General features: G+C 71.7%; 52 protein-coding genes and 3 pseudogenes (2 of these 55 running past the window's edge). 33 read left to right on the top strand and 22 right to left on the bottom strand.

From position 1 onward, the window contains the following. Positions 1 to 236: the end of an FAD-binding oxidoreductase gene (locus tag AMYTH_RS0130210; RefSeq protein ID WP_027933384.1), read on the top strand. Its footprint begins 1,156 nt before the window's first position; 236 of the gene's 1,392 nt are visible here — the last part of the coding sequence; its start codon lies off the left edge, out of view; the stop codon is at positions 234 to 236. 211 nt (positions 237 to 447) lie between these two features. On the opposite strand, the gene AMYTH_RS0130205 is transcribed toward AMYTH_RS0130210, so the two are convergent. Both AMYTH_RS0130205 and AMYTH_RS0130200 read right to left on the bottom strand, forming a co-directional pair. Continuing rightward, on the bottom strand, positions 448 to 1,161 hold the full coding sequence (locus AMYTH_RS0130205) for a DedA family protein (protein ID WP_017985696.1): 714 nt from the start codon (positions 1,159 to 1,161) through the stop codon (positions 448 to 450). A 43-nt stretch (positions 1,162 to 1,204) separates the two neighbouring features. Next, positions 1,205 to 1,510 (bottom strand): hypothetical protein, encoded by a 306-nt coding sequence (locus AMYTH_RS0130200; RefSeq protein WP_027933383.1) that lies wholly within the window; start codon positions 1,508 to 1,510, stop codon positions 1,205 to 1,207. A 115-nt stretch (positions 1,511 to 1,625) separates the two neighbouring features. Here AMYTH_RS0130200 and AMYTH_RS0130195 point away from each other — a divergent pair, with 115 nt between their 5' ends. Then, entirely contained in the window at positions 1,626 to 2,303 is a 678-nt protein-coding gene (locus AMYTH_RS0130195) for an SAVMC3_10250 family protein (protein ID WP_027933382.1), read from the top strand. On the opposite strand, the gene nagA is transcribed toward AMYTH_RS0130195, so the two are convergent. Together nagA and AMYTH_RS0130185 are read right to left on the bottom strand one after the other, a co-directional pair. Beyond that, positions 2,304 to 3,428 carry an N-acetylglucosamine-6-phosphate deacetylase gene (nagA, locus tag AMYTH_RS0130190; RefSeq protein WP_027933381.1) on the bottom strand — a complete coding sequence of 375 codons (1,125 nt, stop codon included), beginning with the start codon at positions 3,426 to 3,428 and terminating at the stop codon, positions 2,304 to 2,306. Between the two features lie 40 nt (positions 3,429 to 3,468). Next, positions 3,469 to 4,035, bottom strand: coding sequence for a SigE family RNA polymerase sigma factor (locus tag AMYTH_RS0130185; RefSeq protein WP_026153625.1), 567 nt, complete (start codon positions 4,033 to 4,035; stop codon positions 3,469 to 3,471). A gap of 119 nt (positions 4,036 to 4,154) precedes the next feature. On the opposite strand from AMYTH_RS0130185, the gene AMYTH_RS0130180 reads away from it, so the two are divergent. Next, positions 4,155 to 4,430, top strand: coding sequence for a YciI family protein (locus tag AMYTH_RS0130180; RefSeq protein WP_027933380.1), 276 nt, complete (start codon positions 4,155 to 4,157; stop codon positions 4,428 to 4,430). Here the strand turns inward: AMYTH_RS0130180 and AMYTH_RS0130175 are convergent. The 3 genes from AMYTH_RS0130175 to AMYTH_RS0130165 form a co-directional block, all read right to left on the bottom strand. Beyond that, positions 4,424 to 4,876, bottom strand: coding sequence for a pyridoxamine 5'-phosphate oxidase family protein (locus AMYTH_RS0130175; RefSeq protein ID WP_027933379.1), 453 nt, complete (start codon positions 4,874 to 4,876; stop codon positions 4,424 to 4,426). The two genes, AMYTH_RS0130180 and AMYTH_RS0130175, sit on opposite strands and share 7 nt — an antisense overlap. An 11-nt stretch (positions 4,877 to 4,887) precedes the next feature. Continuing rightward, the gene (locus AMYTH_RS0130170) at positions 4,888 to 5,766 is read right to left on the bottom strand and encodes an SDR family oxidoreductase (protein ID WP_027933378.1); all 879 of its coding nucleotides are present in this window, start codon (positions 5,764 to 5,766) and stop codon (positions 4,888 to 4,890) included. Between the two features lie 1,198 nt (positions 5,767 to 6,964). After that, on the bottom strand, positions 6,965 to 7,888 hold the full coding sequence (locus tag AMYTH_RS0130165) for an aldo/keto reductase (protein ID WP_027933377.1): 924 nt from the start codon (positions 7,886 to 7,888) through the stop codon (positions 6,965 to 6,967). 50 nt (positions 7,889 to 7,938) lie between these two features. On the opposite strand from AMYTH_RS0130165, the gene AMYTH_RS0130160 reads away from it, so the two are divergent. After that, a complete protein-coding gene (locus AMYTH_RS0130160) occupies positions 7,939 to 8,766 on the top strand; it encodes an LLM class F420-dependent oxidoreductase (protein WP_027933376.1) in 828 nt (275 codons plus the stop codon). Between the two features lie 164 nt (positions 8,767 to 8,930). Beyond that, on the top strand, positions 8,931 to 9,962 hold the full coding sequence (fbaA, locus tag AMYTH_RS0130155) for a class II fructose-bisphosphate aldolase (protein ID WP_017985705.1): 1,032 nt from the start codon (positions 8,931 to 8,933) through the stop codon (positions 9,960 to 9,962). On the opposite strand, the gene AMYTH_RS0130150 is transcribed toward fbaA, so the two are convergent. Then, the gene (locus AMYTH_RS0130150) at positions 9,955 to 11,133 is read right to left on the bottom strand and encodes a hypothetical protein (RefSeq protein ID WP_027933375.1); all 1,179 of its coding nucleotides are present in this window, start codon (positions 11,131 to 11,133) and stop codon (positions 9,955 to 9,957) included. The genes fbaA and AMYTH_RS0130150 overlap by 8 nt on opposite strands. A gap of 310 nt (positions 11,134 to 11,443) precedes the next feature. On the opposite strand from AMYTH_RS0130150, the gene AMYTH_RS0130140 reads away from it, so the two are divergent. Next, positions 11,444 to 11,851 (top strand): DUF3151 domain-containing protein, encoded by a 408-nt coding sequence (locus tag AMYTH_RS0130140; RefSeq protein ID WP_027933374.1) that lies wholly within the window; start codon positions 11,444 to 11,446, stop codon positions 11,849 to 11,851. Positions 11,852 to 11,862: 11 nt separating this feature from the next. Here AMYTH_RS0130140 and AMYTH_RS0130135 read toward each other — a convergent pair whose 3' ends face one another. Further along, positions 11,863 to 13,080 carry a lipase family protein gene (locus AMYTH_RS0130135; protein WP_027933373.1) on the bottom strand — a complete coding sequence of 406 codons (1,218 nt, stop codon included), beginning with the start codon at positions 13,078 to 13,080 and terminating at the stop codon, positions 11,863 to 11,865. Positions 13,081 to 13,146: 66 nt separating this feature from the next. On the opposite strand from AMYTH_RS0130135, the gene AMYTH_RS0130130 reads away from it, so the two are divergent. Further along, complete coding sequence (locus tag AMYTH_RS0130130; RefSeq protein ID WP_037322782.1) at positions 13,147 to 13,797, top strand: TetR/AcrR family transcriptional regulator; 651 nt, start codon at positions 13,147 to 13,149, stop codon at positions 13,795 to 13,797. 58 nt (positions 13,798 to 13,855) lie between these two features. Next, on the top strand, positions 13,856 to 15,694 hold the full coding sequence (locus AMYTH_RS0130125) for an FAD/NAD(P)-binding protein (RefSeq protein WP_027933371.1): 1,839 nt from the start codon (positions 13,856 to 13,858) through the stop codon (positions 15,692 to 15,694). A 372-nt stretch (positions 15,695 to 16,066) separates the two neighbouring features. On the opposite strand, the gene AMYTH_RS0130120 is transcribed toward AMYTH_RS0130125, so the two are convergent. Together AMYTH_RS0130120 and AMYTH_RS0130115 are read right to left on the bottom strand one after the other, a co-directional pair. Then, entirely contained in the window at positions 16,067 to 16,699 is a 633-nt protein-coding gene (locus tag AMYTH_RS0130120) for an HNH endonuclease family protein (RefSeq protein ID WP_017985711.1), read from the bottom strand. Positions 16,700 to 16,795: 96 nt separating this feature from the next. Further along, positions 16,796 to 17,464: a hypothetical protein gene (locus AMYTH_RS0130115; RefSeq protein ID WP_037322781.1), complete on the bottom strand. Its 669-nt coding sequence runs from the start codon at positions 17,462 to 17,464 to the stop codon at positions 16,796 to 16,798. A 54-nt stretch (positions 17,465 to 17,518) separates the two neighbouring features. Here AMYTH_RS0130115 and AMYTH_RS0130110 point away from each other — a divergent pair, with 54 nt between their 5' ends. Then, positions 17,519 to 18,805, top strand: coding sequence for an adenylosuccinate synthase (locus AMYTH_RS0130110; RefSeq protein ID WP_020423309.1), 1,287 nt, complete (start codon positions 17,519 to 17,521; stop codon positions 18,803 to 18,805). Here AMYTH_RS0130110 and AMYTH_RS0130105 read toward each other — a convergent pair. Next, positions 18,802 to 19,290: an OsmC family protein gene (locus AMYTH_RS0130105; protein WP_027933369.1), complete on the bottom strand. Its 489-nt coding sequence runs from the start codon at positions 19,288 to 19,290 to the stop codon at positions 18,802 to 18,804. The genes AMYTH_RS0130110 and AMYTH_RS0130105 overlap by 4 nt on opposite strands. Positions 19,291 to 19,386: 96 nt before the next feature. Between AMYTH_RS0130105 and AMYTH_RS0130100 the strand changes: the two genes are divergently transcribed. From AMYTH_RS0130100 to AMYTH_RS0130085, 4 genes are read left to right on the top strand one after another with little or no spacing between them, the layout of a single operon-like run. Then, the gene (locus AMYTH_RS0130100) at positions 19,387 to 20,298 is read left to right on the top strand and encodes an LLM class F420-dependent oxidoreductase (RefSeq protein WP_027933368.1); all 912 of its coding nucleotides are present in this window, start codon (positions 19,387 to 19,389) and stop codon (positions 20,296 to 20,298) included. A gap of 40 nt (positions 20,299 to 20,338) precedes the next feature. Then, positions 20,339 to 20,815 carry a (2Fe-2S)-binding protein gene (locus AMYTH_RS0130095; RefSeq protein WP_027933367.1) on the top strand — a complete coding sequence of 159 codons (477 nt, stop codon included), beginning with the start codon at positions 20,339 to 20,341 and terminating at the stop codon, positions 20,813 to 20,815. Further along, a complete protein-coding gene (locus AMYTH_RS0130090; RefSeq protein ID WP_027933366.1) occupies positions 20,812 to 21,756 on the top strand; it encodes an FAD binding domain-containing protein in 945 nt (314 codons plus the stop codon). The genes AMYTH_RS0130095 and AMYTH_RS0130090 overlap by 4 nt, the downstream gene beginning before the upstream one ends. Beyond that, positions 21,753 to 23,843: a xanthine dehydrogenase family protein molybdopterin-binding subunit gene (locus AMYTH_RS0130085; RefSeq protein WP_027933365.1), complete on the top strand. Its 2,091-nt coding sequence runs from the start codon at positions 21,753 to 21,755 to the stop codon at positions 23,841 to 23,843. Before AMYTH_RS0130090 ends, AMYTH_RS0130085 begins: the two co-directional genes overlap by 4 nt. Positions 23,844 to 23,852: 9 nt before the next feature. Here the strand turns inward: AMYTH_RS0130085 and AMYTH_RS0130080 are convergent, their stop codons facing one another. The 3 genes from AMYTH_RS0130080 to AMYTH_RS0130070 all read right to left on the bottom strand — a co-directional run bounded on the left by AMYTH_RS0130080 (position 23,853) and on the right by AMYTH_RS0130070 (position 28,682). Continuing rightward, on the bottom strand, positions 23,853 to 25,505 hold the full coding sequence (locus AMYTH_RS0130080; RefSeq protein ID WP_027933364.1) for a Na+/H+ antiporter: 1,653 nt from the start codon (positions 25,503 to 25,505) through the stop codon (positions 23,853 to 23,855). A 376-nt stretch (positions 25,506 to 25,881) separates the two neighbouring features. Further along, positions 25,882 to 27,414: a DHA2 family efflux MFS transporter permease subunit gene (locus AMYTH_RS0130075; protein ID WP_027933363.1), complete on the bottom strand. Its 1,533-nt coding sequence runs from the start codon at positions 27,412 to 27,414 to the stop codon at positions 25,882 to 25,884. 200 nt (positions 27,415 to 27,614) lie between these two features. After that, positions 27,615 to 28,682 carry a glycerophosphodiester phosphodiesterase gene (locus tag AMYTH_RS0130070; RefSeq protein WP_027933362.1) on the bottom strand — a complete coding sequence of 356 codons (1,068 nt, stop codon included), beginning with the start codon at positions 28,680 to 28,682 and terminating at the stop codon, positions 27,615 to 27,617. A 167-nt stretch (positions 28,683 to 28,849) separates the two neighbouring features. Between AMYTH_RS0130070 and purD the strand changes: the two are divergent. The 10 genes and pseudogenes from purD (at position 28,850) to AMYTH_RS0130025 (ending at position 38,063) form a co-directional block, all read left to right on the top strand. Then, positions 28,850 to 30,135: pseudogene (gene purD / locus AMYTH_RS45950) on the top strand (phosphoribosylamine--glycine ligase). A gap of 64 nt (positions 30,136 to 30,199) precedes the next feature. Then, on the top strand, positions 30,200 to 30,610 hold the full coding sequence (locus AMYTH_RS0130060) for a type VII secretion target (protein ID WP_027933361.1): 411 nt from the start codon (positions 30,200 to 30,202) through the stop codon (positions 30,608 to 30,610). Next, positions 30,594 to 31,175 carry a DUF3558 domain-containing protein gene (locus tag AMYTH_RS0130055; RefSeq protein ID WP_027933360.1) on the top strand — a complete coding sequence of 194 codons (582 nt, stop codon included), beginning with the start codon at positions 30,594 to 30,596 and terminating at the stop codon, positions 31,173 to 31,175. Before AMYTH_RS0130060 ends, AMYTH_RS0130055 begins: the two co-directional genes overlap by 17 nt. Before the next feature lie 8 nt (positions 31,176 to 31,183). After that, positions 31,184 to 32,740: a PPE domain-containing protein gene (locus AMYTH_RS0130050; RefSeq protein ID WP_051362857.1), complete on the top strand. Its 1,557-nt coding sequence runs from the start codon at positions 31,184 to 31,186 to the stop codon at positions 32,738 to 32,740. Then, the gene (locus AMYTH_RS0130045; RefSeq protein ID WP_027933358.1) at positions 32,737 to 33,468 is read left to right on the top strand and encodes an ESX secretion-associated protein EspG; all 732 of its coding nucleotides are present in this window, start codon (positions 32,737 to 32,739) and stop codon (positions 33,466 to 33,468) included. Before AMYTH_RS0130050 ends, AMYTH_RS0130045 begins: the two co-directional genes overlap by 4 nt. Positions 33,469 to 33,535: 67 nt before the next feature. Beyond that, positions 33,536 to 33,880, top strand: a complete 345-nt coding sequence (locus AMYTH_RS45945; protein ID WP_063630515.1) for a hypothetical protein — start codon at positions 33,536 to 33,538, stop codon at positions 33,878 to 33,880. Position 33,881: 1 nt separating this feature from the next. Further along, positions 33,882 to 34,181: pseudogene (locus tag AMYTH_RS50585) on the top strand (WXG100 family type VII secretion target); the annotation flags it as partial. Between the two features lie 1,671 nt (positions 34,182 to 35,852). Beyond that, positions 35,853 to 36,068, top strand: a pseudogene (locus AMYTH_RS48160) (transglycosylase SLT domain-containing protein); the annotation flags it as partial. A gap of 525 nt (positions 36,069 to 36,593) precedes the next feature. After that, the gene (locus tag AMYTH_RS0130030) at positions 36,594 to 37,781 is read left to right on the top strand and encodes a pyridoxal phosphate-dependent aminotransferase (RefSeq protein WP_027933356.1); all 1,188 of its coding nucleotides are present in this window, start codon (positions 36,594 to 36,596) and stop codon (positions 37,779 to 37,781) included. A 96-nt stretch (positions 37,782 to 37,877) separates the two neighbouring features. Next, the gene (locus tag AMYTH_RS0130025) at positions 37,878 to 38,063 is read left to right on the top strand and encodes a hypothetical protein (protein ID WP_027933355.1); all 186 of its coding nucleotides are present in this window, start codon (positions 37,878 to 37,880) and stop codon (positions 38,061 to 38,063) included. Here AMYTH_RS0130025 and AMYTH_RS0130020 read toward each other — a convergent pair. Beyond that, complete coding sequence (locus AMYTH_RS0130020; RefSeq protein ID WP_027933354.1) at positions 38,060 to 38,638, bottom strand: HAD family hydrolase; 579 nt, start codon at positions 38,636 to 38,638, stop codon at positions 38,060 to 38,062. The two genes, AMYTH_RS0130025 and AMYTH_RS0130020, sit on opposite strands and share 4 nt — an antisense overlap. Beyond that, positions 38,635 to 39,648 carry a threonine aldolase family protein gene (locus AMYTH_RS0130015; RefSeq protein WP_157360809.1) on the bottom strand — a complete coding sequence of 338 codons (1,014 nt, stop codon included), beginning with the start codon at positions 39,646 to 39,648 and terminating at the stop codon, positions 38,635 to 38,637. Before AMYTH_RS0130015 ends, AMYTH_RS0130020 begins: the two co-directional genes overlap by 4 nt. A 126-nt stretch (positions 39,649 to 39,774) precedes the next feature. Between AMYTH_RS0130015 and AMYTH_RS0130010 the strand changes: the two genes are divergently transcribed. From AMYTH_RS0130010 to AMYTH_RS0129990, 5 genes are all read left to right on the top strand, one after another. Continuing rightward, positions 39,775 to 40,284 carry a SigE family RNA polymerase sigma factor gene (locus tag AMYTH_RS0130010; protein ID WP_027933352.1) on the top strand — a complete coding sequence of 170 codons (510 nt, stop codon included), beginning with the start codon at positions 39,775 to 39,777 and terminating at the stop codon, positions 40,282 to 40,284. Beyond that, the gene (locus AMYTH_RS0130005) at positions 40,277 to 40,963 is read left to right on the top strand and encodes a hypothetical protein (protein ID WP_027933351.1); all 687 of its coding nucleotides are present in this window, start codon (positions 40,277 to 40,279) and stop codon (positions 40,961 to 40,963) included. The genes AMYTH_RS0130010 and AMYTH_RS0130005 overlap by 8 nt, the downstream gene beginning before the upstream one ends. Before the next feature lie 18 nt (positions 40,964 to 40,981). Beyond that, complete coding sequence (locus AMYTH_RS0130000; protein ID WP_027933350.1) at positions 40,982 to 41,572, top strand: TetR/AcrR family transcriptional regulator; 591 nt, start codon at positions 40,982 to 40,984, stop codon at positions 41,570 to 41,572. Further along, entirely contained in the window at positions 41,569 to 42,993 is a 1,425-nt protein-coding gene (gene purB / locus AMYTH_RS0129995) for an adenylosuccinate lyase (protein ID WP_027933349.1), read from the top strand. The genes AMYTH_RS0130000 and purB overlap by 4 nt, the downstream gene beginning before the upstream one ends. A 786-nt stretch (positions 42,994 to 43,779) precedes the next feature. Then, the gene (locus AMYTH_RS0129990) at positions 43,780 to 44,745 is read left to right on the top strand and encodes a helix-turn-helix transcriptional regulator (protein ID WP_027933348.1); all 966 of its coding nucleotides are present in this window, start codon (positions 43,780 to 43,782) and stop codon (positions 44,743 to 44,745) included. Here AMYTH_RS0129990 and AMYTH_RS0129985 read toward each other — a convergent pair. After that, the gene (locus tag AMYTH_RS0129985) at positions 44,736 to 45,653 is read right to left on the bottom strand and encodes an SDR family oxidoreductase (protein ID WP_027933347.1); all 918 of its coding nucleotides are present in this window, start codon (positions 45,651 to 45,653) and stop codon (positions 44,736 to 44,738) included. The genes AMYTH_RS0129990 and AMYTH_RS0129985 overlap by 10 nt on opposite strands. Before the next feature lie 96 nt (positions 45,654 to 45,749). Between AMYTH_RS0129985 and AMYTH_RS0129980 the strand changes: the two genes are divergently transcribed. Continuing rightward, positions 45,750 to 46,496 carry a DUF2334 domain-containing protein gene (locus AMYTH_RS0129980; RefSeq protein ID WP_027933346.1) on the top strand — a complete coding sequence of 249 codons (747 nt, stop codon included), beginning with the start codon at positions 45,750 to 45,752 and terminating at the stop codon, positions 46,494 to 46,496. On the opposite strand, the gene AMYTH_RS0129975 is transcribed toward AMYTH_RS0129980, so the two are convergent. Continuing rightward, positions 46,415 to 47,053 (bottom strand): MBL fold metallo-hydrolase, encoded by a 639-nt coding sequence (locus tag AMYTH_RS0129975; RefSeq protein ID WP_027933345.1) that lies wholly within the window; start codon positions 47,051 to 47,053, stop codon positions 46,415 to 46,417. The two genes, AMYTH_RS0129980 and AMYTH_RS0129975, sit on opposite strands and share 82 nt — an antisense overlap. A 21-nt stretch (positions 47,054 to 47,074) precedes the next feature. Further along, on the bottom strand, positions 47,075 to 48,010 hold the full coding sequence (locus AMYTH_RS0129970) for an ArsR/SmtB family transcription factor (protein WP_027933344.1): 936 nt from the start codon (positions 48,008 to 48,010) through the stop codon (positions 47,075 to 47,077). A 496-nt stretch (positions 48,011 to 48,506) separates the two neighbouring features. On the opposite strand from AMYTH_RS0129970, the gene AMYTH_RS0129965 reads away from it, so the two are divergent. From AMYTH_RS0129965 to AMYTH_RS0129945, 4 genes are all read left to right on the top strand, one after another. Further along, on the top strand, positions 48,507 to 49,604 hold the full coding sequence (locus tag AMYTH_RS0129965; protein ID WP_027933343.1) for an MFS transporter: 1,098 nt from the start codon (positions 48,507 to 48,509) through the stop codon (positions 49,602 to 49,604). A gap of 10 nt (positions 49,605 to 49,614) precedes the next feature. Further along, complete coding sequence (locus AMYTH_RS0129960; RefSeq protein ID WP_027933342.1) at positions 49,615 to 51,099, top strand: aldehyde dehydrogenase family protein; 1,485 nt, start codon at positions 49,615 to 49,617, stop codon at positions 51,097 to 51,099. A 743-nt stretch (positions 51,100 to 51,842) separates the two neighbouring features. Next, a complete protein-coding gene (locus AMYTH_RS0129950) occupies positions 51,843 to 52,274 on the top strand; it encodes a L,D-transpeptidase (protein WP_027933341.1) in 432 nt (143 codons plus the stop codon). 37 nt (positions 52,275 to 52,311) lie between these two features. Continuing rightward, positions 52,312 to 53,124 carry an IclR family transcriptional regulator gene (locus AMYTH_RS0129945; RefSeq protein WP_051362856.1) on the top strand — a complete coding sequence of 271 codons (813 nt, stop codon included), beginning with the start codon at positions 52,312 to 52,314 and terminating at the stop codon, positions 53,122 to 53,124. Between the two features lie 117 nt (positions 53,125 to 53,241). On the opposite strand, the gene AMYTH_RS0129940 is transcribed toward AMYTH_RS0129945, so the two are convergent. Next, a complete protein-coding gene (locus tag AMYTH_RS0129940; RefSeq protein WP_027933339.1) occupies positions 53,242 to 54,564 on the bottom strand; it encodes an aldehyde dehydrogenase (NADP(+)) in 1,323 nt (440 codons plus the stop codon). Further along, a protein-coding gene (locus AMYTH_RS0129935) for a U32 family peptidase (RefSeq protein ID WP_027933338.1) crosses the window boundary here: on the bottom strand, positions 54,561 to 55,416 show its 3' portion. The gene runs 92 nt beyond the window's last position; only the last 856 of its 948 coding nucleotides appear in the window; its start codon lies off the right edge, out of view; it ends in the stop codon at positions 54,561 to 54,563. The genes AMYTH_RS0129940 and AMYTH_RS0129935 overlap by 4 nt, the downstream gene beginning before the upstream one ends.

Genomic DNA, 55,416 nt, shown 5'->3' with positions numbered 1-55,416 from the left:
ACCAGCCGGACGACGAGGACGAGTTCGCCAGGGCGCGGCGCGCGTTCGACGAGATCCTCGACGTGGGGCTGAAGCTGGGCGGCACGGTGACCGGCGAGCACGGCGTCGGCAAGATCAAGAAGGAGTGGCTGGAGCGCGAGATCGGTCCGGTGGGCATGCGCGTGCACCGGCAGATCAAGCAGGCGCTGGACCCGGAGGACCTGTTCAACCCGGGCTCGATGTTCTCGATGACCTGAGATGCTGCCAATCCAGGCTGATGTACGACGCCTTCGTTCCACCTGGCGACGGCGCAGGCGATCTTCGGCAGGCACCTGACCGCGTTCGTCACCTACGACAAGCGCTTCCTCGAATGCGCCCGGTCGATGGGACTGCCGGCGATCGCGCCCACCTGAGACGCGAAAAGGCCGCCGCACCCGAGCAGGATGCGGCGGCCTTCGTGCGTCTACGTCAGCGCTCGATGCGCGGGATCCGCTGCGTGACCTCGGCATCGGACTCGGCGGGGGTCTCGGCGGCGGCCAGCTTCTTCTCGCGGCGGGCCTTCGCCCACTCGATGATGATCGGCACCACCGAGACCAGCACGATCAGGATGAAGATGGCCTCGATGTTGTTCTTGATGAACGAGATGTTGCCGAGCAGGTGCCCCAGCGCCGTGATGCCACCGGCCCACAGGATGCCGCCGATCACCGTGTAGGTGAAGTACTTCTTCGGGTCCATGCGGCCGATGCCCGCGATCCAGGTGATGAACGTCCGGACGAACGGCACGAACCGCGCCAGCACGACCGCCTTCGGGCCGTGCTTCTCCAGGAAGGCGTGCGTCTTGTCGACGTACTCCTGCTTGAAGAACCTCGAATCCGGGCGCCGGAACAGCGCCGGACCCGCCTTCCAGCCGATCGCGTAGCCGAGGACGTTGCCGAGCAGCGCCGCGACCGTCACCAGCGTGCAGACCAGCCACAGCGGCGCGTGGATCGAACCCTGCGCGACGAACAGGCCCGCGGTGAACAGCAGCGAGTCACCGGGGAGCACGGGAAAGACGCTGCTCTCGATGAAGATGATCAGGCACAGCCCGAGGATCACGTACGCGCCGAACTCGGTCAGCAGGTACTCCGGGTTGAACCACTTCGGCATGAGAGCGAGCGTGGTCGCGGTCTCGGCGAGAATCACAGCACAAAACGGTACAGGGTGACCCTGTGTGCAGTATGTGGGCTCACAGGAGAGTGATGAGACCGATGACCGCGCCGGTCGCGAGACCGAGGAGCGCGGCGAGGCCGAGGACCCAGTAGGCGGGCAGGTGGCGGACCGGGGGAACGTTCCGGCGCGGCGCCCGCGGGGCGGTCCGGTCGGCCGGGTTTTCCAGTGCGGCGCGCTCGCGTTCCAGCGAGCTGGCGTCCGCGCCGGACAGCAGGCCGAACTGCGGCCACCCGCCCGGCGGCGGGCCGGGGTGCGGCGCGCTGCGGGCCTGCGCCTGCAGCGCCTCGGCCAGCAGCCGTTCCGGGTCCTTCGGCTCGCTCACCCTGCACAGCGTAATCAACCGTGGCCGGCCGCTGAAGCCGGAACTCACACCCGCGAACGCGGAACTCGCGCCTGGGAACGTGGGACTCGCGGGGGAGGTCGGGCAGGATGTCGGGATGCGTGAGCTGATCTACGTCTCGGCGTCGAAGCTCCGGCAGCTCGTCCCCGACCTGCCTGCGCGGGGCGGCGCCCTGCGGGACGTGGAGGCCGAGGTGACCACCCCGGTCGGCGGTTTCAAGGTCGGCAAGGCGGCGCGGGAGGCCGAGCCGGGGCTCGCGGGCGCGGTCGCGCGGCTGGAGGCCTCGGAGCGGGCCCCGAAGTGGTTCGCCGACCCGGACGTGCGGCCGGGGCAGTGGGTGCACTTCGAGGCGCCGATGAGCTACGGCGTGGTGGTCGGCGCGGCGACCTTCCTGGACGTCGGCGAGCCCGTCGACGGCTACCCGTCCGGCGGGGACCTGCGCCTGCTGCTGCACGGGTCGAGCGCCCACCTGCTCGGGGCCGGGCACCCGGAGCACCCGACCGGGCGGGAGGTGACGTTCTCGCTGTGGCTGCACTTCACCCATGCGCTGCGCGAAGCGACCGTCGAGAACGGCCGGAGCGACCTCGACGACAACCAGCTGTTCGCGGGGTGGCTGAGGCGGGTCCTGAACTGGCTGGACCGGGAGTTCCAGCCGCGCTTCACGGCCGCCTGGCTGGCTGGCTACGCGCGCGTCACCGCGCGGATCCCCACGCCGTCGGGCACGGTGCTGGCCGCGACGCCGCTCTACGTCGAGCACGTCGAGCCGCCCGCCTGATCAGGCGATCCAGGCGCCCTGCCGCAGCACCCGCTGTGGCCGGAGGTCGGCGTCCAGCACCACCAGGTCGGCGGCGAGGCCGGTGCGCAGCGACCCGAGCCGGTCGGCGAGGCCCAGTAGTTCGGCCGGGCGTCCCGAGGTCGCGCGGACCGCGTCGGGGATGGTCAGGCCGGCGCCCTTGACCAGGTTGCGGAACGCGGCGTCCATGGTCAGCGTGCTGCCGGCGAGCGAACCGGTGTCGGCGAGCGTCGCCACGCCGTCCCGGACGTCGACCTCCAGACGGCCCAGGTGGTAGCGGCCGTCAGCGGCGTCGGTGGCCGACATGGCGTCCGTGATGAGGATCGTGCGGCCGCGGCCGGCGTAACGGGCCGCCATCCGCAGCACCGTCGGGTGCACGTGGACGAGGTCGCAGATCAGCTCGACGGTGACGCGCTCGTCGTCGAGGAGGACGCCGATCGGGCCGGGCTCGCGGTGGTGCAGCGGGCGCATGCCGTTGAACAGGTGCGTCGCGACGGTCGCGCCCGCGTCGATGGCCGGGCGGATCTGCTCCTCGGTGCCGTCGGTGTGCCCGATCGCGGCGATCACGCCGGACTCGGCCAGCTGGCGGACCGCGCGGACACCGCCGTTCAGCTCGGGCGCGAGCGTCACCATCCGGACCGCGCCGCGGCCCGCGCGCAGCAGGGCGTCGACGGTCGCCGCGTCGGGTTCGCGCAGCACCGCGGGGTCGTGGGCGCCGCAGCGGGCCGAGGCGATGAACGGGCCCTCCAGGTGGATGCCGGCCAGCTCGCCGTCCTCGACGAGCTCCCGCAGCACGGCCATCTGGTCCACCAGCGTGCGCACCGGATCGGACACCAGGCTCGCCAGCATGGTCGTGGTGCCGTGCCTGCGGTGGGCCTTGATCGCGGTGACGATCTCCTTCGCGTCGCCGCTGGAGAACGACCCGCCCCCGCCGCCGTGGCAGTGCGCGTCGACGAACCCGGGCACCACGTAGCACCCGCCGACGTCCACCTGCTCGCCCGGCGGTGGCGTCCCGGTGCCGATGCCCGCGATCGCCCCGCCGGACACCGCGAGCCACCCGTCGTCCACCAGTCCTTCGGGGAGGGCGAGCCTGCCACCCGTCAGCACGAAACCCGTCACAGGCTCCAGCATATTGGTCTAAACCAGCTTAGGCACTCATGGCCTTCTGGAGAGCCTCCAGGGCCCGGCTCGCCGTGGACTTCACGGTGCCCTTCGAAATGCCCGCGACCTCGGAGATCTCCGCTTCGGAGAGCCCGCCGTAGTAGCGCAGGACGAGGACCTCGCGTTGCCGCGGCGGCAGCTTCGACAGCGCGTTCACCACCGACTGGTGTTCGCTGGACAGCATCGCGAGGCTCTCCGCGGACCGGGCGTTGACCACGTGCGGCGGCACGTACTCGCGGGCCGTCTTGCGGCGGCGCAGCACGCTGCGTGAGCCGTTGACCACCGCGGTGCGCAGGTAGGCGACCGCGGACGCGGCGTCGCGCAGCTTGCCCCAGTTGCGGTAGAGCCCCGTGAACGCCTCCTGCACGACGTCTTCGGCCGTGGCCGGTTCGTCGACGAGCAGGATCGCGAGGCGGACCAGGCGCATCCGGTGGATCTTGTACAGATCCTCCAGGGTCAGCGGACCCGCAGGCTGGGCCGGCGCGACCCCGTCCATGGTGCGCAAGTGCCCGAGCGTGCGTTCGACGCTCCGCTCCGCGCTGCCGTCCGGCATGTACTCCCGCCTGTCCTCGGCCCGACCGTTGTCCACGTGCTGTACACGCGGGAACCAGCGTATCGGTTGATTCACTTCACCCGGTAGCGTGCGGAGCAGGTACGCAGACGGAGGTGCGCATGGCCTGGTTCCTGGTGCAGACGGTTTACGACCAGGGGAAGTACGGGGAGGTCCGGCCCCGGCACCGCGAGTACCTCGCCAAGCTCGCCGCGGAGGGCACGGTCGCGGTGGCCGGCCCGTTCGCCGACGACTCGGGTGGTGCGTTCCTGATCCAGGCCGAGGACGCGGACGCACTCCAGGCCGTCCTCGACGCCGATCCGTACGTCGTCGAAGGCGCCCTGGAGAGCTTCACGGTGCGGGAGTTCAAGCCGACGCTGGGCGCCTGGGTTCAGTAGACGCCGCCGAGCTTGGTGTGGTCCCAGCTGACGACCTTCGTCGGCGTGAACACCAGCCCGACGCGCTTGGCCGCCTGGGCGGCGACCACCTCGGCGGCGAGTGAGCCGCCCCCGTAGCGCTCCGCCATGGCCGAGCCGATCTCCGCGACGGACGGCGTGTCCTCGACGATCTCGACGTCGGCCTCGAACTGGACGCCGCGCAGCTTGTCGTAGGTGTCGCCGGTCTCGACGAGCACGGTGGCCTGCGGCAGCCGCCGCAGGTTGGCGACCTTCTGCGATTTGCGGTAGGTCCAGGTCGCGACCCCGTCGCCGCGGGGCACGTACCAGAGCGGCGCCAGGTGCGGGCGGCCGTTGGGGTTGATCGTGGCGACGTTGATGACCCGTTGCTCGGCGAGGAACGCGAGGACCTCGTCGGGGGACATCTTGATCAGGTCACGGCGGGACATGCGGGGCCTCCTCAGTGGATCGCTGCCCGTCCACCATGCCCGGTGATGGCGGCTTCGCGTGCGCCGCGTGCCTTGATGTCCTCCAGCGCGGCCTTGTCCGCGGCGGGAACGCGGGTGCGCGCCCCGAGCTCGACGATCGGCGGGAGGAACGAGCGGAAGGCCTTGAGCACGCCGACCCACTTGGGCACGTGGATGACGCGGGCGCGCTTGAGGACGCCCGCCTCGATGAGGTCGAGGGCGACGTTGAGGGGGTAGGTCTTGCCGAGCAAGCCGGGCATGCCAGCACGGAGCTTGCCGAAGACCGGGTGCGCGTCGGCGCTGTCGACCAGGTCGGTCTTGATCCAGGTCGGGTGGGCGACGCCGACCTTGACGCCCAGGTGGGCGACCTCGGCGCGGAGGCTGTTGCAGAACGCCTCGACGCCGGCCTTCGCGGCGGCGTAGTTGGCCATCCCGGGGGCGTGGGTGATCGCCGCGAGGGAGGAGATCGCCAGCAGGTACCCGCGGCGCTCGATGACGTGGGGCAGCGTGACGCGGAAGGTGCGCCACACGCCGAGCAGGTCGACCTCGATGACCTTTTCGAATGCCGCGGGGTCGACGGAGCGGACGAAGCCCGTGGTGGCGATACCCGCGTTGGCGATGACGATGTCGATGCCGCCGAAGTGCTCGACCACGCCCGCGGTGGCCTTTTCGAGGGCGGCCCAGTCGGTCACGTCGGCTTCCCAGGCCTTGGCGGAGTCCCCGATGCGTTCCGCGACCTTGCGCTGTTCGTCCGCTTCGAGCCCGACGAGGGCAACCTTGGCCCCCCGAGCCGCGAGACGCTCCGCGAGCCCGGCGCCAATGCCGCGCGCAGCTCCGGTGATGAGCACGACCTTGCCTTTTACGTTCGCCATGGACGGACCATATACCAACCTACCGGGAGTAAGCTACTCCTCAGTAGGGTGTTCTTGGCCGGCGGTCGGGTTTGGGCTCGGGGTTGCGCTGGGTTCGGGCTGAGGTTGGCGCTGGGTTGGGGTTGGCGCCGGGGCTGGGTTTGAGGTTGGCGCCGGGGCTGGGTTTGAGGTTCGCGCTGGGGCCCGGGGCTGCGGTTTGCGCCGAGGCTGAGCGGGGGCGCCAGGCCTGCGGCTGGCGCCTGGGCTGAGGGGGCGCCACGGCTGCGGCTGGGGCCTGGCGCTGCGGTTGGCGCCGGGGCTGCGGTTGGCGCTGGGTCGGGTTTCGGGGCGCCGCGCGGGTGGGCACCTCACGGCAGCACCGGTGGACACTCCACGGCCCCACGAGTGGGCACCTCGCTCACGGCCCCACGAGTGGACGCCTCGTGGGCGCGTGAGTGGGCATCTCGAAGCCGCACCACTGGATACCTCATGCAGGCGGGCACCAGTGGCCACCTCGCGCCCCCCGAACGAGCACCTCGTGCACCCGCCGAAGGACACCTCACGACCGCGCGAGTGGGCACCTCGCAGTCCCACGAGCCGGGCACCTCGCAGGCACGCCAGTGGGCATCTCGCAGCCGCACCCCTGGGCACCTCGTGCCTGCGGGTGCCAGTGGGCACCTCGTAGCGGCACGAATGAGCATCTCGTGAACCCGCCGGTGGGCACCTCGTGGCGGGCGAGTGGCCCATTCGCGCGGTCACGAGGTGCCCACTTGCGCATCGGGCGAGGTGTCCGGTGGTGCGCCCACGAGGTGCCCACTCGCGTCATAACGAGATGTCCACTGGTCCCCGGGCAAGGTGTCCACTCGCGCGCTCACACGAGAAGGCCAGCCGCGCCGCCCCAAATTGCATCAGCCGAATCGGGCACCACCGCGACCCCAAACCAACCCAATCGAGCCAGCCCAGCCCAGCCGAACCGCCGCCACTACCGCCATGCCGGCCCAGTCAAATCGGCCACCGTCGCGAGCCCAGCCCAGCCCAGCCCGAGCGAACCAACCCAGCCCAACCAAACCAGCCACCATCGCCAGCCCAGCCCAGCCCAGCCCAGCCCGAGCGAACCAACCCAGCCCAACCAAACCAGCCACCATCGCGAGCTCAACGCAACCCAGCCCGAGCGAGCCAGCCACCGCCGACCCAAGCCCAACCCAACCGAGCCACTCACCTACTGCGAAGCATCATCCAAAACAGCCAGCTCCTCCGCCCCCAGCCGCAACTCCACCGAGGCCAGCAAATCCGTCAACTGCTCCACATTCCGGGCACTGGCGATGGGCGCCACCACAGTCGGCTGCGCGGCCAGCCACGCCAGCGCCACCGCGGCCGGAGAAGTCCCGTGCGCGGCCGAGATCGCGTCCAGCGCCTCCAGCACCCGCTCGCCCCGGTGGTCCAGGTACTCCACCGCCTTCTCGGCGCGTGGGCTGCCGCTCGCCTCGCGGCTGCGGTACTTGCCGGTCAGGAAGCCGCGCGCCAGGCCGAAGTAGGGCAGCGTCGCCAGGCCCTCCTGCGCCACCAGCGGGGCCAGCTCCTGCTCGTAACCGCGCTCCACCAGGTTGTAGTGCGGCTGCACCGCGACGTACCGGGCGAACCCCTCCCGGTCCGAAATGGACAGCGCCTCCGCCAGGCGCTCGGCGCTGTAGTTCGACGCCCCCAGGTGCCGCACCTTCCCGGCTCGCACCAGCTCGTCGAACGCGCCCAGCGTCTCCTCCAGCGGCACGTCCGCCACATCGCGGTGGGCGTAGTACAGGTCCAGGTAATCAGTCTGCAACCGGCGCAGCGAATCCTCCGCCGCCTCGCGGATGTTCTTCGCGCTCACCCCCGGCCGCGCCGCCCAGCTGCCCACCTTCGTCGCGATCACCACGTCATCCCGGCGGCCACGGCGCTTCAGCCACCTGCCGATGATCGTCTCGGACTCGCCGCCCGAATTGCCCGGGATGCGGGCCATGTACACGTCCGCCGTGTCGATGAAGTTGCCACCGGCTGCCGCGTAAGCGTCCAGCACGGCGAAGGACTGCGCCTCGTCGGCCGTCCAGCCGAACACGTTGCCCCCGAGGTTCAGCGGGAACACCTCGAGATCACCGATTTTCACCATGATTCCAACGTAGAGGAATGCACCGGCCACCCGCCGGAGTTGAGACGGTCATGGCTATCGAACTCGGCAAGATCGGTATCTGGCGCGGCTGGCACCAGCTGAACGCGGACCTGGCGCGCGAAGCCGAACGCCTCGGCTTCGGCGCGATCTGGATCGGCGGCTCCCCCGACGGGCAGCTGACCATCGTCGACGAGCTGCTGGACGCGACCGAGAACATCAAGGTCGCCACGGGCATCGTCAACATGTGGAAGGACGACGCGGCCACGGTCGGCGCGTCCTGGCACCGCATCGAGGCCAAGCACCCCGGCCGCTTCCTGCTTGGCGTCGGCATCGGCCACCCGGAGGCGACGCAGGAGTACCAGAAGCCCTACGACAAGATCGTCGACTACCTCGACGGCCTGGACGAGGCCGGCGTACCGGTCGCCGCCCGGGCGCTGGCCGCGCTCGGCCCGAAGGTCCTCAAGCTCTCCGCCGAGCGCACCGCGGGCGCGCACCCGTACCTGACCACGCCGGAGCACACCCGGGAGGCCCGTCGCGTCCTCGGCGACGGCGTGCTGCTGGCCCCCGAGCAGAAGATCGTTTTCGAGGCCGACCCGGAGAAGGCCCGCGCCATCGCCCGCCCGACCATCGAGAACCCCTACCTCCACCTCGTCAACTACCGCAGCAACCTGCTCCGCCACGGCTGGACCGAGGCCGACCTCGACAACGGCGGCAGCGACGCGCTGATCGACGCACTCGCCCTGCACGGCGACATCGACTCGATCGCCGCCGGCATCACCGCCCACCTCGACGCAGGCGCCGACCACGTCTGCGTCCAGGTCCTCGGCGACGACCCGCTGCCCGGCTACCGCGCCATCAGCGAAGCCCTGCTGTCCTGACCCGCCCCAGACCGCCGAAGCCGCTCCGCCCGCACCAGGGTGGAGCGGCTTTTCTCACTTGATCGTTCCCGACCTCCGCGGCAGAGAGCCAGCACACTGTCCTCCCACCGCCGACCTCGTACGATTCGGGCAAGGAAGGCGAACCACAGCTAGGAGGACCAACGATGCCCATCGCCACCCCCGAGGTCTACGCGGAGATGCTGGACCGGGCCAAGGCGGGCGAGTTCGCGTACCCGGCGATCAACGTGACCTCGTCGGAGACCCTCAACGCCGCCCTGCGCGGGTTCGCCGACGCGGAGAGCGACGGGATCATCCAGATCTCGACCGGTGGCGCCGAGTTCGCCTCTGGCACCCGGGTCAAGGACATGGTGACCGGCGCGACCGCGCTCGCCGAGTTCGCGCACGTCGTCGCCGAGAAGTACCCGGTCAACATCGCCCTGCACACCGACCACTGCCCCAAGGACAAGCTGGACGGCTTCGTCCGCCCGCTGATCGCCCTGTCCCAGGAGCGCGTGAACAAGGGCCAGAACCCGCTGTTCCAGTCGCACATGTGGGACGGCTCGGCCATCGACCTGGACGAGAACCTGGAGATCGCCACCGAGCTGCTCGCCAAGGCGGCCGCCGCGAAGATCATCCTCGAGGTGGAGATCGGCGTCGTCGGCGGTGAAGAGGACGGCGTCTCGAACGACATCAACGAGAAGCTCTACACCGCCGAGGGCGACTTCGTGAAGACCGTCGACGCGCTGGGCACCGGCGAGAAGGGCCGCTACCTGCTCGCCGCGACGTTCGGCAACGTGCACGGCGCCTACAAGCCCGGCGCGGTCAAGCTGCGCCCGGAGGTGCTCAAGCGCGGCCAGCAGGTCGCGGCCGAGAAGCTGGGCCTCGCCGAGGGCAGCAAGCCGTTCGAGCTCGTCTTCCACGGCGGCTCCGGCTCGCTGCTGTCCGAGATCCACGAGGCGGTGTCCTACGGCGTGGTGAAGATGAACATCGACACCGACACCCAGTACGCCTTCTCCCGCCCGATCGCCGACCACTTCTTCAAGAACTACGACGGCGTCCTGAAGATCGACGGCGAGGTCGGCAACAAGAAGACCTACGACCCGCGCAGCTACCTCAAGCAGGCCGAGGCCGCCATGGCCAAGCGCATCGTCGAGGCCGCCGAGCACCTCAAGTCGGCGGGCCAGAAGCTCAGCTGACCGCGACCTCCCGGTGGGTCCTCACCCGGGTGAGGGCCCACCAGAGGACGGGCAGGCCGGCCAGCACCACGAGGGCGGGCCAGTAGGCGAACGGCGGCGCGGACTCGGTGTGCGCGTCGCCGAGCAGCCACGGCCGCAGCTGCGCCTGCAGCCACAACGCGCCGTACCCGAACGCGGTCACCAGCAGCCCGCCGGCCAGCGGCGTCAGCACCCGCTGCGACCGCCCGATCCGGAACGCGACGTCCACCGCGAGCCCGACGGCGAGCAGGTAGAACGGGATCGCCGAGGCCGGGAACGTGCCCACGACCAGCAGCGGCCAGATGATCGCGCGATAGGCCACGTACGCGGCGGCCACCGCGGTCGCCGCCCACGCGCGGCCGATCGTGTGCCGCGCCAGCGCTAGCACCAGCGCGGAGACCCCGATGCCCCACAGCGGGTAGACCCAGTCGGCGATCGGCATCGCGAAGTGCAGCACCGCGACCCGGTCGACCGGGTGCCCGATCTGCTCGGCGGCGAAGCTCAGCAGCGACGGCTCGGCCTCCGGCGCCCCGCGCTCCCACGCCCGCAGGCTGATGATGCCGTACTCCTGCTGCCCGTTCGGGAAGAACGTGTTCTCCAGGAAGAACACCCACAACCCGGTCAGCACCAGCGTGCGGAACCGGCCCGGCGGCGCGGACTTCAGCCAGCCGTCGATGACACCGGCGAGCATCACGCCGGTGCCGATGTAGAGCAGCATGTGCGTGGGGCTCCACGCGGTCAGGTCGAGGCCGCTGACCCGGTGGTTGATGACGTCCAGCGGCGCGGCGATCAGGAACATCACCAGCCCGGCCTGCATCAGCCGCAGCGACCGGCGGTCGCAGCCGAGCCCGGTGTAGCTGTGGATCGCGACGAGGACGATGACGATCCCGGTGCCGACCGTGTTGATCAGGTGCGGCGGGGCGAAGTCGTCGCGGATGAACTTGAAGTGCCACGACATGTCCCAGGACGAGCCGAGCACCTTGAAGGTGAACGCGACCAGCCACATGCCGTAGGCGAACCGCAGCACCCACTCGGGCGTCGGCTGCCCCGGCACCCCGCGCACCCAGTGGGTGGCGAAGAAAAGCTTGGTCTTGCCGATGGGTCCGCGCGGCACGGCGACACCCTCGGCGGCCCCCTCGAGCGCCTTCGTCATGCGGACATCATCCACGGTCGGCGGGGCTGGGCGGAGCGAGATGCCGGAATTTCAGGGTTCACCCTGAGGCGTGACACGCTTGCGTCCACACGCGGCGGCGGGCATCGTGTCCGCCCGTGATGCCGAAACGTCTCGTCGCCACGGTGCTGATCGCCGCTCTCGTCCTCCTCGGCAGCGGGGTCCTCGCAAGCCTGTTCGTCTGAAAACCTGGTCGTGTCCCCGGCCTGGGTGCCGGTGCCGGTCGCCTGCACGGCGGCAGCGGCCGACGCCGCTTACAAGCACCCAGTCGCCGCCGCCGATACTGGGCAGCATGACGAACCTGCTGGAACCCGACCCCACCCGGCTGCCCGAGCGCGTGGACGCGCAGGCCGCGATGGACGCCGGCACCGACCCGTCCGACGTGGCCGCCGAGCACCCCGACTTCAGCGAGGCCTGGGCGGCGCTGGCCGAGCGGGCGCTGGAGGCGGGCGAGTTCGTCCCCGCCTACGCCTTCGCCCGCACCGGCTACCACCGCGGCCTGGATCAGCTGCGCCGCGCCGGGTGGAAGGGCTTCGGCCCGATCCCCTGGGACCACCGCCCGAACCAGGGCTTCCTGCGTGCCCTCGCCGCCCTCGCCAAGGCGGCCCAGCGCCTCGGTGAGACCGAGGAGTACGAGCGGTGCCGGAAGTTCATCGCCGACTCCGACCCGGCGGCCGCCGCGGCGACCGGCCTCCAGTAGATCCGCACCATCTAGAACTCCCCGCAGTTGTCAGGTGCCGCCTTGCCCGCGAACCGGCCTTCCAGCCAGGCGAAGGCGGCCGGGTAGCCGGCGACGGCGCCACCGACGTGGGTCGGCACCGCGAGGGTGTCGAACTGCACGGTGGCGCCCTCGTCGCACCAGTTCCGGGCCATGGTCCGGCCCTGCTCGTAGGGCACGATGTCGTCCAGCGCGCTGTGCACGACGTACATCGGCACCTCCGGTTCGAGCGTCCCGATCCGCTGCTCCTCGACGACCGACGCGTATGGCTCCTCGGCCAGGTACTCGCCGATCGAGCGGCCGTCGACGGTCAGGTCGGTGGTGCGGGTGAAGGCGTGGTTCACGATCGACTCGGCGGTGCACTCGTCCTCGACCTGCGCTTCGAGGGCCTTGCCCCGGTCGTTGAGGACGTCGGTGATGCGCAGCTCGGGGTAGGCGTAGTTGACGCTCGCGACCGCGAACATCAGGAAGCCGACGGCGTAGGCGCCGTCCAGGCTGCGGCCGACCGCGGCGAGGTCCGCCGGGACCGCGCCCGCGTAGGCGCCCTTGAGGTCCAGCTCCGGCGCGTAGGACGGCTGCAGCTCGGCGGCCGCGGCGGATGCGCCACCGCCCTGCGAGTAGCCGGCGATCGCGACCGGCCCGTCTGCGGGCACGCCCGGTAGCTGCTGCGCCGCGCGGATCGAGTCGAGGACAGCGTGGCCCTCGGCCTTGCGGTTGACGTAGGTGTGCACGCCGGGGGTGCCAAGGCCCTCGTAGTCGGTGACGACCACCGCGTAGCCGCGCGCGAGCAGGCCGGCGATGAACGGGCCCTCGTACTCCCCGCCCGCGGCCAGCGCCTTCGACGGCGCGCACTGGTCGCCGAGGCCCTGCGTGCCGGGCGCGTAGGCGATGAGCGGCCGGTCGCCCGCGCCGTACCACGGCGTCTTCGGCGTCAGCACGGTTCCGGTGACCGCGACGGCGTCACCGTGCGTGTCCGTGCTGCGGTACATGATCCGCTCGACGTCGGCGGGAGCGCGGAGCAGTTTCACCGGGTCGAGGAAGAACTCGCTCGGCGCGTGACGGATGATGGCGCCGTTGTCACTCGGCAGGGTGGCCGGCGGATCGTAGAAGTCAGCAGAGGAGGTCACGGCGCCGGCGGGCGTGGTCGTCAACGACAGCGCGGCGACCGCCGCGGTCACGATCGCCACGAGCCGGCGATTCGAAAGGCGCATGAACGCTCCCCGGTGAGCTATTTTCCGACAGCTATGTCGGAAAAGGATTGTGGTGAGGTGGCAGGCATGTCAATGCCCCGAAAGCGTGGCCCCGGCAGGCCCCGGAAGCTGCCGGTCGCCGAACAGCGCGCGCTCGTGCTCGCCGCGGCGGGGCACGTGTTCGCCACGAGCGGCCTGCAGGGCGCCACGATCGAACAGATCGCCCGCGAGGCCGGTCTGACCCGGCAGGCGGTCTACGAGCTCTACGGCGACAAGAACGCGTTGTTCGCCGCCGTGGTCGAACAGGCGGAGGAACAGGCCTACGCGGCGATCGCCGCCGCCGGCGCGAGCGACGCCGATCTGGATCTGAAGAGCTGGGCGCGCAAGAACTACGCGAACCTGTTCGACTTCGTCGCCGGGCACCCGGACGCGCTGCCGCTGTTCCAGGAAGCCGAGCGCACCGGCAATTTCGCGTTGTCCCGGCTGCGGAAGCGGCTGGCCCTGGTCTACACCGAGGCGAGCGGGCAGCGGTGGGCGGAGTTCGGCGTCGAACCGGGCCGCGCGGACACCGCGCTGGTCACGATGTACTTCGCGATGGTCGAATCGCTGGTGCGGCTCAACTGGAACGGCGACGCGCCGGACCGCGACGCGTTGATCGACCTGCTGACCGAGTTCACGATCGGCGGCGTGCTGCGGCTGTACAGCCAGGCGCCGGAGGTCATCGCGCGCGTCCGGTAGGTGTCCAGGATGCGGGAACCGGGGCCGGGGCGGGAGTTCTTTCCGTAGCGTCGAAGGCATGGCGCCGTCTCAGCTCGCGATCGTGGGGGCGGGGCCGCGTGGCGTCGGCGTGCTGGAGCGGCTGTCGGCGAACGCGGCCGAGTTGCTCGGGCCCGCGGGGCTGGTGGTGCACCTGATCGACCCGTTTCCGCCTGGCGCGGGCCGGATCTGGCGGTACGAGCAGTCGCCGTTGCTGCGGATGAACTCGATGGCCGAGGACGTCACGATGTTCACCGACGACACGGTGGCGATGGACGGGCCGGTCCGGACGGGGCCGTCGCTGTGGCAGTGGGCGCAGGAGGTGCGCGCGGGGCGGATCCGCTACGACGTGCCCGAGGACCTGCGGGACGAGCTCGCGGCGTTGCGCGGCACGTCCTTTCCGACGCGGCGGCTGGCGAGCGCCTACCTGGACTGGGTGTACCGGCACGTGCTGGCCGGGCTGGCGCCGGGCATCGAGGTGGTGGAGCACCGCACGCGCGCGACGCGGATCGACGACACCCGCGTGTGGCTGGACGGTGTGGACGAGCCGCTGGACGTGGACGTCGTCGTGCTGGCGGTCGGGCACCTGGACGCCGAACCGGGTTCGGGTGAGCGGGAACTGGCCGAGTTCGCGGACGCGCACGGGCTGGCGTACTACCCGGCGGGGTACACGGCGGATGTCGACTACCAGCACGTCGCGCCGGGCGAGCCGGTGCTGGTGCGCGGGTTCGGGCTGGCGTTCGTCGACCTGATGCTGTTGCTCACCGAGGGCCGCGGCGGGCGGTTCGAGGAGCGGTCGGGCGGGCTGGTCTACCGCCCGAGCGGGGCGGAACCGGTGCTGCACATCGGTTCCCGGCGCGGGGTGCCGTATCACGCGAAGCCCGGTTACCGGTTGCAGGGATCGGCGCTGCGCCTGCCGCGGTTCTTCGGCCCGGAGCGGGTTGCGGAGCTGCTGGCGCGGGACCGGCACCTCGACTTCCGCGCCGACGTGTGGCCGCACGTCGCCAAGGAGCTGGCGTGGGGGTACTACAGCGAGCTGTTCACCGGTCATCCGTCGCGGGTGCTGATGTCGTTCGAGGATTTTTCCCGCTGCTTCGCGGATTTCGCGTGGGACAGCGCGGAGATGCGGGCGCTGGTGCGGCGGGCGGTGCCTGCCGAGGAGGACCGGCTCGACCTGGAGCGGCTGGACCGGCCGTTGGCGGGCCTGCGGTTCGAGACGGCGGAGGAGTTCGGGAAGCACCTGAGGTCCTATGTGGAGGCGGACCTGGCGCGGCGGGCGGACCCGGCGTATTCGGCGGATCTGGGTGCGTTCATGGCTTTGTTGTCGGCGTACCAGCAGATGCCGGCGCTGACCGCGTCCGGCGCGCTGAACGTGTCCGATGTGGATGGCTGGTGGCACGGGTTCTTCTCGTACTACGCGAGCGGCCCCCCGCCGCGGCGGTTGCACGAGTTGCTGGCGTTGCACCAGGCCGGGGTGGTGTCGTTCCTGGGGGCGGACGTCTCGATTTCCCTGTCGCCGGAGGGGTTCGTGGCGTCGTCGGGCAGCTTCCCGGGATCGGTGACGGCCCGGACGCTGATCGAGGCGCGGCTGCCGGCGCCCAGTGTCTCGCGGGCGTCGGACGGGTTGCTGGCGCAGTTGCGGGGCGCGGGCGAGCTGGCGGAGGAGCACGTGCGGGACCTGCCGTCGGGCCGCATCTCGACGCGGGTGTCGGACGGGCGGCTGCTGGACGCGGCGGGCCGCCCGCAGCCCCGGCGGTTCGCGCTGGGGCCGCACACGAGCGCCCGCTCGGCGGCGGCGTTCACCCGCCCACGCACGAACGGCCCGTCGTTCCGGCAGAACGACGCGGCGGCACGGGAGATCCTGCGGCTGGTGGGGTGATTCGTGAGCCGCGGCCGGGCGCGGGCCGGAGTGGCTGGCGCAGCAGATGCGATGCGCAAGGCAGCGGCAGCTGCGGCGGGGCGGGGCGGGGCGAGTTCTCGGGCCTGTGCTCGCGGACAGCGCGGGCCCCGGGGGTGCGGCAGGCCGCCGCCCGGGTACCAGCGGGCGGCGGCCTGCCACCGGCCCCGGGCGTGAACGTCCCGGTTGCAGTTCCGGGGCCGGCTCGACCAGCATTCACCACCGGCGGACCGGCCCGTGCGCGGGACGCTGCCCACCGCGGTACTGACGCACCGCCCCACCCCTGGCGCGGTGGGCCGCGATCTTCGGCCACACGGCCTGGATCAACGAGAAACCGAATGCGAATCCCGTGGCTCAGCAGCGGTCCAGCATCTCCGTCAACGCCGCCTTCTCCGCGCTGTCGATCGTCAGCTGCCACTCGTACTTCACGTCGATCCACATCTTCGCGTAGGTGCACCAGTAGCCGGTGAGCGGAGGCTTCCACTCGTCGGGCGACTTGTCGCCCTTGGCCTGGTTGACGTTGTCGGTGACGGCGATCAGCTGCGGGTTGGTCAGGTCGTTGGCGAACGCCTCGCGCTTAGCGGTGGTCCAGGCCGACGCGCCGGTCCGCCACGCGGCGGCGAGCGGCACGACGTGGTCGATGTCGACGTCGGAAGCGGCGGTCCAGGTGGCGCCGTCGTACGGGCTCTTCCACGTGCCCGACGTGGCGGCGCAGCTGGAGTCGGTGACGACGTTCGTGCCGTCCCGCTTCAGCACGACCTCGCGGGTGTTGCAGCTGCCGCCCTGGTCGTCCCAGTGCGGGAACTTGTCGCGCGAGTAACCGGTGGACGTGCCGTCCGCCTGGACGGTCAGCGCCGCCAGCTCGGAGCGGGCGGTGGTCTCGGACGGGATGTTCGGCGGCTCCGCCACCGCGGTGCCGGTCGCGAGGCCGGTGGTGAACAGGGCCGAGAGGCCCAGGACGATCAGCGAGTTTCGGGCGATGCGCATAGGTGCCGCCTTCGGGTGATCGGTGAGGACCCTCCGAAGGTCGAACATGAAGATGGCGAAAGCAATACCTGTGGGTGATTTACCGACGACAGTAGGTTAACTATCAGTGATCGCCAGCAGGTTCTCGGTGTGCCGATACCAGGTCCAGCGGGTCACCGGCCGCGGGTGCGGCACTCCGTTCTGCACCACTTCCGCCGGGTGGCAGCCCAGCTGGCAAGCCCGCCCGGACACCTCGGTGACCCGCCGGAACAGCCCCCGGGTCACCCGCACGTCGACGCCCTCCGCGCCGGGCCGGACCACGAACGACCGCGCCGAGCCACGGAACGCGACCGTGTCGTCACAGTAAGCCTCGCCGGTGACCGGACCTACCGCCGCTTCACCCACCAGGACTCCGCCGCTGTCGTCCCGCACGAGCACCCGCGGCCGCGGCTCACCCTTCCGGGCTAGTGCGAGCGCCTCCGACGGGTCCGACGGCAGCCCCCACAGCCGCGCCGCCGGCGAGCCCGGATCGGTCGGCACGTATCCCACCGGCGTGTCCCCCAACCGGTTCTTCCGCATGATCCGCACCACGACCGCGGCGAGGTCCGCATCCGTGCCGACGACGATCAACGGCTCCCCGGAAGTGCCCTCTAGCAGGGGATCCACGTCGTTCCGGCCGGGGCGCGCGGGCACTTCCCGCACTCCCGGCTCGTTGCGAAGGAGTGACGAACCAGACCCGCAAGCCAGCACCGTTCCCCGCGCCACCGGGTCCTCCGTTACGCTCATGCACCGGCATTTGCCTGCGCTGAATTTCCTGTTGCCGAATACCTGGAGTGTCACATGCCGGCCATCGTGCTCATCGGTGCCCAGTGGGGCGACGAAGGCAAGGGCAAGGCCACCGACCTGCTCGGCGACCGCGTCCAGTGGGTCGTCCGCTACCAGGGCGGCAACAACGCCGGTCACACGGTCGTGCTCCCCAACGGGGAGAACTTCGCCCTGCACCTCATCCCGTCCGGGATCCTCACGCCGGGCGTGACGAACGTGATCGGCAACGGCGTGGTCGTCGACCCCGGCGTGCTGCTCGACGAGCTGGACGGCCTGGAGAAGCGCGGCGTGGACACCAGCCGCCTGCTGCTCTCCGCCGACGCGCACCTGATCATGCCGTACCACGTGGCGATCGATAAGGTCACCGAGCGTTACCTCGGCAGCCGCAAGATCGGCACCACCGGCCGCGGCATCGGCCCGTGCTACCAGGACAAGATCGCCCGCGTCGGCGTCCGCGTGCAGGACCTGCTCGACGAGAAGATCTTCCGCCAGAAGGTCGAGGCGGCCCTCGAGTTCAAGAACCAGGTGCTGGTCAAGGTCTACAACCGCAAGGCGCTCGACGCCGACCAGGTGGCCGACGAGGTGCTGGCCGCGGGCGAGAAGTTCGCGCACCGCATCGCCGACACGCGGCTGCAGCTGAACAAGGCCCTGGAGAAGGGCGAGACGGTGTTGCTGGAGGGGTCGCAGGGCACGCTGCTCGACGTCGACCACGGCACCTACCCGTTCGTCACGTCGTCGAACCCGACCGCGGGTGGCGCGAGCGCCGGGTCGGGCATCGGGCCGGGCCGCATCGGCACCGTGCTCGGCATCCTCAAGGCCTACACCACGCGCGTCGGGTCGGGCCCGTTCCCGACCGAGCTGAACGACGCGATGGGCGAGCACCTGCGCAAGGCGGGCGGCGAGTTCGGCGTCACCACCGGGCGGTCGCGCCGCACCGGCTGGTTCGACGCGGTGATCGCCCGGTACGCCACGCGGGTCAACGGGATCACCGACTACTTCCTCACCAAGCTCGACGTGTTGTCCGGCCTGGAGCGGGTGCCGATCTGCGTCGGGTACGAGGTGGACGGCTTCCGCACCGAGGACATGCCGATGACGCAGACCGACGTGCACCACGCCGTGCCGATCTACGAGGAGCTGCCCGGCTGGTGGGAGGACATCTCGCACTGCCGGACGTTCGAGGAGCTGCCGGCGAACGCGCGGGCGTACGTGGAGCGGATCGAGGAGCTGTCGCAGGCCCGGGTCTCGGCCATCGGCGTCGGCCCGGGCCGCGAACAGACCATCGTCCGCCACGAATTCCTCTAGGCCAGGGCGGTCTTCGTCGGGGTCGGGTTGCGGAACAGGTCGAGCACCGGGCAGTGCTCGTCGACCTGGCGTTTGAGGTCCTCGTAGGCCTCGCGGGTCGCCGGGCCGTCCAGGTCGACCGTCACCCGCACGTCGGTGAAGCCGGGGCGGGTCTCGTTGAAGCCGAAGAAGCCGTGCAGGTCGAGATCGCCCTCGACGGTGACCTTCACCGAGGTCAGCGGCACGCCCAGCTTGGCGGCCCAGAACTGGTACGTGATCACCTGGCACGAGCCGAGCGCGGCCAGCGCGTACTCGACCGGGTTGGCGGCGGTGTCCGTGCCGCCCAGCGGCGCGGGTTCGTCGACGCGGAAGGCGTGGTCCCGCACCTTCACGTCGACCTGGGTTCCGGTGACCAGCTGGTGGTCGACGGTGAACGAGACGGCGGCGTTGGCGGGATCGGCCGAGACGGCCTGGCGGGTTCCCTCGATGACATCGGTGAGCGACATGGTCATCACGGTGACGGGAGTGCCCCGCCCGCCGCGAGGGCTCCCACGACCTGGGACGCGGGAATCGGCGCCACCCGGCCGCCGTTGCCGGTGATCATGAGCATCGGAGTGGCGCTGGCCACCGCGACGGCGACCAACTACGTCGACGCGATCGTGGCGCAGGCGAAGCAGGTGGCGGCCGACGGGCTGAAGTCGGTGTGGTTCGGGCAGCGGTTCGACTACGACGCGGCCGCGCTGGCGACCGTCGTCGGGCGCGAGGTACCGGAGTTGTCCGTCGGCACGTCGGCGATCCCGATCTTCGGACGGCACCCGCTGCTGATCTCCAGCCAGGCCCAGACCGTGCAGGCCGCCACGCACGGGCGGTTCCAGCTCGGGCTGGCGCTGGGCGCGAAAGGCCTGCTGGAAAGCACTTTCGGCCTCACCTACGAGCGTCCGGTGGCCCGGCTGCGCGAGTTCCTGACCGTGCTGCGCGAGCTGTTCACCACCGGCACCGCCGACTTCCGCGGCGAGGTCCTCACCGCCGTGCCGCCGCTGCCGACCACGGTTCCCGGCGCGGACCCGGTGCCGCTGCTGGTCGCCGCGATGGGGCCGCAGGCGTTGCGGGCCACCGGGGAACTCGCCGACGGCACCCTGCCTTACCTCGCCGGGCCGAAGGTGCTGGCCGACGAGATCGTTCCGGCCATCACCGCCGCCGCGAGCGGGCAGCCACGCGTCATCGCCTTCGTGGCGGGCGTGGTCACCTCCGACGTCGAGCGGGTGCGCGCCAACGCCGTCGAACAGCTCGCGTTCTACGAGCGGATCCCGTCCTACCAGCGGGTCATCGGCCTGGAGGGCGCGTCGCGGGCCGGTGAGCTGGCGGTCATCGGCGACGAGGAGACCGTCGCCGCCGAGATCCGGCGCTACTTCGACGCCGGGGCCACCGAGGTGGTGTTCACCCAGACCGACCTGGGCAGCGCCGAGGACCAGCGCCGCACCTGGCGGTTGCTGGGGGAACTGTCCGGAAAATGAGTTGCCTGGAGCGGACTCCACCTGCCTAGCCTCGGCAGGCATGGATGACCGCCCTGCACTGACGATCACAGTCAACGGGATCCAGCACCGGCTGACCGTCGATCCACGGTCGATGCTGGCCGAAACACTGCGCGATGACCTCGGTCTGACCGGCACCAAGCGCGGCTGTGACCGCGGCGAATGCGGCGCCTGCACCGTCCTGGTGTACGGCCGCCGGGTGTTGTCCTGCCTGACCCTGTCCCTGCTCGCCGACGGCGCGGAGGTGACGACCGCCGAGGGCCTCGCGCCCGAGGGCGAGCTGCACCCAGTGCAGCGAGCCTTCCTGGAGAACGACGCGTTCCAGTGCGGCTTCTGCACGCCGGGGCAGGTCGTGTCCGCCGCCGCGTGCATCGCCGAGGGCCACGCCGGCTCCGAGGACGAGATCCGGGAGTGGATGAGCGGCAACATCTGCCGCTGCGGCGCCTACCCGCAAATCGTTTCCGCCGTGCGGAAAGCCGCCACGGAGGTGGTCCGATGAGGACGTTCGAGCTGACCAGGGCTACCTCCGTCGAGGAGGCGCTCGACGCGCTGACCGCCGGCGCGCAGGCCATCGCCGGCGGCACCGAACTGCTGAACTGGCTCAAGGAGGGCATCGAGGCGCCCGCCCGGCTGGTCGACATCAACCGACTACCGCTGGACCGGATCGAGTTCGCCGACGACCGCGTCCGGCTCGGCGCGTTGTGCCGGATGAGCGACGTGGCCGCGCACCCGGAACTGACGCGCGAGTTCCCCGTCCTGGTGCAGTCGTTGCTGCGGGCCGCGTCGCCGCAGCTGCGAAACATGGCGACGCTGGGCGGCAACCTGATGCAACGAACCCGCTGCCCGTACTTCCGCGCGGACACCGGACTGCCGTGCAACAAGCGGGTGCCCGGCTCGGGTTGCTCGGCCCGGCACGGCGACACCACGTCCGCCGCGATCCTCGGCTGGTCGGACGACTGCGTCGCGACCCACCCGTCGGACCTCGCGGTCGCGCTCGCCGCGCTCGACGCGGTCGTCGTGGTCCGCGGCCCGGAGGGCGAGCGGCGCATCCCGGCGACGAGTTTCCACCGGCTACCGGGCGACGAACCCGCGCGGCACAACGATCTCCGGCCCGATGAGCTGATCACCGCGATCGAGGTTCCCCGTGGTGGCAAGCGGTTTTCGCACTACCTGAAGGTCCGGGAACGGGTTTCCTACGAGTTCGCGGTGGTCTCCGCCGCGGCCGTCGTCGAGTGGGACGGGGAGACGATCACGCGGGCACGCGTCGCGCTCGGCGGGGTGGCGCACAGGCCGTATCGGATGGAACTCGTCGGCGTGCCGATGAGCAGGCTGGCCGAGGCGGTGCGGCTCACCCGCGCGCGTCCGTTGCCCGGCAACGAGTACAAGGTCACCCTCGCCGAGCGCGCCGCGGTGCGCGCGATCAAGGAGGCGATGTCGTGAAAGCGCTTACCAGGCTGGACGGCCCGGCCAAGCTCACCGGGGCCGCGCGGTATGCGGCCGACGCTGCCGCACCCGGCACCCTGATCGCCGCGCTCGTCCCCGCCACGGTGCCGACCGGGCGGGTCACGAGCATCGACACCTCGCAGGTGGTGGACGCGACGGTGCTGACGCACCACGATCTGCCGCGCCTGACCCCGCTGCCGTCACCGCCGCTGGGCCACTCGGTGCTGCCCCTGCAGGACGACCTCGTGCACTACGAGGGCCAGCCGGTCGTGATGGTCCTGGCGGACAGCTGGCAGCAGGCCCGCGAAGCCGCGCGGCAGGTGCGGGTCACCTACGACGACGTCCGGCCGCCGCTGCTGTTCGGGCAGGCCGAGGACGTCGTCCCGCGCAGCGACCACCTGCTCGGCGAGGCCGACGAGTCGACGGGCGACCTCCAGGCCGGACTGGCCGCGGCGGACCGGATCGTCGAGGCCACCTACACCACCGCCAACCGGCACCACAACCCGATGGAGCCGTGGGCGGTGCTCGCCGAGTGGGTGGACGACGAGCTGGTGCTGCACGCGTCCGTGCAGGCCGCCGCGCTCACCCAGGCGGTGGTCGCCGAGCTGTTCGGTCTCCCGGCCGACGCGGTGCGGGTGATCTGCCCGTTCACCGGCGGCGGGTTCGGCAGCAAGGGCTACGTGTGGCCGGCGCTCCCGCTGGCCGCCGCGGCCGCCCGCGCCACCGGGCAGCCGGTCAAGCTGGTGCTCACGCGTGCCGAGATGTTCACGTTGTCCGGGCACCAGCCGGCCACCCGGCAGACGATCACCCTGGGCGCCACGGCCGACGGGCGGCTCACCGCGATCCGGCACCTCAGCAGCAACGCGGCCGCCCGCGTCGACGACTACGCCGAGAACACCACCCACGGCACCACCTGGCTGTACGCGAGCCCGGCCATCCACACCGAGATGCGGGTGCAGCGAGTGGACCGGCCGCAGCCGACGCCGATGCGGGCGCCGCACGAGGGCCCGGGGATCTTCCCGCTGGAGTCCGCGATGGACGAGCTGGCGCACGAGCTGGGGATCGACCCGGTGGAGCTGCGGATCCGCAACGAACCGGCGGCCGACCCGATGACCGGCAGGCCGTTCTCGTCGCGCAAGCTGGTCGAGTGCCTGCGCGAGGGCGCCCGCCGGTTCGGCTGGTCCGAGCGCGATCCGGAACCGCGGTCGATGCGGGACGGGCACGACCTCGTCGGCTGGGGTGTCGCGGCGGCGACCATGGACACGTTCCGGGCGCCGTCGGCGGCGCGGGTGCGGGTGGACGCCGCGGGCCGGGTCACCGTGGAGACCGGGGCGCAGGAGATCGGCACCGGGCTGCCCGCGATGGTGCAGGCCGTGGCCGCGGAGACGCTCGGCTGCGATGCGGAGTCGGTCCAGGTGCGGCACGGCGACCCGGACTTCCCCGGGCACGGCGGCACGATGGGGTCGATGTCGGCGATGGGCCTCGGGTCGGCGGTGCAGGCGGCGGCGCGCGAGGTGCTGGACAAGCTGGGCGCGAACCCGGGCGACCCGCTCGCCGACGCGCTGGCCGCGGCCGGGCTGCCCGAACTGACCGCGGAGGGCCGGTGGGCGCCCGAGTCGTCGCTGGCGGCGGGCCGGTCGGCGGACCACTCGATCCACACCTACGGCGCGATCTTCGTCGAGGTGCGGGTGGACGAGGACCTGGGCCTGCTGCGCATGTCGCGGGCGGTCGGCCGGTACGCGGCGGGGCGGATCCTCAACCCGCTGGCCGCGCACAGCCAAATGACCGGCGGGCTGGTCTGGGGCTACGGGCAGGCGGTACTGGAGCACTCGGTGTTCGAGCCGGTGCTGGGGCGGTTCCTGAGCAAGAACCTCGCCGGTTACGTCGTGCCGGTGAACGCCGACATCCGCGAGCTGGACGTGGCCTTCGTGCCGGACGACGACCGCCTGGCGAGCCTGGTCGGCGCGAAGGGCATCGGCGAGCTGGGCGCGGTCGGCGTCGCGGCGGCGATCGCGAACGCGGTGTTCCACGCGACCGGGCGGCGGGTGCGCGACCTGCCGATCAAGATCGCCGACCTGCTGTGAGGAGGTCAGTCACGACAGCCGTGCCGTGAGGGTGTCCGACAGGGCGAGCTCTTCGAGGTCGAGTTCGCGCAGGACCTTGCGCAGCACCTCGTCGTCGAGCTTGCCGTCGGCCCGCTGCTCCAGCATCGTCTCGCGCTGGACGAGCAGCAGTTCGCGGCGCGCCTGCACGAACGCGGCGTGCGGGCTGGACTCGCGTTCCTCGGCGCTGAGCGAGATCGCCGCGACGGCGCCCCGGTAGCGGGTCTCGACCAGCGCCCGCAACCGGTTGACCAGCCGGTCGGCCTTCTCCGGCGGAATGTCGAGCCGGTGGCACAGTTCGGGGGCCAGCTCGTCGAGCCGGGCCACGGCCGCGTGCATCGCCGCTTCGCGGGCCGCCATCTCCTCCTCCGCGTCCTGCTCGGCGTCGTCCTTGTCGTGCACGCCGAGCTTGCGGATCACCGCGGGCAGGGTGAGCCCCTGGATCAGCACGGTCCCGATCGCGACGACGAACGCGAACAGCTGGATCTCGTCCCGGCCGGGGAACGGCTGGCCGGCGTGGGTCGACAGCGGCACACCGGCCGCCGCGGCGAGCGTCACCACGCCACGCATGCCCGCCCAGGACAACACGAGCAGGTTCCGCGTCGGCGGCCGTTCTCGTTCCCGGCCGAACAGCCGGAGGGTGTGCGGCAGGTAGGCGTTGAGGAACACGTACGGGATCCGGATGGCGATGGTGACCGCGAGGATGGCGATCGCCGAGAGGAAGAGCTGCCAGTTGCCGCGCGCGTTCTCGTTGGCGCTCTCCAGCACGAACGGCAGTTGCAGGCCCATCAACGCGAACACGAGCGCTTCGAGCAGCACGTCCAGCGACGCCCAGATCGACGAGTCCTGCACCCGCGTCGCCGAGCCCGCGTACAGCGACCGGTCGCCGAGGTACAACCCGGCGGCGACCACCGCGAGCACACCCGAGCCGCTGAAGTCCTCGGAGAACGGGTGCAGGTGCTCGGCGACGACGTACACGGCGAACGGCACGATGATGCCGAAGACCGACTCCATCAGCGGATCGTCGAGCTTGCGCCGGATGTAGGAGACGAGCACCGCCGCCGCGAGCCCGACGCCGATCCCGAGCACGGCGGCGACGAGGAACACCAGGAACCCGTGGCCCAGCGACCCCGCCGCACCGAGCACCGCGGCGAGACCGATCTTGTACAGCGTCAGCGCGGCGGCGTCGTTGACCAGGCTCTCCCCGGTGAGCACGGTCATCAGCCGTCGCGGCAGCCGCTGACGGCGGCCGATCGCGGCGGCCGTGACGGCGTCCGGCGGCGCGACGACCGCGCCCAGCACGAACGCCGAGGCGAGCGGCAGGTCCGGCAGCAGCAGGTGCACGACGAACCCGACGACGAGCGCCGTGACGACGACGAGGACCACCCCGAGCCCGATGATCGGCCGGGCGGCGGCCTTGAACTGGGCGAACGAGCTCTCCCGCGCGGTGGAGTAGAGCAGCGGCGGCAGGACCAGGGTGAGGATGAGCTCCGGCTCCATCTGCACCCGCGGCACGCCCGGGATGAACGACACCGCCAGCGCCGCCACAACGACCAGCAGGGGCGCCGACAGGTTGAACCGCCGGGCGATCGCGGTGAGACCGAGCGCGCCGGCGAGCACGCCCATCAAGGTCAGGAGCTCCATGGGTAGATGCTTACCCAGCGAGCCGCGCTCCACCCGGTGAGTGACGAGCCCGCGGCGGCGCGCGCGAGTGGGGAACTCGCGCGGGTGAGCGGGGAACTCGCCCGCGGGCGGAGAACTTGCCGACGCGAGTGCGGAACGCGCCAGCCCGAGCGGGGAGAACTCGCGCGCGTAAGCGGGGAACTCGCGTGCGCGAGCGGGGAACTCGCCAACCCAGGCACGGAACCCGCCAACCCGAGCGCAGAGCCCGCCTGCCCGGGTGCGGAACTCGCCGAGCCCAGCGCGAAACCCGCCGGGCCGGGCGCGGGACTCGCGGCACCCCAACGAAAAAGGGCCCGGGCAGCAGTTCAGCGCAGCCCGGGCCCTTCCGAAAGAAACGTCAGTGCATCATCACCGCGGGCGGGGCGCCCTCGGCGGCGTCCTCCTCCGGCGGCAGCGCCGGCTTCTTCGGCAGGAACAGCGCCGGGATCAGGCACAGCGCCACCAGCACCAGCGTCCAGGTGAACGTCGACGCGAAGGCGTCCGCGCTGGCCACCGCGGCGGCGTCGTGCGTCGCCGGGTTCATCAGCGCGGCCGTGGCGGCGAGCTGGCCCTCGCTCGTCGCCACGCCGAACTTCCCGGCGAGCAGGCTGGCCAGGATGATCGACACGATCGCCGACCCCACGGCGCCCGCGGTCTGCTGCACGATGTTCATCGCCGTCGAGGCGCGCGCCACCGTGCGCTGCGTCAGCGTCTGCAGCGCCGCGGTGCTGATCGGCATCATGCTCATGCCCATGCCGAGACCCATCACGAACAGCGCGCCCATCAGCAGCAGGTAGGACGTGTCGGCGCCGACCTGCGTGAACACCGCGACGCTCGCGATGATCAGCACGATCCCGGGGAGCACGACCTTGCCCGCGCCGATCTTGTCGACCAGCTTGCCCGCGATCGGCATGGTGATCATCGCGCCGATGCCCTGCGGCGCCAGCAGCAGACCGGCCTGCAGCGCGCTTTCGCCGCGCACCAGGACGAAGTAGGTCGGCAGGATCAGCATCGACCCGAGGAAGGCGATCATGAACAGGGTCATGGTCACCATCGCGATGCTGAACGTGCGGTTGCGGAACAGGGTCAGGTCGACCAGCGGGTTGGCGACCTTCAGGGCCCGCACGATGAAGGCCACGATCAGCACGATCCCGATGATCCCCGGCAGCCACACGTTGGTCGCGCCGACGCCGCCGTGGTGCGGGATGTTCGACACGCCGTAGATCAGCGCCGCGAGACCCGGCGACAGCATCACCATGCCGGCGAAGTCGAACTTTTCGGCCGGGCGCGGCTCGTCCTTCGGCAGCAGCCGCCACGCCAGCAGGATCGCGACGATGCCGATCGGCACGTTGATGTAGAAGATCCAGCGCCAGCTCACCGAGTCGACCAGCCAGCCGCCCAGGATCGGGCCGCCGATGGGGCCGAGCAGCATCGGCACGCCGAGCACGGCCATCACGCGGCCGACGCGGTGCGGGCCTGCGGTCTTGGTCAGGATCGTCATGCCCGCCGGCATCAGCATGCCGCCGCCGAGGCCCTGCAGGACCCGGAACACGATCAGCGATTCGATGTCCCACGCCGCCCCGGCCAGCGCGGAGCCGACCAGGAAGAACGTGATCGCCAGCATGTAGAGGCGCTTGGTGCCGAACCGGTCGCACGCCCAGCCGGTGACCGGGATGACCGTGGCCAGCGCCAGCATGTACCCGGTCGCGATCCACTGGATCGTGTCGAACGAGGTCTCGAACTCCAGCGTCAGCGCCTGGAGCGCGACGTTGACGACGGTGGTGTCGAGGATGGCCATCACGCTGCCGAGCACGACGACGGCGGCGACCTTCAGCACCGCGCTGTCGAGTTTATCGGCGTCCGCGGGTCTTGGTTCCGAAGCAGTGGTCATGAAGTGGTCCGTCCAAGGTCTACGAGCGGGCAGGGCCGACCGCAGGAGGAAACCCCGAAGAAAAGCGCAAATCCCCCTCAGTCCACTCTGAGACTAGCCGGGCGACAGGCTATGACGCGAAGACTTTTCAAGTGGTCGGGATCACTTCAGCGGAAAGCGAAAACGCGGGCACGGCGCGTGGCCGTGCCCGCGTCGTCCACTCAGGACCGGACGGCGACCAGCGCGGTGTCCGGCTGGTCGGCGAACAGGCCGTCGATGCCGGTGGCGAGGAACGCGTCCAGCTCGGCGAAGACGTCGCCCCATGCCGACGGGTCGGCCGACGAGCGCAGGTTGGCAGGCAGGAAGCTGTTCTCGTTGCGGAAGGTGTAGGGCACGACCTTCAGGCCCGCGTCGTGCGCGTCCTTCACCAGCGAGGTCGGCGTGCCGAGCGCGCCCGCCGCGGTCCGCGGGATGATCTGCGCCTTCTCCGGGCCGAGGTAGTCGGCGTAGGTGGAGATCTCCTTGAGCCCGGCCGGGGTGACCAGGTCGGCGTAGGTGCGCTTGTCGCCGCTCGCGACGAAGTCGGCGGGCGCGCCGGTGGCCGAGGTGAGCTGCACCAGCGGCACCTTCACCTGCCTGCTCAGCGCCTTGAGGTTGGCCACCTCGAACGACTGGATGATCACCGGCGCGTTGTGCTTGTTCAGGCCGTTGCGGTTGAGGAGGTCGACCAGCTTCGGCTCGGTCGGGTTGCCGATCGAGCCGAAGTAGGTGGAGTGCTTGATCTCCGGGTAGGTGCCCAGCGTGCGGTGCAGTTCGCGGCCGAGACGCTTGGTGAGGTCCAGCACCTCCTGGTACGTCGCGATCTGCCAGCGGCCGTTGTAGATCTTGTTGTCCGGGCGGATGTCCGGGATGCGCTCGGTGGCGCGCAGGGTCTTCAGCTCGGCGAGCGTGAAGTCCTCGGTGAACCAGCCGGTCAGCGCGACACCGTCGATGACCTTGGTGGTCTTCCGGTTCGCGAACTCGGGGTGGGCGGCGACGTCGGTCGTGCCGCCGATCTCGTTCTCGTGCCGGGCGACGAGCTGACCGTCCTTGGTGGGCACCAGGTCGACGTCGACCCAGTCGGCACCCTGGCGGTAGGCCAGCTCGTAGGAGGCCAGCGTGTGCTCCGGCCGGTAGCCGGGCGCGCCCCGGTGTCCGACGACCACTGGTTCGGCACGCTCCTTGTCAGCCGGGGCGGCTTGGCTCGCGCTGGTGACGCCGGCGGCGCCGACCAGGAACAGGCCGGACAACGCCAGGGCGGCGAGTCTTCTCCGCACGGGAACCTCCTGTGGGGACGAAAGGGATCTCCGCGCCACTCTCACCGCCGAGTGCTACGGCAGCCACACGGGTGGACGTCGGGTGGCTGGCGGGCGGGTAAACGGCACGTGCCGATGCCCGGCGTCTAGGCTCAGGGTTTGTGCGCGTCCTCGTAATCGGGTCCGGTGCCCGCGAACATGCCCTGCTCCTCGCCGCGTCCCACGACCCGGCTGTCACCGCGCTTGCCTGCGCGCCCGGCAACGCCGGCACCGCGGCGCTGGCCGAGCAGCTCGGTGTCGACGTGGCCGACCCGGCCGCGGTCGCCGAGCTGGCGAAGCGCTGGCAGGCCGACCTCGTGGTGATCGGGCCCGAGGTGCCGCTGGTCGCCGGCGCGGCCGACGCCGTCCGCAAGGCCGGCATCCCGGTCTTCGGCCCGTCCGCCGCCGCGGCCCGTATCGAGGGCTCGAAGGCGTTCGCCAAGGACGTGATGGCCACCGCGAAGGTGCCGACCGCGCGCAGCGAGATCGTGGACAACCCGGCCAAGCTCGACGAGGCGCTGTCCCGCTTCGGCCCGACCTGGGTGGTCAAGGACGACGGGCTGGCCGCGGGCAAGGGCGTCGTCGTCACCCCGGACCGCGACGCGGCGCGCGCGCGCACGCGATGAAGCTGCTCGACGGCGGCCACCCGGTGCTGCTCGAGTCGTTCCTCGACGGGCCGGAGGTGTCGCTGTTCTGCCTGGTCGACGGCCGCACCGTGGTGCCGCTGCTGCCCGCGCAGGACTTCAAGCGCGTCGGCGACGGCGACACCGGCCCCAACACCGGCGGCATGGGCGCCTACGCGCCGCTGCCGTGGGCGCCCGCGGGCCTGGTCGACGACATCGTGCGCGACATCGTCCAGCCGGTGGTCGACGAGATGGCCGCCCGCGGCGCCGAGTTCTCCGGCCTGCTCTACGCGGGCCTCGCGATCACCTCCGACGGCCCCCAGGTCATCGAGTTCAACTGCCGGTTCGGCGACCCGGAAACCCAGGTCGTGCTCGCGCTGCTGGCCACCCCGCTGGCCGGGCTGCTGCACGCGACCGCGACCGGCACCCTCGCCGAGCACCCGCCGCTGGAGTGGCACCCGGGTTCCGCGGTCACCGTCGTGATCGCCGCCGACGGCTACCCCGGCGTGCCGCGCGCGGGCGACGTGATCACCGGCGCCGAGTCCGAGGGCGTGCTGCACGCGGGCACGCGCCGCCGCGACGACGGCGCCGTGGTCTCCCACGGTGGCCGGGTGCTGTCCGTGGTCGGCGTCGGCGAGGACCTCGACGCGGCCCGCGCCCAGGCCTACGAGCGGGTCGCGAAGGTGCACCTGTCCGGTTCGCACCACCGCACCGACATCGGGCTGAAGGCCGCCCGCGGCGAGATCACCGTGCCGGGTGCTTCGGCGAATTCCGGCCCGAGCTGACACCCGGGTTGGTAGCCTTCCTACCGGAACTGGTCGGTTACCGTCCGTACCCGGGGAGTGAGTTGTGGCAGAGGACGACCTGCGCGGCGCCGGCCAGGGTCTCGCACCCACGCTCGGCGCCCTCGGCGCGACCGTGCCGTCGGTGCCCCACGACCTGCGGGTCGACCCGGACAAGGTGCTGCTGGTCGCGCAGGTCGTCAACGAGCAGGCCGACGCCCTCGACGACCGCATCCGGCAGAAGCTGATCGACCTCAACATCACCACGCCTGCCGAGGACGTCATCAGCACCACCGCCACCGACGCGTGGAACCGGCTGGTGGCCCGCGGCGAGGACTCCTACGCGGCGCGCGTGCAGGCCTACGTCCGCAACCTGCGTGACCTGGCCGCGCAGCTCCGGCAGGCCGCGCAGGCCTACCAGGCCGGTGAGGAGGAGAAGGTCATCGCGCTGGGGGACCGCGGTGCCGGCCCTGCCTAGGACGGTCGTCGCGGCCGCGCTCGTGGTGTCCGGCTGCACGTCGACCGTGTCCGGGGTCGCCGGACCCGCCACGCGGCCGAGCAGTCAGCTGCCCGAACTGCCCGCCCGGCAACGCGAGCTGCCGCTGCGGGACGCCGACCCGTGCGCCCTGCTCACGTCCGCCCAGCTGGACCAGCTCGGCGAAAACGGCGCGCCCCGCAGGCTGCCGGAAGACAGCCGGCGCGACGGCCCGACCTGCGCCTTCGACGTCGACGCCAGGCCGCCGACGTATACGTACTACCTCGAGGTCATCGGCAACGCCGACATCGAGGACTGGCGCACCGGCGCGCACCGGCGGACCAGCATGGTCCAGCAGCCGGTCGCGGTGCCCGGGTTCCCCGCGCTGGTGAACTACGCGCCCAGCGAGGGGATCCAGGACTGCGAGACGCTCGTCGGCGTCGCCACGGGCCAGACGCTGCGCGCCCAGATGGCGCCCGACGACCGCTCGTTCACCCAGCAGCAGTTGTGCGACATGGCGACGAACGTCGCGAAGCTGGCCGTCCAGACGCTCGAAACGCTGAAGTGAGGTGTGGCGTGGCCACGTTCGACAGCAGCAAGTACGACATCCCGACGCTCGTGGCGAAGCTGCGCGACCAGCGGTTCGACGGCTACCAGCCGGAGCAGCTCGCGCAGGTGGTGGAGAAGTTCCGGGACGGCGCGGGCCCGTCGGGCATCACCGGGGCCGTCGAGGCGCTGAAGTCGATCTCCGGCGCGCTCGCCGATACCGAGGAGGCGCTGCGCACCCAGCTGAAGGCGCTCGGCGTGGAGTGGCAGAGCCGCGCGGCCGGGCAGGCGTCCTCGGTCGTCGCGCGGGAGGCCGGGTTCTCCGGTGAGGCGACGGCGAAGGTCGAGCAGGCCGCGCAGATGATGTACGAGCAGGCCGAGGCCTTCACCCGGACCAGGAACAAGCTGCCCGCGCCGGAGGACCTGCGCAAGGCGGGCGGCTACACCTTCGGCGACACGGTGTTCAGCCTGTTCGGGTTCGAGACCGATCACGCGGCCGACGTGCGCACCGCCGAGGAGGCCAAGGCCCAGGCGGTGGACGCGCTCAACGCCTACGCCCACGACAGCGGCAACTACCTCGGCTCGACGTCCACTGTGGACGCACCGGCGCCGGTCTCGCTGCTGTCCGCGCCGGGGACCGGTGTGGTGGCGGGGATCGGCGGGTCGTCGGCGCCGGTGCCATCGCTGCCGGACACCGCGCCGACCCAGGCCCAGGGCACGAAGGACGTGACGCCGGCGCGAGTGGACACCCCGACACCGCCGATGGGCGTGCCTGCCGCTCCGGCTGCGGGTGCCGCCCCGATCGCCGGTGTCGCCCCCACGGGCGCGGGTGGTGGGACGACCGCTGGACGCCCCGCTGCGACCGCGCCCACCGGATCAGTTGCCGGCGGCGCTGGTTCCCCCGGCGGAGCTGGCTTCGCCGGCGAACGCCGGGCGTCGGGCCCGCCCGAATCGAAGACCGCCGGTGGCCAGTCCGGCGCCGCGACCGGCGGGCGGGCGCTTCCCAACACTGGTTCCGCCGTAGGCGCCCGGCCCGGCTCCACCGGGCAACCGGGCGCCGGGCAGGTCCACGGTGCAGGAGGTCGCTCCGCTGCTGTTCCCGGAGGGAACCCGGGAAGCGGGTTCAGCGCAGCAACACCTGCCGAAGAAGCGCTCGGCAGGGGTCGTTCCGCGGGCGCCATGCCGCCCTCCACCACCTCCCCCAACGCGGTCGGCCCCGGGTTCGCCGCCGTGCGGGCGCCCTCCGGGCTCAGCGGGCTCGCCGAAGCCGCCCCCGCGCTCGGCGCGGCCGGGGCGAGCGGCGCGCTGGCGGGCGAGGGCGAACGGCAGAGCCGAGTCGGACGAAACACCGCGGGCAACCGCATTCACCAGATCCCCTCCGACGACCTGCCCGAGGAGGAGGAAGCCCGCCTCGCCCGGCGCGGCGGCCACACCCCCGACTCGGCGACCACCCGGTCGATCCTGGAACCCGCCGCGCCCCAGGACGGCGAGGAGGACGCTGGGCACGTCCGCCGCTTCGGCGTCGACGACAACGACCTGTTCACCGACCGGCGGGACGTCTCACCGGACACGATCGGCGACCGATGAGCCTCGTCCTGACGACGCTCGAGTTCGACGTCCTGTGGGAGAGCCTGCGTCTGCCCCGCGCCCACCCGGCACTGCGGGTGCCGAGTGCGGGCCGCACCCACACCGAGCGGCGGCAGCTCGCGGGCCGCGCCTGGGAGATGCTCGCCGAACGGGGGCTCGCGCGCGGGCAGCGCGCCGTGGGCGAGATCGTCGACATGGCGACGCTGCTGGCGAACCCGCAGGTCGCGATCGACGTGTGGGTGTGGACGGACCGGGAGATCCGCGGCCTCGCGGTGACCAACGGCAGCCAGGCGCTGCTCGCGGTGGTGGACTCGGGCGAGGTGTGGCTGATCCCGGCGCGGCCGAACGCGCTGGCCGAGTCGGCGGTGTCGGTGGCCGGTGAGCAGCCGGCCGGCGTCGGGCACTCGGTGAGCCTGCCGCACAGCACGCTGCGGGCGGCCGACGCGGACGCGAAGGGCGACCCGAAGTCGCTGGTCACGGCCCTGGAGGACCGGGGTGTCGAGCTGTGGGAGGCGCAGGAGCTGGCCGGGATGCTGGTCGGGATGACCACGCGCGGGCAGTTCGGCGCCGAGCGGGAGGGGCGGCGCGCGGGCCGGGTGGTCGCGTTCTACGACACCGACGCGGGCCGGTACCTGCTGCAGGTGGGCGGGCAGGACTGGGCGACGGTCGCGCCGGCCGACAACCAGCTGCTGGTCAGCCGGGTCGCGGAGCTGCTCGACGAGGTGTGAACCACCGGATGGTGGAACTTGACCGAAACCGCGTACAGGCTGCGACGACCGTCCTACAGTGAGCGACGTGCCTGAGAGTGATCCGGATTCGCTCGAGTACGTGGCCGGGCAGGTCGAGGCCATCCACGAGCAGTTCAAGAAAGCCAAGGACAAGGTCACGGGCGTGACCGGGGAGAACCCGTTCGGGGCCATCAAGCGCCCGGACGAGCTGGAGCCGGGCGAGCACCCGTCGGACGGCATGGTGGACGCGCTGGGGTCGTTGCGCGACGGCGTGCACAAGCAGTTCGACGCGGCTGCCGAGCTGATGACGTCGACCGGCAGCGCCCTGCGCGACGCGGCGCGGGCGCTGCGCGAGACCGACGACGCGGCACGCGACAGCGTGACCGTCAAGGACGGAAGCCTGCGGGTCTGACATGGTCGCCGCACCCGGGATGCCGCCCGAATGGAACGACGTGGTGGCCCGCGCGCAGCAGGTCGAGAAGCTGAACCCGGCGGGGATCCAGGCCGTCGCGGACCAGTTCACGCAGGCGTCGAAGGACTCGGCGGACCACTCGGTGGCGCTGCGGAACGCGACCGCGGCGCTGGGCGGCGGCACGTGGACCGGTCCCGCGGCCGACGCGTTCTTCGCCTACGTCAAGCAGATCGGCGACGCGGGCAAGAAGGTCAACGACCACCTCGACGAGGTCGCGCGGGAGCTGTCCGGCCTGCAGACGTCGCTGGCCGACGTCAAGGGCCGGATCGACACGATCCGGCAGCAGGCGCAGACGGACATCGAGAAGGCCAACAGCGACGCGGTGACCAACGCGAACGCGGCCGAGGCGATGGAACGCGAGGTGCGCGAGGGCAAACCGGGCGCCACGATGCCCTCGCCGACGTCGGCCGAAATCATGGCCGCGAACGCGCAGAAGACGAGCGGCATCGCGGCCGGCGCCCGGGACCAGATCCAGGGGCTGCTGGGCAGCGCGAACGAGCAGATCAACCGGGTGATGGGCCTGGTGCGCAAGGAGGTCCAGGGCGGGTACGCGTCGGTGCCCCCGCTGGGCGGCAAGCCGAAGACGATGAAGAGGACCGGCGGACTGCGTTCCGGCGGCGGTGGCGGTGGCGGCTCGCGGGGCGGAGGTGGTCTGGGCCCCAGCGGCGGACCGCCCAACAGCCAGCCCCCGGGAAACGTGCGGCAGTGGATCGAAGAGGCGATCCGCATCCTGCAGGCCGCCGGGGTGCCGGTCACGGAAGCCGACATCGACAAGATCTGGACGATCATCGAAAAGGAGTCGGGCGGCAATCCAAACGCAATCAACCTTTGGGACTGCGTCCCGCTGGACACGATGATCCTGACCCGCCGCGGCTGGCTGAAGCACGACGACGTCCGGATCGGCGACGAGACGATCGGATACGACCGGGAGACTGGCCGCAGCCGGTGGACGCGCATCACGCGGGTGGTGCACCACGCGGACGCCCCGCTGGTCCGGCTGCACAACTCACGCTGGTCCGCCCGCACGACGCCCAACCACCGTTGGCTGAGCTTCCCCCGCGTGCACGTGACGCGGCCGGACCTGCCGGTGCGCTGCCCGGAATGCGGCTGGGAGCCGCGCGGCCGGGTGCAACCGGCGAACGGGGTCGCGGTGCACCGCCGGAAGGTTCACGACATCGCGACAGGCGCCCAGCGGAACGTGCACTCCACCGAAGGCAGGTTCGTCACGAGCGGCGAACTCACCAGCCGCGACCGGCTGCTGCTCGCCGCACCGGCCGACACGCCGTCCGGTCTGGACGTCACCGAACGCGAGGCCGCCATCCTGGGTTGGATCGCCGGCGACGGGCACGTGGAGACCCGCCGGCACCGGCCCAGCATGTCGATCGCACAGTCGAAGCCGCCGATGGTGGCCAAGCTGCGTCAGCTTCTGGCCGGGGTGCCCCACGCCGTGTACATCGACGACCGAGGTGGTTGCGGGCCGCGCCACCAGTTCCGGCTCGACCCCGGCTACGCTCGCGAGCTGCTCGCGCGGGCGGGCCACCCGAAGTCGGACGCGGTCCGGCAGGTGCTGGCTATGTCGGCGGAGCAGCGCACCGCGTGGCTCGACGCGCTCGTCGACGCCGAAGGCACGGTGACGGCCGGCCGCGTGGTGGTCTACCAGGCACCCGGCACGGTGCTGGAAGCCGCGACGCTCGCCGCCTACCTGTCGGGCAAGCGCCCCCGCGTCCTGCACTCCCGGCGCGCGACGAAACCGGAGACGTGGCAGGCCGAAGCGTCGCTGCACCTCAACACCCCGATCATCACCGGCGCGTTCCTGAAGACCGGGGACGCGGGCCGCGGTGACGTGTGGTGCGTGACGACGGACCTCGGCACGTGGACGGCACGCGAGGGCGACCACGTCTTCCTCACGGGCAACTCGAACGCCGAGAAGGGACACCCGTCGAAGGGGTTGATGCAGTGCATCGACTCGACGTTCAACGCGCACAAACTGCCCGGCCACGACGACATCTACAACCCGGTCGACAACATCATCGCCGGGGTGCGGTACACGTTCAGCAGGTACGGCGGCTTTGAGGGGCATCCCGGCCTGAAGGCGATGGCCGCAGGCGGCGGCTACCAGGGCTACTAGCCCGCGAACAAACAGTGCTGGGTGGTCATCCCGTCGCCTGACACCGGCGCGATCACCTTGAGCCAGGGCCGCAACCTCCGCGCCCGCGTGAGTTGACATGCCAACCTTGCGGCCCTGGCTCAAGGTGATATGCACAAACCGGAAGGCGACGGGATGACCACCCAGCCACCCACTCAAGGTGAGCCAAAGTGCTTTTCTGTCATCCCGGAGCCTGCCCGTCCGGCGAGGACTTCTTTTGATCTTTAAACCCGCGCCTTCGCGCGGAAAAAGCGCCTCACGGCGCCGAACGGTCACCTTTCGACCACCCCCGCCCCCTCTCCCTGATTGTGTTTCAGTCGCCGAGCAGGGTTGTCAAGGCGGGAAAGCGTGCCTTGACAACCCTGGTCGGCGACTAAAGATCGGCTGTGGATCGGGGGCGGGGGAGGTCTGGTTGGGGTAGTCGGTGGCGTTTCGTTGCCGGGCGGCGGTTGGCGCGCTGTGGGCCACCAAGAGGTGCGCCACGATGCCCGACTTACCCTGAAGCCCATGGTCGCCTCAGCCTCGTTTCCCGGTCCGGCCAAGCGGGCGGACGTCGCGCCCTTCCACGTCATGGAGGTGCTCTCCGCGGCCGCCGCCCGGCAGCGGACCCACGGGGACGTCGTCAGCCTCGCCGCGGGGCAGCCCAGCGCGGGCGCGCCCAAGCCGGTCCTGGAGGCGGCCGCACGCGCTCTACAGGACCAGAACCTGGGCTACACCGTCCAGCTCGGCATCCCCGAGCTCCGCGAAGCCATCGCCGGGCACTACGACCGCCGCTACGGGATGACTGTCAGCCCGGAGGACGTCATCGTCACCACCGGGTCCTCGGGCGGCTTCATGCTGTCGTTCCTGTCCGCCTTCGACGCCGGCGCCCGCGTCGCCATGGCCCGGCCCGGCTACCCGGCCTACCGCAACCTGCTGTCCGCCCTCGGCTGCGAGGTCGTCGAGTTCGCCACCGACGAGAGCACCCGCTTCCAGCCGACCGTCGACCTGCTCGACGAGCTCGGTCCGCTCGACGGGTTGATCGTGGCGAGCCCGACCAACCCGGCAGGCACCGCGCTGCCGCCCGGCGAGCTCGCCGCCATCGCAGGCTGGTGTTCGTCCCGCGGCGTGCAGCTGATCAGCGACGAGATCTACCACGGCATCTCCTACGGCACCGAGCTCGGCTGCGCCTGGCAGTCCACCACCGAATCGATCGTGCTCGGCTCGTTCTCCAAGTACTTCGCCATGACCGGCTGGCGGCTGGGCTGGATGCTCGCCCCGAAGCGCCTGCACCGCGCGGTCGACGTGCTCACCGGCAACCTCAACATCTGCGCCCCGGCGCTCGCCCAGCACGCGGCCGTCGCCGCGTTCGAGCCGGAGTCCTACGCCGAGCTGGACGGGCACGTCGCCCACTACCGGCGCAACCGCGACCTGCTGCTGGACGGCCTCGCGAGCATCGGGCTGACCCGCGTCGCCCCGGTGGACGGCGCGTTCTACGCCTACGTCGACGTCTCCGAGCACACCACCGACAGCCTGAGCTGGTGCCAGCGGCTGCTCGCCGACACCGGCGTCGCGATCACCCCGGGCATCGACTTCGACCCCGTGGACGGCGGGAAGTTCGTCCGGTTCTCGTTCGCGGGCTCCGAGTCCGACGTCACCGAGGGGGTCGCGCGCCTGGGCCGGTGGCTCTCCGGGGGAACCCCCAGTTTTCCCTGAACGTTGACCAGAACGCGGGCGTCCCGGCACGAAACCGTGCCAGGCTGCACGTAGCGGGCCGAACGAGCCCGCGTGGCACAACCGGAGGGGAATGCCATGTTCTGGAAGATCGTCGGCGCGCTGCTCGTCGCCTGGCTCGCGTTCATGGTGATCGGCTCGGTGATCGGGTTCGTCTTCAAGGCGATCCTGTGGATCGCCTTGATCGGCGGCGTCGGCTTCCTCGGTGCCGCGGCCTACAACGCGATCAAGAACAACAAGGAGCGCAAGCAGATCCGCCCCTAGAGCAGAGCGCGCGCCGCGTCGGCCCCGTCCCACACGTGCGCGCGCAGGCCGGCCGCCCGCGCGCCATCCACATTGGACTGGCGGTCGTCGAAGAAGACGCAGTCGCCCGCCGGCACGCCCAGGCGGGCGACGAGCAGTTCGAAGATCTCCGCGTCCGGCTTGGCCACACCGACGTCGCCGGAGAACACCCGGACGCGGAAGTGCCGCATCCAGTCCTGCCGCTCGGCGAACCGGGCGAACGAGGACGGCGCGTTGGACAACAGCGCCAGCGGCACCCCGGCCTCGCTCAACCCGGCCAGCAGCTCCAGCGACGACTCCCGCACGTCCGACCAGCCGCGGATGTCGATCTCGGTCAGCCGCTCCGATGTGGACTCGTCGACGGGCACGCCGAGCGCCTCGCCGACCCCGCCCCAGTACTCCAGGTCCGCGCAGCCGCGGTCGTAGGCGTCCCGCAGCCGCCAGTAGTGCGGCTCGAACTCCGCCAGCGGCACACCCAGCGTGGCCGCCAGATCCGGCAAGGCGGTCGTCCGGCCGCAGATCACCTCGCCGTAGTCGAACACCACCCACCCGGTCACGGGTGACCACCGGCCTTGATGCGGCGCAGCGCCTCGTCCACGTCGGCCGGCGAGACGTCCCGGTGCAGCACGAATCGCACCCTGCCGGCCATCGGCAGCGCCAGCACGCCCTGGGCCTGCAGCGACTCCAGCGTCACCGCGATGTCGGCGACCGGCGCGAGCACGATGTTGGTCTCCGGGGTGTCGGCCTGCCAGCCCAGCTCACGCAGCCCGTCGGCCAGCCGCCGGGCCTTCTCGTGCTCCGCGGCGAGGTCCGGGACCCGGTCCAGCGCGACCAGGCAGGCCGCGGCGAGCACCCCGATCTGCCGCATGCCGCCGCCGAGCATCTGCCGCATCCGGCGCGCCCGCTCCACGAACTCCCGGCTGCCCGCGACGACCGACCCGGCCGGCGCGCCCAGCCCCTTGCTGAAGCACGCGGACACGCTGTCCACGCCCACGGTCAGCGCGGCGGGCGGCAGGCCGAGCGCGACAGCCGCGTGCCAGACGCGGGCGCCGTCCAGGTGGACCTGCAGCCCGGCCTGCCGTGCGGTGGACAGCAGCTGGGCGTGCTCGTGCGGCGGGATGACCGCGCCGCCTGCCGCGTTGTGGGTGTTCTCCAGGCACAGCAGGGTCGTGCGCAGCGCGTAGTACGGCCCGCTGCGGGTGCCGATGGCCGCCGCGACCGTCTCCGGCTTGGGCCGCCCGGGGCCGCCGTCGTGCGGCAGCGCTTCCGGCATGCCGCCGGCGAGCCAGGCGGCGGAGCCCAGCTCGTTGTTCAGGACGTGCGCGTTGTTCGGGGCGAGGAACCGGTCGCCGCGCTTGAGGTGGACGGACAGGGCGATGAGGTTGGCCATCGTGCCGCTGGGCGTCCACAGCGCCGCCGGCATGCCGAGGACCGCGGCCGCGCGCTCCTCGAGCTCGCGGACCGTCGGGTCGACGTCGATGACGTTGTCGCCGACCTCAGCGGACGCCATCGCTCTGCGCATCTGCTCATCCGGACGAGTGACGGTGTCAGAGCGGAAGTCGATCAACTGGGTGGCTGCGGAGGTCACAGTCAGATCACATCACACCGTTCAGATGATCTTCAAGAAGGTGCAACCCACCGTCGTCGCAGTTCCGTCTTTACGCCGAGACGTCGGAGCGGAGAGCCTTAGCGCGTGGACGAGGGTGACGAGCGGGACTTCGCGGAGTACTTCGCGGCAAAACGCGACTCCGTGCGCCGGACCGCGTACCTGCTCTGCGGCGACTGGCACCGCGCGGACGACCTCGCGCAGACGGCGTTCGTGGCGCTGCACCGGAAGTGGAACCGCATCCGGGATCGCGCCGCGACCGACGCCTACGTGCGGAAGACGCTGGTCCGGGCGTCGATCGACGAGTCGAGACGGCCCTGGCGGAGGGAGCGGCACGTGGAGCAGCTGCCCGAGCCCGAGCCCGCGGGCGCCCGGATGGACGACCAGGTCGCCACGCGCGCGGACCTGCTGGCCGGGCTGCGCGCGGTGCCGCCGAAGCAGCGCGCCGTGCTGGTCCTGCGGTACTTCGAGGGGCTGGACGTGGCCGGTGTCGCGAAGGTCCTCGGCTGCAGCGAGGGGAACGTGAAGAGCCAGACCGCTCGGGGGCTGGCGAACCTGCGCGACGCGCTGGGCGAGGAGGTGGAAGCCGGTGGATGAGCGAGAGCTGACGGAGTTGTTCCGGTCCGCGCCCGGTGAGCCGCCCCCGGCCGGGTTCGACGTGCGGGACGTGCGGACGGCGTCGGCGCGGGTCACCACGCGGCGGCGCACGACGCTCGCGGTGGCGTCACTCTGCGTGGTCTTCGCCCTGTTCGGCGCCGGAATCGCCGGGTTCGTCCAGTCCCGGACCACTCAATCGAATCAAGTCCAGGGGCAGGAGCAACCGGCTAACGCGCCGGGGCGTCTCCCGTCCGCTGTGCCCCAGCTTTCCGGTCCCTCCGCCATGCAGGGAGGAGAGGGCGCCGGGGAGAACGGCCCGCGGGCCGACAGCACCTCCGGGTGCGACAAGGTGGACCGGGAGCTCGCCACCGCCCTCGCTGGCGAGCTCCCGGCCACCGGGATCACGGGGCCGGACGCGGGTGACGTGTGCACGCCGGGCTCGCGCACCGCGAGGTACGGCGTCACCGAGAACGGCCGCAGCGGTTCGGTGTCGGCGACCGTGCTGCCGCCCGGGGCCAGCGTCCAGCTCGCGAAGCTCGCCGACGGCGCCGTCGTGGACCAGCGGCTGACCGCGGGCGGCGGGACGGTGATCGTGCTGAGCGTGCCCGCCCCGGGCAGCGCCGCGCCGCTGGCGGACGACGTCCCGAAGATCGCCACCGCGCTCGCGCGGAGGTTCTAGCTGGTTAGATGGGCGGCCATGACGTCCGGAGCGAGCACGCCGAAGGGTGAGCGCAGGCGGGCCGCCCTCATCGAGGCGGCTGCCGAGCTGCTGGTCGAAGGCGGTTTCGACGCGATCCGGCACCGCGCGGTCGCCGAGCGGGCCGGGCTGCCGCTGGCGTCGACGACGTACTACTTCGATTCGCTCGACGACCTCATCAGCGCCGCCGCCGAGCACCACGGCCGCGCCGAGCTGGCGAAGGGGCACGCGCAGCTGGACGACCTGCCGACCGAGCACCGTCGCATCGACAGCGTCGTGGAACTGGTGCTGGACCAGTTGCTCGGCGAGGACCCCGGCTACGAAGCGGTGCTGCTGCGGTACGAGCGGCTGGTGGCGACCGGGCGGCGGCCGTACCTGCGGCCGTTGATGCGGGCGCTCGGCGCGGAGCTGCGGGAGCTGCTGACGGAGATCTTCGCCCGGTCCGGGCTGGTGATCGAGCGGGACCGGCTGGAGGAGCTGATCGCGCTCGTCGACGGCGCCGTGGTCAACGCCTTGATCGAGGTGGATCCGGATCCGCGAGCGGTGGCGCGGGCGAGGCTCGCTCGCGCGCTATCTAAGCTTGGGTCGTGACGAAACCGCAGATCCCCAACGTCCTCGCCGGTCGCTACGCCTCTCCCGAGCTGGTCTCGCTGTGGTCGCCGGAGAACAAGGTGAAGCTCGAGCGCGAGCTGTGGATCGCGGTGCTGCGCGCCCAGCGCGACCTGGGTGTCGAGGTGCCGGACGGGGTCGTTGAGGACTACGAGCGGGTGCTGGACCAGGTCGACCTCGGCAGCATCGCGGAGCGGGAGCGCGTCACCCGGCACGACGTGAAGGCGCGCATCGAGGAGTTCAACGCGCTGGCCGGGCACGAGCACGTGCACATGGGCATGACGTCGCGCGACCTGACGGAGAACGTCGAGCAGCTGCAGGTCCGGCGGTCGCTGGAGCTGGTGCGCTCGCGGGTGGCCGCGGTGCTGGCGCGGCTGGCGGCGCTGGCCGCCGAGCACGCGGAGCTGGTGATGGCGGGCCGGTCGCACAACGTGGCCGCCCAGGCGACGACGCTGGGCAAGCGCTTCGCGACGGCCGCGGACGAGCTGCTGGTGGCGTTCGACCGGCTGGACGACCTGATCGGGCGGTACCCGTTGCGCGGGATCAAGGGCCCGGTGGGGACGGCGCAGGACATGCTGGACCTGCTGGGTTCCGCGGAGACGCTGGCCGAGCTGGAGAACCGGATCGCCGCGCACCTGGCGTTCTCGCGGACGTTCACCAGCGTGGGGCAGGTGTACCCGCGGTCGCTGGACTTCGACGTGCTGTCCGCGCTGGTGCAGCTGGCGGCGGCGCCGTCGAGCCTGGCGAAGACGATTCGCTTGATGGCCGGGCACGAGCTGGTGACCGAGGGGTTCAAGCCGGGGCAGGTCGGCTCGTCGGCGATGCCGCACAAGATGAACACGCGGTCGTGCGAGCGGGTCAACGGCTTGGCGGTCGTGCTGCGTGGCTACTTGTCGATGATCGGCGAGCTGGCGGGCGACCAGTGGAACGAGGGGGACGTGTCGGATTCGGTGGTGCGCCGGGTCGCGCTGCCGGACGCGTTCTTCGCGCTGGACGGGCTGCTGGAGACGTTCTTGACGGTGCTCGACGAGTTCGGCGCGTTCCCGGCCGTGGTGGCGCGGGAGCTGGAGCGGTACCTGCCGTTCCTGGGGACGACGAAGGTGCTGATGGCGTCGGTGCGGGCCGGGGTCGGCCGGGAGACCGCCCACGAGGCGATCAAGGAGCACGCGGTCGGGGTGGCGCTGGCGATGCGCGAGAAGGGCGCCGACAACGACCTGCTGGACCGGCTCGCGGCCGATTCGCGGGTGCCGCTGGACCGCGCCGGGCTTGAGCAGTTGCTCGCCGACCGGATCTCGTTCACCGGCGTGGCGCCGGCTCAGGTGGCTGCCGTGGTGGCGCGGGTGGAGGACGTACTGGAGCGGTTCCCGGAGGCTTCGAAGTACGTGCCGCAGCCGATCCTCTGACCGCCGGGTTGGTGGTGGTGTTTGCGAGGGTGCGCGGGGTGCGCGGGGTGCGCGGGTGCGCCGGCGCTTCGGGAAGCGGGTAGCGCGAAGCGGGTAGCGCGAAGCGGGTAGCGCGAAGCGCGGTAGCGCGAAGCGCGGTAGCGCGAAGCGGGTAGCGCGAAGCGGGTAGCGCTGCCCGCGAGGCGCGGTAGCGCTGCCTCTCGATGGAAGGGCCGTTCGTGCCGATGGAAGGCCCGTTCGCGCCAGCGCGGACGGGCATCTCGCACGGTGATGGGTGGCCGATCGGAAGCGATGGCGTGAACGGTCCATTCATCGCAACGCGAGATGCGCCTCTCGCCGCTCCGCGAGAGGACCAACGACGCAGGCCCCGACGAACAGCCCACCCACATCAGCGCGAATGGGCACCTCACGCAGTCGCGACACGCACACTCGCGCCTCCACGACATACCCCTCCGCGCACCCGCGAGATGCCCACCCAAGCGCCGATGAACGGCCCATTCACCACCCCACCGGCGCGCAGCTCGCCCACCCACCAACCGCCCCCTCACGCACCCGCGACATGTTCACTCAAGCGCCGATGAACGGACCGTTCACCAGCCCCGCCACAAGCGCACCTCGCCCACCCACCAACCGCCCCCTCACGCACCCGCGAGGTGACCACTGACGCGGCGATGAACGGACCATTCATCGCCGCGCGGCCGCGTGCAACCACCTGCCCAACCACCCGCCCGGCCGTGCTGCCACCACGACCACCCCCACGTCGGCATCTCCGGCATCATCGGGGGCATGCGCGCGGAACGTCTGGTTGCCCTGCTCTTCACCCTGCAGAGCAGGCGCAGCGCGACCGTCCCCGAGCTGGCCGAGGCGCTCGGCGTTTCGGAGCGCACCATGCACCGCGACATCGCCGCCCTGCAGGCCGCTGGTGTTCCACTGTGGACGGAGACCGGGCGGTACGGCGGCGTGCGGCTCGTGGAGGGGTGGCGCACCCGGCTGGACGGGCTCACCTCCCGCGAGGCCGTCGCCATCTTCGCGATGGGCGTGCCCCGCGCGCTGGCCGAGCTGGGTCTCGGCACCGCCGTCTCCGCCGCCCACGCCAAGGTCAGCGCCACCCTCCCCGCCCCGCTGCGGGAGCAGGCCCAGCACCTCGCCCAGCGCTTCCACCTCGACGCGCCCGGCTGGTTCAAGTCCGAAGAGGACGCCGAGCACCTGGCGACCATCGCCCAGTCCGTGTGGGAGCAGCGCCGCGCCGCGATCACCTACCGGCGCGGCGACCACACCGTCGAACGCCTCCTCGAACCGCTCGGCCTCGTCCTCAAGGCCGGTGTCTGGTACCTCGTCGCCCGCATCGAGCACAGCATCCGCACCTACCGCGTCAGCAAGGTCACCGCCGTCGAGCTCACCGACGAGCGCTTCGAGAGGCCCGCCGACTTCGACCTCGCCGGCTGGTGGCAGCGCTCCTCCACCCAGTTCGAACGCTCCCTGCAACGCCACCCGGTCCGCCTGCGCCTGTCCCGCTGGGGCGTGAAACGCCTCCCGCAGATCCTCGACGCCGACCTGGCCATCGCCGCCCTTGACGCGGCTGGGCCACCGGACCCCGAGGGCTGGGTCGAGGTCACCGTCGACCTCGAAGAACCAGCCATCGCGGCGAGCATGCTGCTCGGCCTCGGCACCGACGTCGAGGTCGTCGAGCCACCCGCCGTGCGAGCCTTGTTCGCCGACGCCGCACGGCGGATGGCCGACCGTCACCGGTAGCCGGTCGGGTCCGCGGGCTTGCCCGCTTCCTGGACCTCCACGACGTAGCGCCAGCCGTCCGGCCTGCTGCCGTCCACGTCGTCGAACTCGTAGATCTTCGCCAGCTGCCCGCTGTTCAACGTCTGCCCGTGGAACCGGTGCCGCTCGGGGTCGGCCGCCAGCGACGCGACCGCCCTGCCCACGAACGCCGGCGATTCCGAGATGCAGAAGTGCGGCTCCTTCGCGAGCGCGTCCCGCCAGTTCTCCTCGGTCACGCCGTAGTGCTCCAGCATCGCCTCCGACCGCAGCCAGCCCGGCGTCATCGCCACCGCCGTCGCGCCGTGCGGGGCCAGGTCGTGCGCCTCCGCCTTGACGATGCTGTGCGACGCCGCCTTCGCCACGTAGAACCCGATCGACGTGCCCTCACGGAACCGCGAGTTGTACTCCTCGGTCCCGTCAGTCATCTCCACCACCAGCCCGCCCTGGTTACGGATCACCAGCGGCAGCAGGAAGTGACTCGTGATGATGTGCGCGTCGATGCCCAGCCGGATCGACCGCAGGGCGTGCTCCAGCGGCAGGTCCCACACCGCCTCGCCCCACCCGATGTACCCGTCGCCGCCCCAGATGCCGTCGACCAGGATGTCCAGCCGCCCCTGCTCGCGGTCGACCCGCTCGGCCAGGGCCCGCACCTGCTCCGGGTCGAGGTGGTCGACGCGGATCGCCGCGCCCTTGCCGCCCGCGTCGGTGATCCGCTCCAGCGTGCCCTCGATGGTCTCCGGCCTGCCCACCTCGGACCGGTGCTCACCGGAGGTCCGCCCAGTGACGTACACGAACGCGCCCCGGCGCCCCAGCTCGACCGCGATCGCCCGGCTCGCCCCGCGCGTGCCACCGGCGACGAGGGCGACCTTCCCACTCAGTTCGTTGCTCATACGTCCACCGTGTCGGTGAACCCTGTCAGATCCCGTCATGGTTGCCGTCACCCGCGGGTAAGGGGTTCGTCATGACGATCTGGTGCGGTGGGTGACATGGACGCCCGTCTGCTGGTCTCGCTGTCCGGCATCGGTCCTCGGACGCTGCACCGCTGCGCCGAACTCGCGGCCGAGCTGGACCGCCGAAACGTCCCCCTGTCCCTCCTCTTCGCGCCGCGCACCGAGGGTTCACACGCCGTCACCACCTGGGTCCGCGAGCGCACCGGCCGCGGCGACGGTCTCCTGCTGCACGGCTACGACCACCGCATCCCGCCCAGCCACCGGGCGGTCAGCCTGCACCGCAAGGCCGAGTTCGCCGGCCTGCCCGCGCACGAGGCCCGGCTGCGGATGATCGCCGCGAAGGCCGCGCTGGAGAAGCTCGGCCTCGGCGCGGACGGGTTCGCGCCGCCGCGGTGGCTGGCCTCGCCCGGCACGCTCGCCGCGGCGGGCGAGCACTTCGCGCTGTGCGCCGACCTCGCCGCGGTGCATGACCTGCGCACGCGCACCGTGCACCGCTCGCGGGTGCAGTCGTTCGCGGCGCACAACCACCGGACGGAGACCGTGCGCGCGTTCGCGCTCGTGCTCGCCTCGGCACGGGCCTCGCGACGTGGTGGTCTCGTGCGCCTCGGGATCGACGCCGCCGATCTCGCCCGGCCCGGTCTCCGGCACGCCTTCCTCGACGCGGTCGACGTCGCGCTGGAGAACCGGGCCTTCGGCACGACCTACGGGAGCTTGATGTCCTCGCCGCGCGTCGGCGCGCGCACCTCGGTGCCCTCCGGCGCGAGGTTGGTGAACAAGCCGTAGTGCATCGCCGGGTTCGCGAGCACCGCCTCGTGGATCGGCACTGCGACGCGCGGCGCGACCGCCCGCAGGTAGTCGACGGCTTCGCCGGCCTTGAGCCACGGCGCGCCGGTCGGCAGGCCGAGCACGTCGATCTTCTGCTCGGGCACGAAGAACGAGTCGCCGGGGTGGTAGAAGGCGCCGTGGTCGACGATGTAGCCGACGTTCGGGATGACCGGGATGTCGGAGTGGATCACGGCGTGCTGCCCGCCGACGACGTTCACCGCGGCGCCGCCCGCCTCGAACGCGTCGCCCGGGTTGACGACCTGGAACTCCAGGCCCAGCTTCTGCACGGTCTCCGCCGAACCGGGGTCGACGACCAGCTTCGCGTCCGGGTTGGCTTCGAGCAGCACCGGCAGGCGTTCGCTGTCGATGTGGTCGAAGTGCTGGTGGGTGATCAGGACCGCGTCCAGCTCGCGCTCGCCCTCGAAACCCTCCGAGAACGCGCCGGGGTCGAGCAGGATCCGCGCGTTTTCCGTCTCCAGCAGGACACAGGCGTGTCCGAAATGGACGATTCGCATCAGGTGCTCCTCCGCGTGGGTTCAGGACCAGCCTAGGCCCGCCAGAATCGCGTCGCCAAGATCGCTGCGGCGGTACCGGACCTCATGTCCGGATCGCGCCGACGTGAGGATCCCCACCTCCCGCAGCGCGGTGACGTGCGCGGACACGGTGCTCGGCGCGAGACCCAGCCGGCCCGCGAGCGCGGAGGTGGACAGCGGCTCGCCGAGGGCGAGCAGGACGGTGGCCTTGGTGCGGCCGAACACCGCGGCGAGACGGGCGTCGTGGTCCGGACGGCCGCCCCACAACGCGGCGACACCGCGGGCGGGGTAGAGCAGCGCGGGCTGCCAGGGCGGCACGGTGACCACGCCGACGCCGGGCCAGGCGAAGACGGCGGGCAGCAGGAGCAGGCCACGACGGCCGAGGCGGACCCGTTCCCGGGACCGGGATTCGACCAGGACCGTGCCGTCGACGAGCCGGACGCGCCGGTGCAGGTCCGCGAAGACGAGTGGCAGACCGCCGTCGGCGAGCCGGCGGGAGCGGTGGGCGATGTCGGCGGCGAGGACGTCCCGCATCCGCGGCCAGTGCGGCGCGACCAGCTCGGACCAGACGAGCGCCATCTGGTCGGCGAGCAGGTCGCGGGCCTTCGCCGGGTCGGCGGGCAGGCCGCTGAGGTCGGCGTCGACCATGGCCAGCTCGGCGGCGACCTGCCGCGGCGGCGTGCGGCGGATGCGGTCCAGCTGCGCCTCGGCGGTGGTATGCGGGCCGTCCGGTGGCGGGCTGAGGAAGTCGGTGATGTAGCGGCGCCCGGACAGGACGCTGCGCAGCTCGGCGATCGGCAGGTCGGCATCGGTCAGCCACGGCGGGTGCGCGGGGTGTGCGCGCAGGCCGAGCCCGACCTGGACCGCGCCGAGCGCCTCCTCCAGCGGGGAGATGCCGAAGCGGACCGGGCTCGCGGCGGTGAGAACCAACTCGATCATGGCGGCCGACTTTCGGGGATTTCCGAATCAGTATGGATCCGGGAGGGGCGGCGGAACAGTCGGAAGGGTGCGGATCGGGGCAGATGGGGTGGCACCGCTGGGCGGGCAGCGCTCGGGTGGGTGGCTCGCCGGGGCGCGGGATGCCTGGGTGCTGGGCGGTGGCCGAGCCGAAGCCGCGTGGGGCTCACCCGGGGCCGGGGCGTCGGCCGGGGCCGGGGGCGGCCCCGGCGGGGCATGGCGGCCAGCCGCCGGGACGGGGGTGCCCCGGCACCGGGGCGGTGGCCGAGCCGAAGCCGGGTGGGGAATTCGCCCGGAGCCGCGCGACGGCTCGCCGTGCGAGGGGGCTCCCGCTGGAGGTGCGGAGCACCGGGAGCCGGGCCCGCCCGGCGGCCGGCCAGCCGGATCAAGCGCACGGCCGGCGCCGCTAACGGGGTCGGTCCGGAAGAAGTGGACCTTCCGACCGGGGCCGGAACCAAACACCACCAAGGAGATCCAGGTGAATCGCGCGTATTGGCGCTGGTCCGTGGGCGCCCAGCTCTACCGCCTGCCCATCGCCATGGGGCCGCTCGCCTTCACGTCCGTCGCCGCCGTTGTCACCGGGTCCTACCGGCTCGGCGGGGTGATGGTCGCCGTGCTCGTGGGGGCCGAGATCGTCGGGGCGGTGCCGTGCGGGCGGCTGCTCGACCGGATCGGCGTGCCCCGCGGTCTGGTGCTCCTCCTGCTCGCCGCGGGCACGGCCATGGCGGCGCTCGTCGTGGCCGCGGGGGCCGAATCCCACGGGCTGCTGGTCGCGCTGGTCGTCGTGCCCGGGCTGGTCGTCGGCGGGCTGTCCGGCGGCTTCCGAACCCTGCTCGGCTCCGTCGTGCCGGACGATCGGCTGCCGCGCGCCGTCGCGATCGACTCGATGCTATTCGAGGGTGTCCTGATCGCCGGGCCGCTGCTGGTCGCCGCGCTGAACCCGGCCGGCGCGCTCGTCCCGCTCGCCGCCATGGCCGCGGCCTACTTCGCCGCCGCGCTGGCCGTGCCGCGGGTCGTCGCGCCCGCCCCGCCGAGGGCGGCGAAACTGCCCGTCCGGAACGCACTGCCGTGGCTCGCGTGCCTGTTCGCGCTCGGCCACCTGCTCGCGACCGTCGAGGTCGCGCCGTTGCCGCTGGTCCAACGGCTCGGCGCGGACCCGGCACTGGCCGCGGTGGTGATCGTCGTGCTGAGCGGGGCCAGCATCACGGGCAGCGCGGTCTTCGCCTGGCGACGGCCACCCGCCGGACGGCGGCAGGCAGCGTTGGCGCTGGCCGGGTTCGTCGCAGGCGGCTCGGTGCTGGCTGCGGACCTCGGGTGGGCCGGGCTGCTCACCGGAGCGGCGCTGGTCGGCGGGGGCACCGGGCCGCTGTTGACCATCGCGTCCGTGCGGCTTCAGCGGTTGCTGCCGGAGGGCCGTCGCGCGGAGGGGTTCTCGGCCGCGTTCGTCGTGCAGGCGACCGGCTTCGGGCTGGGGTCGCTGAGCGTCGGCGTGCTGCCGTTGTCGCTGGCGCCCACTCTCGGGGTAGTGAGCTCGGCCTGCGCATGTGCCATGCTGGCGCTACTGAACAGTAGTTAGGAGGCCAAGGATGACCGCCGTGGAGCCGAAGCCGGCCGTCCAGGACACGTTCGACTCGCTGAACCCGGCCACCGACGAGGTCGTCGGGACCTACCCGGTGCACACCGCGGAGGACGTCCAGGCCGCGGTCGCCGCCGCGCGGAGCGCCGCAGGCTGGTGGGCAGGCCTCGGGTTCGAGGGCCGCGCCGACCGCCTGCGCCGCTGGAACGGGATCATCACCCACCGCCTCGCCGAGCTGTGCGACGTCGTCAGCAAGGAGACCGGCAAGCCCGCCGGCGACGCGCAACTGGAGGCCGTGCTCGCGATCGAACACATCCACTGGGCGGCCCGTAACGCGCGCAAGGTGCTGGGCCGGAAACGCCGCTCGGCCGGACTGCTGCTGTCCAACCACACCGCGACCGTCGAGTACCAGCCGCTGGGCGTGGTCGGCGTGATCGGGCCGTGGAACTACCCGGTCTACACGCCGCTGGGCTCGATCACCTACGCCCTCGCGGCGGGCAACGCCGTGGTGTTCAAGCCGAGCGAGTACACCCCCGGCGTCGGGAAGTGGCTGGTCGACACGTTCGCCGAGGTGGTGCCCGAGTACCCGGTGCTGCAGCTGGTCACCGGCTTCGGCGCGACCGGCGCGGCGCTCGTCGGCGCGGGCGTGGACAAGATCGCGTTCACGGGCTCGACCGCGACCGGCAAGAAGATCATGGCCGCGGCCGCCGAGACCCTCACGCCGGTGGTCATCGAGGCGGGCGGCAAGGACCCGCTGATCGTCGACTCCGACGCCGACCTGGACGCGGCCGCCGACGCCGCCGTGTGGGGCGCGTTCTCCAACTCCGGGCAGACCTGCATCGGCGTGGAGCGGGTGTACGTGCACGAGCGGGTCTACGACCAGTTCGTTGACAAGGTCGTCGCGCTGACCCGCGGGGTGAAGCCGGGCGAGCAGTACGGCCCGATGACCATGCCGTCGCAGCTGGACGTGGTGCGCAGGCACATCGCCGACGCCCTGGCCCGCGGCGGCCGGGCGCTGACGGGCGGCGCGGACGCGGTCGGCGACCGGTTCGTCGAGCCGACCGTCCTGGTCGACGTGCCGGAGGACTCCGCCGCGGTGCGGGAGGAGACGTTCGGCCCGACCATGACGATCGCCAAGGTGCGCGACATGGACGAGGCGGTCGAAAAGGCCAACGCGACGGTCTACGGGCTCGGCTCGACGGTGTTCTCCCGTGCCAACGCCACCCGACTGGCCCAGCGGCTCAAGGCCGGGATGATCTCGATCAACGCGCCGTTCTCGTTCGCCGGGGCCGCGTCGCTGCCGTTCGGCGGGGTCGGCGACTCCGGGTTCGGGCGGATCCACGGGCCGGAGGGCCTGCGCGAGTTCGCGCGCCCGAAGGCGGTCGCCCGCCAGCGCTTCGCGGTGCCGATCAAGCTGACGACCTTCGCGCGCACCGAGAAGACGGACAAACTGGTGAGCAAGCTCGTCACGGGGTTGTACGGCCGGAAGCGCTGACGCCCTCGCCGACATTTCACCTGTTCGTGACGCGCCTTGGAGTCGGACTCCAAGGCGCGTCGTGTTTTATCCGCGCGTCGCGGCTTTTCTCCGGGCGTTTCGCATTATGGTTTGCGCGGAGATCGGACGAGTGCCACTTGAACCTCTCGAGCTGAATTTCAGGTCGAGAGGCCCCGCGAGTTGCTCTCGGGGCCACTGGCAGCCGCGCGGCTGCCCTCGCATTCGGAAGGATCTCACTATGCCGAGAGATCGGCGCGGGAAGGCTCCTCCGCCGTGCATGTGCGCGGTGTGCAGGCTGCGGCGGTGGAACAACAGGACCAGAGGCGAGATCCGATGGATCGTTCTCCTCGTGGCCCTGCTGGTCCTTCACCGGGACGAGTTGCCGCTCGTCCTGCCGCACTGCCTGCTTTGAGCAGGCCATCCGGGGGCGGGCATCAACTAGATGTCCGCCCCATCCTCTCTGAAAACGAACAACGCAACCGGTGTTGCGGAAGACCGCAACACCGGTTGCGTTTCCAGTAGGCACAGTATGGCACATATCTCCATTCAAAGTGGAGATAGAATGAAGATAAGAACCCGCTGACGTGCCAACTTCGATTCCGAGCATGGCGTGTTGTGGCTGGAGAACTGTTGCGCAACCCTGTGCCGCCTGAACGCAACCGACGCAACCCGCGATCGCAACCACCGGTGCGGGCACCCATCAACAGGATGAGTGAACTTCTCGTCATCGGGTAACCATCCGTATGCGAAAGATCATCGGTATCGCGGCCGGAGCGGCGCTCCTCGGCTCGATCGGGATCGCCGCTCCCGCCGCGCAAGCAGCGGAAACACCGTGCAGCCCGCAGGCGAAGGCGTGCCTGCGGCTGCACACCAACCAGGCCTGGCTGACGAACAACGGTCAGGTGACCCGCGGACCGGTTCCGGTCACCGTGGGCAAACCCGGCCACGAGACGCCGGTGGGCACGTTCAAGGTCCAGTACCGCGACATCGACCACTACAGCAAGGCCTACGACGCCCCGATGCCGTACGCGGTGTTCTTCACGACCACCGGGGTGGCGTTCCACGAGGGCAGCCTGCGTGAGCAGTCGCACGGGTGCGTGCACCTCTCGCACGCCGACGCGAAGGCCTTCTACCAGACCCTCCGCACGGGTGACATCGTCGAAGTCGTGAACTGAGTCCGGTATTTCGGACGAGGCGGGGTATCGTGCGGTCATGCCCCGTCTCGTACCGGCCGTGCTCCGGGCCGCGGACATCCTGGAACTGTTCCTCGACGAACACGTCCGCCTGTCCGCGACCGAGATCGTCGAGCGCCTGGGCCTGCCCCGCTCCACCACACACGAGCTGCTGACCACCCTCGTCGCCCGGAAGTACCTGGACCGCCAGGCAGGCGAGGAGACCATGTACCGCCTCGGGCCGAAGCTGCTCGAACTGGGGGCGCGCTACCAGCAGCGGCTGGAGTTCGGCGTCGAGGCGGACGCGGTGGCGCGGCGGGTCGCGGCGCAGTGCGACGAGACCGTGCACGTCGCCGTGCTGGACGGGCTCGAGGTCGTCTACGTGTCCAAAATAGACTCGACCCACTCGGTGCGGCTGATCTCCGCGGTCGGCCGCAGGCTGCCGGCCAACTGCACCGCCGTGGGCAAGGTCCTGCTCGCCGGGCTGCCCAGGGAGGAGGTCAGCCGCCGCCTCAAGGGACACCGGCTGACCGCGCTCACCGAGCACAGCATCACGTCCCGCCCGGAGCTGCTCGCCCAGCTGGACGCGGTCCGCGTGACCGGCGTCGCGCACGAGCGCAGCGAGTCCAATCCGGACGCCGGCTGCGTGGCCGCGCCGGTGGTGGACTCGCGCGGCGAATGGGTCGCCGCGATGAGCATCTCCATCCCGACCTCGCGCCACGACCAGGAGTCCTGGCGCCGCTGGGAAAAACTCGTCCGCGAGGGCGCCGCCGAGCTCTCCCAGCGCCTCGGCGGCCGCCCTCGAGATCCTGCTGATCACGGCTTACACGGCGGTGCAGGTAGCGGAACCTGAGGCGGCCCCTCGCTGTGGGATCGCCTCCTCATGAACGCCGGTTCACCACGTCGGCGCTGTCCTCGCGAGGAACCACCTCAGAACCCGCGGCGGTGCCGGCTGGGAGCCGGCACCGCCTCAAGGCCCCAGCACGTTGTCCGGCACGTTCTGGAACGCGACCGGGCGCCGGAACCGGTCCACCGCCGCCGTGCCGACCGAGGTGTGCAGCGGCGCCGTGGTCGCCGGGTACGGGCCGCCGTGGTGCATCGCGCGCGTCACGGCCACCCCGGTCGGCCACCCGTTCCACACCACGCGCCCCACGTGCTCGGCCAGCTCGTCGACCAGTTCGGCCGCCACCGGGTCGTCGTCCTCCGCCTGCACGGTTCCGGTGAGCTGCCCGTCGAGGGACCGGACGACGTCCAGCATTTCGGACGCGGTCGAGTACTCCACCACGAGCGAGGCCGGGCCGAAGCACTCGGTCCGCAGCGCCTCGCCGTGCTCCAGCAGCGCCTTCGCGGTCGTGGCCAGCAGTGTTGGCGCCTCGCCGCCGTCGACCAGCGTGCGCACCTCGGCGTGCCCGACCAGCCGGCCGAGCACCGCCGCGTAACCGCTCGCGATGCGCTCGTTGAGCAGCGGCGCGGCGGCCACCTGGCGCACCCGCTCGGCCGCCGCCTCCCCCATCCCGGCCCCGGCCGGGACCACGAACAACCCGGGCTTCGTGCACAGCTGACCGGCGCCCATCGTGAACGAGTCCACGTACCCGGCCGCGATCTCCGGGCCACGCGCCCGCGCCGCCGCCTCGGTGACGAACACCGGATTCACGCTGCCCAGCTCGCCGTAGAACGGGATCGGATCCGGCCGCGAGACCGCCAGGTCGTACAGCGCCCGCCCGGCGGTGGGCGAACCGGTGAACGCCGCCGCCCGGATGCGGGGATCGGTCAGCGCGGCCCGGCCGTCCTCTTCGCTGTGGATCAACGCGAACACGCCCTCCGGCAGCGCGGCCCGCACGATCTCGCCGGTCGCGTCGGACAACCGGGGGTGGCCGGGGTGCGCCTTGAGCACCACCGGGCAGCCCGCCGCCAGCGCCGACGCGGTGTCCCCGCCCGCGACCGAGAACGCGAACGGGAAGTTGGACGCCGCGAAGACCAGCACCGGCCCGATCGGACGGTGGGTCAGCACCAGCTTCGGCCGCGGCGCGGGCGGCCACGAGGGGTCCGCCTCGTCGACGACCGTGCGCGGCTGGACCTCCTCGGCCAGCAACCGGAGCTGGAACGTGGTGCGCACGACCTCACCACGCAGCCGCGCCTCCGGGATGTGCGTCTCCTCGTGGGCGATCGGCACGAGCTCGTCCGCGGCCGCGTCGATGCCGTCCGCGACCTTCTGCAACGCCGCGGCGCGATCGGCGCGCGCCCACGACCGGGCGGCGTCGGCGGCCGCTTCGAGGATGTCGTCCAAGCTCATCGGGTCACCTCCGCGACGGTGGCGGGCACGGCGAGGTCGGCGGCAGGCAGGGCCGAGCCGACGGCCTCCGGCGCGTGCCGGTGGAGCAGTTCGAGACCGATCTCAGCACGACGGACCCGCTCGCGCACCAGCGCGACCGCGGTCGGCGTCAGGTGCGTGCCGCTGGGGTAGATGTTCGGCGCGTTGCGCAGCCCGAACTTGAGGTAGACGGGCGCGGCGACCCGCACGATCTCGGCGATCTCGAAGTGCCGGACGAATCCGCCGAGGTCGTCCGGCGCCTCGATGTAGACATCCAGCGGCAGGTCGACGGCCGCGCGGATCGCGGCGAGCTGGGCCAGGCTCAGGTCGGTCGGCACGTTGTAGGTGGTGGCCCCGGCCTGTTCGGCGAGCCGGATCGACGCCGGGTTGGCCAGGCCCATCTGGACGCTGACCTTGAACCGCATGTCGACGGGCAGTTCCCCGGCCGCGCGCATGCGGTCGGCGACGCTCAGCACCCCGAGGTCGGTGACCAGCACGCTGCGGATCCCGGCCTCGGCGGTGCGGCGGATGTCCTCCAGCACGTGGACCAGCTGCTCGGCGCCCCGCGCCTGCGCGGCGAACGGCCCGCCGCCGGACGCCACGGACGCGGCACCGGTGTCCCACCCGGCGACCGGGCGGGCGAACAGGCTCACCTCGACCTCGTGCGCCCGCGCGAGGTCGGCCATCGCGGCCAGCTCCGCGCGCGTCAGCAACATGCCGCCGCTGCCCTGCGAGACGCGGTGCACCACGACCCCGCGGGCGTCGGCCTCGGCGTAGACGGCCTCCAGTGCCTCCGGGCCCTCGACGCTCGGGATTTCCACCCGGTACTGGGCG

Origin of the sequence: Amycolatopsis thermoflava N1165, from assembly GCF_000473265.1 — a bacterium.
In the GTDB taxonomy this organism is placed as follows: domain Bacteria; phylum Actinomycetota; class Actinomycetes; order Mycobacteriales; family Pseudonocardiaceae; genus Amycolatopsis_E; species Amycolatopsis_E thermoflava.
Note: the sequence above shows the minus strand (reverse complement) of the source record. Positions and strands in the feature narration are given on the sequence as shown.

Excerpts from the sequence above, each read along its gene's own strand:
- AMYTH_RS0130195 (WP_027933382.1), top strand. The coding sequence starts at position 1,626 with ATGCGTGAGCTGATCTACGTCTCGGCGTCGAAGCTCCGGCAGCTCGTC.
- AMYTH_RS0130165 (WP_027933377.1), bottom strand. The coding sequence starts at position 7,888 with ATGGTGAAAATCGGTGATCTCGAGGTGTTCCCGCTGAACCTCGGGGGC.
- AMYTH_RS0130075 (WP_027933363.1), bottom strand. The coding sequence starts at position 27,414 with ATGACCACTGCTTCGGAACCAAGACCCGCGGACGCCGATAAACTCGAC.
- AMYTH_RS0129970 (WP_027933344.1), bottom strand. The coding sequence starts at position 48,010 with ATGATCGAGTTGGTTCTCACCGCCGCGAGCCCGGTCCGCTTCGGCATC.
- AMYTH_RS0130160 (WP_027933376.1), top strand. The coding sequence starts at position 7,939 with ATGGCTATCGAACTCGGCAAGATCGGTATCTGGCGCGGCTGGCACCAG.
- AMYTH_RS0129975 (WP_027933345.1), bottom strand. The coding sequence starts at position 47,053 with ATGCGAATCGTCCATTTCGGACACGCCTGTGTCCTGCTGGAGACGGAA.
- AMYTH_RS0130140 (WP_027933374.1), top strand. The coding sequence starts at position 11,444 with ATGACGAACCTGCTGGAACCCGACCCCACCCGGCTGCCCGAGCGCGTG.
- AMYTH_RS0130185 (WP_026153625.1), bottom strand. The coding sequence starts at position 4,035 with ATGCCGGACGGCAGCGCGGAGCGGAGCGTCGAACGCACGCTCGGGCAC.
- fbaA (WP_017985705.1), top strand. The coding sequence starts at position 8,931 with ATGCCCATCGCCACCCCCGAGGTCTACGCGGAGATGCTGGACCGGGCC.
- AMYTH_RS0130115 (WP_037322781.1), bottom strand. The coding sequence starts at position 17,464 with ATGAGCGTAACGGAGGACCCGGTGGCGCGGGGAACGGTGCTGGCTTGC.
- AMYTH_RS0130025 (WP_027933355.1), top strand. The coding sequence starts at position 37,878 with ATGTTCTGGAAGATCGTCGGCGCGCTGCTCGTCGCCTGGCTCGCGTTC.
- AMYTH_RS0129985 (WP_027933347.1), bottom strand. The coding sequence starts at position 45,653 with ATGAGCAACGAACTGAGTGGGAAGGTCGCCCTCGTCGCCGGTGGCACG.
- AMYTH_RS0129980 (WP_027933346.1), top strand. The coding sequence starts at position 45,750 with ATGGACGCCCGTCTGCTGGTCTCGCTGTCCGGCATCGGTCCTCGGACG.
- AMYTH_RS0130110 (WP_020423309.1), top strand. The coding sequence starts at position 17,519 with ATGCCGGCCATCGTGCTCATCGGTGCCCAGTGGGGCGACGAAGGCAAG.
- AMYTH_RS0130045 (WP_027933358.1), top strand. The coding sequence starts at position 32,737 with ATGAGCCTCGTCCTGACGACGCTCGAGTTCGACGTCCTGTGGGAGAGC.
- AMYTH_RS0130130 (WP_037322782.1), top strand. The coding sequence starts at position 13,147 with ATGTCAATGCCCCGAAAGCGTGGCCCCGGCAGGCCCCGGAAGCTGCCG.
- AMYTH_RS0130000 (WP_027933350.1), top strand. The coding sequence starts at position 40,982 with ATGACGTCCGGAGCGAGCACGCCGAAGGGTGAGCGCAGGCGGGCCGCC.
- AMYTH_RS0129960 (WP_027933342.1), top strand. The coding sequence starts at position 49,615 with ATGACCGCCGTGGAGCCGAAGCCGGCCGTCCAGGACACGTTCGACTCG.
- AMYTH_RS0130100 (WP_027933368.1), top strand. The coding sequence starts at position 19,387 with ATGAGCATCGGAGTGGCGCTGGCCACCGCGACGGCGACCAACTACGTC.
- AMYTH_RS0130125 (WP_027933371.1), top strand. The coding sequence starts at position 13,856 with ATGGCGCCGTCTCAGCTCGCGATCGTGGGGGCGGGGCCGCGTGGCGTC.
- AMYTH_RS0130180 (WP_027933380.1), top strand. The coding sequence starts at position 4,155 with ATGGCCTGGTTCCTGGTGCAGACGGTTTACGACCAGGGGAAGTACGGG.
- AMYTH_RS0130120 (WP_017985711.1), bottom strand. The coding sequence starts at position 16,699 with ATGCGCATCGCCCGAAACTCGCTGATCGTCCTGGGCCTCTCGGCCCTG.
- AMYTH_RS0130150 (WP_027933375.1), bottom strand. The coding sequence starts at position 11,133 with ATGACGAAGGCGCTCGAGGGGGCCGCCGAGGGTGTCGCCGTGCCGCGC.
- AMYTH_RS0130030 (WP_027933356.1), top strand. The coding sequence starts at position 36,594 with ATGGTCGCCTCAGCCTCGTTTCCCGGTCCGGCCAAGCGGGCGGACGTC.
- AMYTH_RS0130105 (WP_027933369.1), bottom strand. The coding sequence starts at position 19,290 with ATGTCGCTCACCGATGTCATCGAGGGAACCCGCCAGGCCGTCTCGGCC.
- AMYTH_RS0129990 (WP_027933348.1), top strand. The coding sequence starts at position 43,780 with ATGCGCGCGGAACGTCTGGTTGCCCTGCTCTTCACCCTGCAGAGCAGG.
- AMYTH_RS0130090 (WP_027933366.1), top strand. The coding sequence starts at position 20,812 with ATGAGGACGTTCGAGCTGACCAGGGCTACCTCCGTCGAGGAGGCGCTC.
- AMYTH_RS0129945 (WP_051362856.1), top strand. The coding sequence starts at position 52,312 with ATGCCCCGTCTCGTACCGGCCGTGCTCCGGGCCGCGGACATCCTGGAA.
- AMYTH_RS0130135 (WP_027933373.1), bottom strand. The coding sequence starts at position 13,080 with ATGCGCCTTTCGAATCGCCGGCTCGTGGCGATCGTGACCGCGGCGGTC.
- AMYTH_RS0130175 (WP_027933379.1), bottom strand. The coding sequence starts at position 4,876 with ATGTCCCGCCGTGACCTGATCAAGATGTCCCCCGACGAGGTCCTCGCG.
- AMYTH_RS0130080 (WP_027933364.1), bottom strand. The coding sequence starts at position 25,505 with ATGGAGCTCCTGACCTTGATGGGCGTGCTCGCCGGCGCGCTCGGTCTC.
- AMYTH_RS0130170 (WP_027933378.1), bottom strand. The coding sequence starts at position 5,766 with ATGGCGAACGTAAAAGGCAAGGTCGTGCTCATCACCGGAGCTGCGCGC.
- AMYTH_RS0129950 (WP_027933341.1), top strand. The coding sequence starts at position 51,843 with ATGCGAAAGATCATCGGTATCGCGGCCGGAGCGGCGCTCCTCGGCTCG.
- AMYTH_RS0130095 (WP_027933367.1), top strand. The coding sequence starts at position 20,339 with ATGGATGACCGCCCTGCACTGACGATCACAGTCAACGGGATCCAGCAC.
- AMYTH_RS0129940 (WP_027933339.1), bottom strand. The coding sequence starts at position 54,564 with ATGAGCTTGGACGACATCCTCGAAGCGGCCGCCGACGCCGCCCGGTCG.